Source organism: Thermodesulfobium acidiphilum, from assembly GCF_003057965.1.
Classification (GTDB): Bacteria; Thermodesulfobiota; Thermodesulfobiia; order Thermodesulfobiales; family Thermodesulfobiaceae; genus Thermodesulfobium; species Thermodesulfobium acidiphilum.
Window position 1 is genome coordinate 658,529 of record NZ_CP020921.1, and the last position, 57,671, is coordinate 716,199.

Below are 57,671 nucleotides of genomic sequence, written 5' to 3' on the forward strand. Positions count from 1 at the left end.
AACGTTTTGGCATACTTTTCAGATTTAAGTTCTAGGAAAGTTAGTTTTTATATAGACAAATCAGGAAAGGTAAACTTTTTAGATTCGTATGATATATCTAGCTTTGAAGAGGTTGTTGAAGGAGAAGATTTAGTTATAATGCCTCTTTTGACTGATGTACACACTCATATGAGAGTGCCGGGTCAAGAAGAAAAGGAGGATATTGTTTCAGGTTCTAAAGCTGCTGCAAGAGGCGGTTTTGGGCAAATCTTTACTATGCCAAACACCAATCCAGTAGTTGATAATGCATATCTTGTAGATTATTTAATAAGTAATATTAGCAAAAATTCAGTAATAAAAATTTATCCGGTTGGAGCAGTTTCGAGAAATCAGTTAGGAGAAGAGTTATCTCCTTTGCTTGAGATGAAAAATAGTGGAGCTATAGCTTTTTCTGATGATGGTAAACCAATTTCAACGAATATTCTTAGAAAAGCTTTAATTTATGTTAAAACTTTTGATGGAATAATTATAGATCACCCAGAAGATATTGTATTAAGTGGCAATGGCATAATTCATGAAGGTAAGATTTCAAGGGCTTATGGAATTAATTCAATTCCATATACATCAGAAGAAATTTGCGTTGCAAGAGATATTGCTTTAACAAGAGAAATTAGGTCAAGATTGCATCTTGCGCATCTATCTACAAGGCACTCTTTAAAATATATTGAAGCTGCTAAAGAAGAAGGTCTCAATGTTACATCAGAAGTAACTGTAAATCATCTTATTTTTAATTGTGAGAATATTCCTATTTTTGATACTAGATTTAAAGTAAAACCGCCTTTCAGAGATGAAGAAGATATGAATGAACTTTTTTTTGCTTTGCAAAAGGGATTAATAGATGTAGTTTGTACAGATCATGCTCCTCATACTTTAGAGGAGAAGGAACTAGATTATAGTGAGGCACCCTTTGGAACTCCAGGTCTCGAAACTGCTTTTGCAGCCTTATATACTTATTTTGTTATGAAAAATAAATGTAAGTTAGAAGATATTATTAAGTGGATGGTTGTGAATCCATCCAAAATCTTTTCTCTTCCAATTTTAGAACTTAAAAATAGGTCTAAAGCTAATTTCTTTATTTTTAAAAGAAATAAAGAGTTTTTGGTGGAACCTGAGATGTTTTTTTCAAAATGCAAACTTTCTGTATTTCTTGACAAGACTTTGTTTGGTTTCCCTCTTGCCACCTTTTATAATGGGAATATGGTTTATAAGGATAAAAATTTTATGAAAAACATTAAACATGAAGTATAAGATTTATTTTTTTGTTTTTAAGAAAATATGAAAAAAAAGAAAGGACGTGCTTCTTAGTTGAGTTTTAAAAAAGCTATGCTTTTACTGGAAGATAAAAGTTTTTTTTTAGGAAGGTCTTTTGGTGCTGAAGGAGAAGTTATGGGTGAAGTTGTCTTTAATACGTGTATGAGTGGATATCAGGAGATATTAACTGATCCTTCTTATTTTGGGCAAATCATAACAATGACCTATCCCTTAATAGGAAACTATGGCGTAAATGATGAGGATGTTGAGAGCACTAAACCATTTGCAAAAGGTTTTATTGTTAGAGACTATAAAGATAGAACCTCCAATTGGAGATCCCAGGAAACTCTTGATTCGTATTTGAAAAAAAATAAAATTGTAGGGATAGATAATATTGATACAAGGTTTTTGACTAGAAAATTGAGGACTAGAGGTGCCCTTAATGGCATTATATCTACTATAGACTTTAATCCTGAATCTTTATATGAAAAATTAAAAGTTTTCCCTACTATGGAAGGACTTGATCTGGTAAAGGACGTAACGCCTAAGGAAAGGTATGATTGGAACCAGACTGATAAATGGATCAGTGAAAGGTTTAAATCAGAAGGAGATTTTAAGGTTGCTGTTATAGATTATGGTGTTAAATGGAATATATTAAAAATATTAACTGCATTAGGTTGTAAGTTAACTGTATTTTCGGCTTTTAGTAACGCAGATGAAATTTTATCTATAAAGCCAGATGGCGTTTTTCTCTCAAATGGTCCTGGAGATCCTGCTGCAGTAAGTTATGCAATTAATCCAATTAAAGAACTTTTTGGTAAGGTACCTATTTTTGGAATTTGTTTGGGCCATCAATTAATGGGTCTTGCTTCAGGAGCAAAAACCTTTAAATTGAAATTTGGCCATCATGGTGGAAATCATCCTGTTAAAAGACTTGAAACTGGTGAGGTAGAAATTACATCTCAAAATCATGGATTTGCTGTTGATTATGACTCCATTGATAAATCTAATTGGGAAGTTACTCATATTAATCTTAACGACAAAACTGTTGAAGGTATCAGACACAAAAAACTGCCAATATTCTCTGTTCAATATCATCCCGAAGCAAGTCCTGGGCCACATGATTCTGGTTATTTATTCAAGCAGTTTTGTGAACTGATGAAGAGCAACTAAAAATTCTATTAAATTAATTCTATTAAATTAATTGTTTTATATAAAACATTAAGGATGTGATAAGTTTTGCCTAAGAGGACGGACATAAAAAAGATTTTGATTATTGGTTCAGGACCCATAATAATTGGACAGGCATGTGAGTTTGATTACTCAGGAACTCAAGCAATCAAAGCCTTAAAGCAAGAAGGGTATGAAGTAATTTTGGTAAATTCTAATCCTGCTACGATTATGACTGATCCTGAAATGGCCGATCGCACTTATATTGAACCAATTACTCCTCAGGTTGTAACAAAAGTCATTAAAAAAGAAAGGCCAGATGCAATACTGTCGACATTAGGTGGCCAAACTGCTTTAAATGTTGCTGTAAATCTTTCAGAAACTGGAATTTTAGAAAGGTACAATGTTGAAATGTTGGGTGTAAACACTGACGCAATAAAAAAGGGTGAAGATAGGCTTTTATTTAGAGAAACTATGAAGGAAATAGGTGTAGATCTTCCTAAAAGTGGAATTGCTCATAGCCTGAATGAGGCAGAAAAAATTGCTTTTGAACTAGGATTCCCTTTAATTATAAGACCTTCTTTTACACTTGGAGGAACGGGCGGAGGTATTGCTTATAACTTTGACGATTTAAGATATCATGTGTCTAATGGCCTTGATCTAAGTATGATTCATCAGGTTTTAATTGAAGAGTCGGTTCTTAACTGGAAAGAATTTGAATTAGAAGTAATGAGAGATAAAAAGGATAATGTTGTAATAATTTGTTCAATAGAAAATTTCGATCCAATGGGCATTCATACAGGGGATAGTATTACTGTAGCGCCTATTCAAACATTAACAGATAAAGAATACCAGATATTAAGAGATATGTCTATAAAAGTTATCAGGAAAATTGGCGTTGATACTGGTGGTTCTAATATTCAATTTGCAATGAACCCCAAAGATGGTCGTATTGTCATTATTGAAATGAACCCTCGTGTTTCGAGAAGTTCTGCTCTTGCTTCAAAGGCTACAGGCTTTCCAATTGCGAAAATTGCTGCTCTTCTTGCTGTTGGCTATACTCTTGATGAAATTACCAATGATATTACCAAAAAAACTCCTGCTTCTTTTGAACCAACTCTTGACTACGTTGTTGTAAAGATACCCAGATGGGATTTTGAAAAGTTTCATGGAACATCAAGGGTTTTGGATACTCAGATGAAGTCTGTAGGCGAAGCAATGGCTATAGGTAGAAACTTTAAAGAAGCTTTTCAAAAGGCGATTCGTTCACTTGAAAATGGCAGGAAAGGTTTTGGTTTTGATGGTAAGGACGTTGATCTAATGAATTTGACAGAAAGAGAACTTATTAGAGAACTTGGTACGCCTAAGGATAATAGGATTTTTATAATTCACAGATTGTTAGAAATTGGAGTAGGCGTAGATAAATTAAATAAACTAACTGGCATTGATGAGTGGTTTTTAAAAGAACTTGAAGAGATAGTTCTGACAGGCAAAGAGTTTATGAATAGAAATTTGTATTCTATAAATAAAGATGAAATGTTTGGTTTAAAAAGGGATGGTTTTTCAGATTTTCAGATAGGATTTCTAACCAAAACAAGCGAAGAAGAAGTTACGAAATATAGAAAGGAGCTTGGTATTTTTCCTGTTTATAAAACTGTTGATACCTGTTCGGCTGAGTTTGAATCGTTTACCCCTTATCATTATTCTACTTATGATCAAGAAAATGAATTAATACCTTTTGATAATAAAGAATCGGTAATTATTTTGGGTGCAGGTCCTAATAGAATTGGTCAGGGTATTGAATTCGATTATTGTTGTGTTCATGCAGTAAATTCAACTAAAAAATTAGGGAAAGCTGCAATTATGGTTAACTGTAATCCTGAAACAGTATCAACAGATTATGATACATCTGATCAACTTTTGTTTGAGCCTTTAACCTTTGAAGACGTAATAAATATTGTTGAAAAAATCAAACCCCTTGGTACTTTAATACAGTTTGGTGGTCAGACTCCTTTAAAGCTTGCTAAGTCTTTCGAGAAACTAGGCATTCCAATTCTCGGGACTTCACCAGAAGCAATTGATATGGCAGAAGATAGAGAACGTTTTGATCTATTTTTAGAAGATTTAAAAATATTTAGACCAGCAGCTGGTATAGCAAAATCTCCAGATGAGGCTCTAAGAGTTGCAAGAAGTCTTGGATATCCAGTTTTAGTAAGGCCTTCGTATGTTTTGGGCGGTAGGGCTATGGAAATAGTTTATGATGACAATGATTTAATGGAATATATCAAGAAAGCTGTTGAGGTGTCTGAAGCGAAACCAGTTCTTATTGATAGGTTTTTAGAAGATGCTATAGAAATTGATGTTGATGCCCTTTGTGATGGTGATGAAGTTTTTATAGGTGGCATTATGGAACACATAGAAGAGGCGGGGATTCATTCTGGTGATTCGGCATGTGTATTGCCAACCTTTAGCTTGACAAAGGAAGAGTTATTAGAATTATCTAGGATTACCAGAGAAATAGCTTTGAAACTTGGAGTGAAAGGCTTAATAAACATCCAATATGCTATTAGAGATAAGATATATGTTCTTGAAGTAAATCCAAGAGCTTCTAGAACAGTTCCATTTGTAAGCAAAACCATAGGTATTCCACTGGCAAAGCTTGCAACCCAAATATCTCTTGGCAAAAAGATAAAAGATTTTAATATTAAAGAAAGATTAGATTTGCCTTATGTTGCTGTAAAAGAAGCTGTATTGCCTTTTGGAAGATTTTCAGGCGTAGATACAATTTTGGGTCCTGAGATGAAATCTACAGGTGAAGTAATGGGTATTGATTTTGAATTTGGAAAGGCATATGCCAAAGCACAAATTGCTGCTGGAGAAGAACTTCCTTTAAGAGGGAATGTTTTTGTTAGTGTTTCTAATAAACACAAGAGAAATATAGTTTTTATTGTTAAAAGCCTTGTGAATATGGGCTTTAACATATTTGCTACTCAGGGAACAGCTAAAGTTTTAAAATTTAACGGTATAAAGGTTAATGAAGTAAGAAAGGCTAGTGAAGATGGATTTACGATTCTTGATATGATAAAGGATAATCAGATTCAGCTTATTATTAATACCCCATCCGGTAAGGGTGCAAGAAAGGATGATTATAAGATAAGAAGAATGGCGCTTTTGCATCATGTGCCCACTATTACAACTATAGCAGGTGCTGCTGCAACAGTTAACGCTATTGAAGCTTTAAAGAATTCTGAAATAGAAGTAAAATCTATACAAGATTTTTACAAGATTTTAAAAAATTAGATTAAGAATTGAATTTCTTCTATGTTTAAACCTATTTTAATAATTTTCTTGACTTTATTCAAATATTTTTTTAAAATAATCTTGCTTTTATGTGGCGGCGTAGCTCAGAGGCAGAGCAAGCGGTTCATACCCGCTGTGTCAGTGGTTCAAATCCACTCGCCGCTACCATTTTTTTATGTCTATTAGAACTGAAATAGACAAAATTGTTTATCATACCGATAATATTTTAAATAATTACAACCTTAAGCTTTCAAACCCATGTATAGCTATTTCAGGTGGTGCTGACTCTGTTTTTTTGGCTTTTATACTTTCGAAGTTGAAGTCGAAAGTTAACTTTATACTACTACACTTCGACCATGGGTGGCGAAAAAGGGATCTAATTTATGAAAGAAATTTAATAATCAATTATGCAGAAATATATAATTTTAGAGTTATTTTTGGTTCTTCAGAAAATATAGGAAAATTAAATGAAGAAAATGCAAGAAAAAGAAGATTTGCTTTTTTTTATAGCATTATGGATAAAATAAATTCGAATTCTTTGTTTACTGGACATAATCTGAATGATAGGTTTGAAACATTTTTGTGGAATATTTGTCGCGGAGCAGGTATAAGAGGGATACTATCTTTAAAAGAAGTTAGACAATTTGGGAAAATAAATATTATTAGCCCTTTGATACACGTAAAAAGGGATAAAATAAGGGCTTTTTGCGAGTATTTAAAGCTAGATTATATATCTGATATTTATAATGATGATATAAATTATAAAAGAGTATTTATCAGGAAAGAAATAACTCCGAGAATAGAAAGTATCTGGCAAAATTCTTTAGAACACTTTGATTCTTTTATTAGACTGGTAGAAGACGAAGATAATTACATTGAGAAGATTACAAACGAAATATACAAAGACGTTGTTCTTTCCATGCCTTGGGCTAGCATTATATTTATAAAAGAACTATTAAAATATGATGTTGCTTTGATTCGCAGGGTTATAAAACAATTCTTGCATTCTTTAAATGTATCTTATAGTTATAATGAAGTTAATTTATTATGTAAATTTCTACAAAAAGATGAAAGGATTCCTTTTCCTTCTTTTAAAGGTCTTGGGATTTATAAAAATAAAAATATCTTTTCTTTATATGACCGTTCTTTTGTAAACGGTTATAGTTGGGATAAAGTACCTAAAAACCTGGGTATATTTATTAATAATCCGCTAGAGAAAGAAATTTTTCTGGAAATCAGATTTTTTAAAAATTCTGATTATGTTATTTTAGATGGAAGAAAGGTTTATTTATATAACTTTTTTAACAAAAAAAACAAACTTTTTTACAAATTTGTCCCAATGATATTTTATAAAAACGTTCTCAAATGGGCTCCATTTGAATATTTTGATGAAGATTTCTTTAAAACTTATAATATTAAGATTTCTTTTGATGATTTTTTGGAGAAATTTAAATTATTGTGGAGGCAAAAGTGACTGGAACAATAATTAATGCTTTTTCAGTGATTATTGGTAGTAGTATAGGTCTAGTTATGGGTTCTCATCTGGCTGAAAGATACAAGAGTATAGTAATTAACGCAATAAGTCTGGTAACCCTTCTAATTGGATTAAAGTTATCGTTGGAGGTTAAAAGTATTTTTTTGGTCTTGATTTCTTTAATTTTAGGAGGTTTATTGGGAGAATTTATTTCGCTTGAGGGACTTATCGAAAGGCTGGGTGATTATGTGAGCAAAAAAGTGCAGAAAGGTGATGTTGTAAATGCCTTTATGAGTGCCAGTTTATTATTTTGTGTTGGCCCAATGAGCATACTGGGATCCATTCAGGACGGTCTAAAGGGCGATTATTCAATATTATTATTAAAGTCGGCTCTTGATGGTGTGTCTAGTTTATTTCTTGCTTCATCTTTAGGAATTGGGGTTTTTTTCTCTTTTATAACTATTCTTATTTATCAAGGTTCGTTAACCCTTTTTGCAAGTGCTCTTTCTGGGATATTTAGTGATATAAAAATTGCCAATAACTTTTATGCAACAGGTGGTATTTTGTTGATTGGTATTGGCTTCAATTTGTTAGGTTTAACAAAAATTAAAACAATTAATTATATATTTGCTCTGGTATTAATAGTTATTTTTTCAAAATTTGGAGGAGTATTGTGAAGGAACACGAGCTAAAAATTTTGATAAAAAGAGATGAGATTGCAAAAGCCGTTGAATCATTGGCAAAAAGGATCGATAGTGATTATTTTGGTAAAAAAATTTTATTGGTAGGGGTATTAAAGGGTGCTGCTTTCTTTCTTGTAGATTTAGCAAGATCGATGTCTGTGCCATTAGAAATAGATTTTGTAGAAGTATCAAGCTATGGTAATAAAAGTAAAAGTTCTGGAAAAATTAAATTAATAAAAGATATAAAAAAGGATTTGACTGATTACCATGTTTTAATTGTTGAAGACATTTTAGATTCAGGACTTACTCTACAATATCTTATAGATTTTTTTAAACAAAAAAATCCTTTAAGCGTAAAATCTGTGGTGTTGTTTTATAAGATAAAAGATGATAACTATAAAAGGTCTGATGTAGATTATTTCGGATTAAAAATTCCAGATTATTTCGTTGTTGGGTATGGATTAGATTATGCTGAGAAATATCGGAATTTAAGGGATTTGTACGTGATTTATTTTGTTTGACACTTATACATAAAAAAAGATACAATATTTAACTAACATTTTTTAAAAAGGGGATATGAATTTTTGAAAATAACAAAGAGTGTTACGTTTTATCTTATAATTTTGTTAATAGTAGTGGTTTTAACAGTAGTTTTAAGTAGCGGTAAAAAGGTTACAAATCAGGAACTGTCATATACAGAATTCATGGATAGGGTAAATCAAGAAGATGTGAGAAGAGTAACTATTTCCTCTTCTCAAAACGTAATCAACGGTAAATTAAAGGATGGCACTTCGTTTACTGTTTATTATCCTCAAAACGATCCTACTTTGATTAAAACTCTGAGAGACAAAAAGGTAGATATCAGAGTTGAACCACCTAGTGATAATGGTTGGTGGGTTTCAGTGCTCACTCAATTGTTTCCTATTTTAATACTAATTGGTTTCTGGCTTTTTATGTTAAAACAGGCACAGGGTGGAGCAAGTCAGGCTATGTCCTTTGGAAAATCAAGGGCAAAACTTTTCCATCAAGAAAAGACTAAGACAACTTTTAAAGATGTTGCTGGAGCAGATGAGGCGAAGCAAGAACTTGAGGAAATTATTGACTTTCTAAAAAATCCTGCGCCTTTTAGGGCTATGGGGGCAAAAATCCCTAGAGGGGTTCTTTTGGTTGGACCGCCTGGGTGTGGCAAGACTCTTCTGGCTAGAGCGGTAGCTGGAGAGGCAAAAGTTCCATTTTTTAGTATATCTGGTTCAGATTTTGTTGAAATGTTTGTAGGGGTTGGCGCTTCACGTGTAAGAGACCTTTTTGAACAGGCGAAAAATCAATCGCCATGCATAATTTTTATTGACGAGATCGATGCTGTAGGTAGACAAAGAGGAGCTGGTCTTGGAGGAGGTCATGACGAAAGAGAACAGACTCTTAACCAATTGCTTGTTGAAATGGATGGGTTTGAAGTTGATGAGACTATTATAGTTATGGCAGCTACAAATAGACCTGATGTTCTGGATCCTGCGCTTTTAAGACCAGGGAGATTTGACAGACATGTTACAGTTGATAGGCCGGATTTATTGGGCAGGAAACAAATATTAGAAGTTCATCTGGCCGGCAAACCTATAGAAGAAGAAGTTAAGGTTGATATACTTGCAAAAAGAACGCCTGGATTTGCAGGGGCTGATCTTGCTAATTTAGTTAATGAAGCTGCTCTACTTGCTGCCAGAAAGGGCAAAAAAACTATTTCAATGGCTGAATTTGAGGATGCAATTGATAGAATAGTGGCTGGTATCGAAAAGAGAAGTAGGGTTATTTCTGAAAAGGATAAAAAGATAATTGCTTTCCATGAAGCCGGTCATGCATTGGTGGCGCACAACCTTCCTGGAACAGATCCAATTCATAAAATTTCTATTATACCAAGGGGAATGGCATTGGGTTATACTTTACAGCTTCCCGGAGAAGATAGATATCTGATTAGTAAGACAGAGCTTATTAATAATATTTGCGTACTTTTGGGGGGAAGGGCTGCTGAAGAAATTATCTTTAAAGAAGTTACAACTGGTGCACAAAATGACCTTCAGAGGGCTACAGAACTTGCAAGAAAGATGGTTATGGAATATGGCATGAGCGAGCATTTAGGTCCAAGAACCTGGGGTAAGAGAAGTGAAAATGTTTTTATGGGCAGAGACCTTTTTGAAACGAAGAACTATAGTGAAAATATGGCAAATGAAATAGATCTTGAAGTTCAAAGAATTGTAGAGAATTGCTATGAGAATTCAAAAAATATACTGTTAAGCGTATATGATACTTTGAACAAAATTGCTATGAAACTTATTGAAAATGAGACGCTTCAGGGAGATACTCTTTTAGATTACCTAAATGGAAAGTTTGAAGAGGAGAAAAGTGATAATGGATCTAAAATTGTAGAAAACAAATCAGGCGATAATGCTTTGAATGAAAACAAGAATATATAATGAGGACAAGAATATATAAAGAAAGTTAATATATTTTAATTAAAATTTGAAAGAAGGCGAAAATTTAGTTAGAGGAGGAAGTTTTATGAAATTAAGAGGCTTGTTCTTTTTGTTCTTTATGTTGATATTGTTTAATTTATTGTTTGCAGTTTTTTGTATGGGCTGTAGAGCTTCAGAAACGAAAACTATTGGAATTGTTAAAGAAAACATAATACCTCCAAAAGGAATTCAGATCTTTGTTAACGATCATGAAGTTTTAACTTTAAAATCATTCGATAATGAAAGTTTTGAAAGGATTAAACAAGAGGCAGATACAATTTCCAGCGCTATAAATCATTATTTTGGCTCATCAAATGTTTCATACGATCCATCTGATATAAGGTTTCTAACTGAAAACAAGTATTTTTGTTGTTATATAGGTGATGATTTGGCTTTTAAGATAGATAGGAGTCAAGCCTTTTTACAGAATTTAGCTGATAGTGATATCACAGGTATGTGGCTTACAAACTTGCAAAGGTCACTAGGATACGATATGGGTGATGATCACAGAATTTTATATGGACATAAATATTATTCGAAAGAATTCATTCAAGAGGGTATAGCATCATGGTACGGAAGTAACTTAGCAGGTAGGCGCATGTCGAATGGGGAGATATTTGATCCTTATGATCTTACTGCAGCTCATAGATGGCTCCCACTTGGATCGATTGTTCTTGTGACCAATGAAAACAATGGTAAGAGTGTCATAGTAACGATAACAGATAGAATGGGAAGTACAAGCAGGGCGATAGATTTGTCTGAAGGAGCAGCTGAAAAGATCGGTATGATCAGTTCAGGCCTTGCTCCAGTAAAAATTGAGCTACTTAAATAAGTTGATAGTGTATATTATTTATACTAATAGTTGAAAAAATTGTTTAAAACTTTAAAAGAAGACATAAATACAGTATTTGAGCGAGACCCTGCTGCCAAAAACATTTTTGAAGTGTTATTTTGTTATCCCGGTTTACACGCTATATGGCTTCATAGGTTTTCACACTTCTTATGGGTTAAACGAATACCGTTTTTTCCACGTTTAATTTCTCAAATTTCGCGAGCACTTACTGGTATTGAAATACACCCTGGTGCAATCATAGGAAAGAGATTTTTCATTGATCATGGTATGGGCGTTGTAATAGGTGAAACTACTGAAATAGGCGATGACGTAACAATGTATCAATATGTAACTTTGGGTGGGACAGGTAAGGAGAAAGGAAAAAGACACCCTACCATAGGGAATAATGTAGTAATCGGAGCGGGGGCAATAGTTCTTGGACCCATTACAATTGGCGATAATGTAAGAATAGGTGCTGGAGCAGTGGTGATAAAAGCTGTTCCTGAAAATTCAACAGTAGTAGGGAATCCTGGAAGGGTAGTAGTAAGAAATGGAATAAAGGCAAAAATATCACAATTAGATCACAACATGTTACCAGATCCTTTAAAAGAATATCTAATTAAGCAGGATCAAAAGATAATGGAATTAGAAAATGAAATCATGAAACTTAAAAAAACTTTAGATTTGGAGGTAAAATCTTAACTTTGTTAAACAATCAAATATATCTCTATAATACATTAACAAAAAGAAAAGAAAAGTTTTTACCAATAGAGAATAGAAAGATTAGAATGTATGTTTGTGGTGTTACAGTCTATGATTATTGTCATCTAGGACATGGAAGATCTTATGTAGTCTGGGATGTCTGGAAAAGATTTTTTTTGAGCCAGGGATTTGATGTATTTCATATTCAAAATTTTACTGATATTGATGACAAAATAATAAAAAGATCGAAAGAGGAAAAAATTGATTGGAAAGAACTTACAAATAAATTTATAGATGCATATTTTGAAGATATGGATAAATTAAATGTTTTAAGAGCGACCCTTTATCCAAAAGCTACTGATTATATTGATGATATGATTAAAATAATTATTGGTTTAATAGAAAAGGGTTATGCCTATAAAGCTGGTGAAGATATAGTCTTTTCTATAAAGAAATTCAAAGACTATGGAAAATTATCTGGAAAATCTATAGACGATTTAATTAAAAACTATAGAGTTGATTCATCATCTTACAAAGAAAATCCTTTGGATTTTGTGTTATGGAAAGCATCAAAGCCAGGTGAGCCTTTTTGGGAAAGCCCATTTGGGCAAGGGAGGCCAGGATGGCACATAGAATGTTCTGCAATGTCTCTGAAACACTTCGGTTCTCCATTTGATATTCATGCTGGTGGGCAAGATTTAATTTTTCCTCATCACGAAAATGAAATTGCACAATCAGAGGGTTTTACTGGGAAAAAATTTGTAAATTATTGGTTGCATAATGGCTTTGTTACTATATCTGGAGAAAAAATGTCAAAATCTCTTGGAAATTTTAAAACCTTAAGAGATATTTATCAGGAATATGATCCGATGGTTTTAAGGCTTTTTATACTGAGTAGCCATTATAGAAGCCCAGTTGTATTTAATTTAGAAAATTTAATGGCTGCGAAAGAGGCTTGGGATAAAATTAAAAATGCTGTTGACGTATGTTCTTCTCTCGGGCTTATAGGAGAGCTTAAAGTAGCTTTGCCAAATAATTTTATTGCCGCTTTGTGTGACGATCTAAATACTCCGTTAGCTATTTCTTATATTTTTGAAAAAGTTAGACTTATTAATTCGCTTGTAGATAGTTATTTGAAATCACAAGCAACGGATGTGAAAAGCACTGTTTCTTCTAATATAAGTGAGGTTTTGTCTATGATTGAAATATTGGGTCTAAAGTATAAGCCTGATGTTTTATTTTATTCTAAAGAACAGTTGTCTAAAGAATTTGGCTCTTATAATTCTACTGAAGTAAATTTTGAATCATTTGATGAACTTACTACTGAAAACATTTTTAAACTTCTGAGTTTTAGAGAGTTTTTAAAAAAGAGAGAATTATATGAAAGTGCTGATAAAATAAGGGACTTTTTAAATAAAAAAGGAATTGTAATAGAAGATTTGCCAGGAGGCATAAGAGTAAAAAAAAGATGAAAAGTGATCTTGTGATTGGTGTACATCCTGTTATTAACGCTATTAAAGAAGGAATAGAATTTAGAGAATTGCTTATTGCTAGAAATAAGAGACTGCCATTTATAGAAGAGTTTTTAGAAAAAAATAAAGACAAAAGATCTCTTGTTATTTATAAGAATCTTTCAGAAATTGAAAGACTTTTCCCTAATTCCCAAGGAATAGTAATGTTTATAAAGAGATTTGAATATGCAGATGAGGAAGAAACTGTTCTTAATGCTATAAAGTCTAAAAAGGTTCTTTTAGCTTTTTCTGGTATTATGGACGTGCGTAATATTGGTGCTGTAGCTAGAACTGCTCAAGCATCTGGTCTGGTGGGAGGAATAATTTTACCAAAACATAGATCGCTTGATATTACTCCTGCTGCTATCAAGGCATCTACGGGCTCACTCTTAAACATACCGGTAGTGCGACTCAGCAATTTAAGATACTTTGTAAAGGATCTAAAAAAAAGAGGCGTGAACGTTATTGGTGTGGAAAAGAAAGGATCAATTAGGTATGATATGTTGAAATACGATCTTCCTATTTGTTGCGTTTTTGGTTCGGAATCTAAATCGCTTTCTGATGTTTTTCTACGAGATCTCGATCAGAGCGTATATATTCCTATGGCTAGTGATTTCAACTCTTTAAATTTATCTGTAGCCTCTAGTATTTTGTTATACGAAATATTTAGGCAAAAGAATTTTGAGTTATAATATTATCCTTGATAATTTATTTTAAGGAGGAATTTTTTAATGCTACCAATACCAACAAAGTACTTTATCTCTTTTGGAAGTTGTAATGCTGATCACCCTCTTAACGCATTTGATGGCGCACTCCTTTCTGCTGGAGTAGGGAATACTAACCTTGTAAGAGTTAGTAGTATTTTGCCACCGTCTGCTGTGGAAGTAAAGAATTTAGCTTTACCTTATGGCGCGCTAGTTCCTATTGCTTATGCGAGCAAGGTAAGTACAAATAAGGGGGAAAGAATTGCAGCAGCAGCTGGCATTGGAATACCTAAAGATCCAAGCCTTCCTGGTTTAATAATGGAGTATAGTTGTTCTGGAAGCAAAGAGGAAGCTGAAAAAACAGTATTAGAAATGGTTGAAGAGGGTTTTGCAATGAGAGGTTTTAAGCTTTTAGAAAAGAAGGCTGTGACTACGGATATTGTAGTAGAGAAAGCTGCATGTGCCTTCGCTTGTGTGGTCCTATGGTATTAGGAGATAATAATACACCAATTTTTCAATTCAAAGAAGAACATCTTCCAGGTTCTGGCATATATTTTGATGTGATTGATATACTCTTTAGTGCGCATTCGAAATATCAAAGAATTGAAGTATTTCAAACTGCTAGTTATGGTAGAGTTCTTCTTGTAGACGGAAAAGTAATGCTTACTGAAAGAGATGAGTTTATCTATCATGAGATGTTAACTCACGTTCCATTGAGTTTATCAGATAAAATTAAAAATGTTCTAATTATTGGAGGAGGAGATGGTGGTTCTGCAAGGGAGTGTTTAAAATATAAAAATATTAAACGCATAAAACAAGTTGAAATTGATGAAATGGTTGTAGAAGTGAGCAAAAAATTTTTTCCTACTCTGTCAAGTGCTTTTAGTGATCCTAGATTTGAACTTTGTATTTGTGATGGAATAAATTTTGTTAGACAGACTTCAGAAAAGTTTGACTTTGTTATAGTTGATTCAACTGATCCGATAGGGCCTGCTATTGGTTTATTTGAGGGCGAGTTTTTTGAAAACATAAAAAAAATTCTAACTCCTGAGGGTATTTTGGTTTTTCAGCTTGAATCTCCATGGTGTCATTTGGAATTTATTAGCGAAGTTAGCAAAAAAGTCAAAAATATCTTTCCGATTTTTAAAAATTATATTGCATTTATACCAACTTATCCTTCTGGGTTGTGGAGTTTTGGTTTTGCATCCTTTAAAATAGATCCGATAAAGGAATTGCAAAGTGATATATCTATTAGCGGTTTAAAATACTATACATCAGAGATTCACAAGGCATCCTTTGCACTTCCTAAATTTTTTAAAAATTCTGTAAGAGATATTTAAATTTTTTGAAAGATTATTTTATGTTGTAACAGGTTTATTTCAAGTAGTTTTGCATGTATTTCTTTTTGTTCGCCAAAAATATTAACTAGAAACCACAAGTTATCTTCTTCTGGTTTTAAGAGTGCAACGTCTTTAAGGATTAAAGTTTCTTCGCATTCCTGATTTTTATAAAAAGCACTGGCTTCACACATTTTTAGCTCGTCCTTTCGATATAATTTTTTAGACGCAAAACTGCGTCTTCAACTTGGTGGGGGAGGGGTTCTTGCTGGGTAAGAGCAATATCTATATTTGATTGATTAATAGGTAAAAGAATTTTTACTGCTTTTGATTTTGCAACAGCTTCCGACATTTTTTGGGTGAATTCTCCCATCATAGAATCGGCTACTAAAATACTAATTGAACCAAGTATATAATCAGCTTCTGGAACATTCTTTATTATTGCGTTTTCACCTGATGCACCTTTATTTGCTTTTGCTTTAAGCATATTTACTGTGGCAAATGCATTTGTTCCTAGCGCAATTATTTCTATATTTTCAATAATTTCTGATAAAATTTCTCTAATTTTTAGCACTATTTGTTGACCTATTCCGCCACCTTGTCCATCAACTATAGCTATTTTTATGATATTTTTTTCCATTTACCCTCCTTTTTAGCTTCTTTTATTATAACAAATTTTGTTTTATAATGTACAAGAATTATAAAAAATAATTGGGAGGATTATTGATTTTTTGTGTTGGAACCATAGTATTTGATACTATACTTGTAGTTAAAAAGTTAGCATTGGTTAACGATGCAGTTGTAGCTGATGAATACAAAAGGACTTTTGGTGGAGCTGCTGCAAATTGTGCTGTTACAATAAAAAAATTATCTATAGAATCAGGCCTTATTTCTGTTGTAGGAAATAATGATTTTCACCACGGATATGAGGGTTATCTTAAAGATTTAATGATAGATACGAAATTTGTATTCAAAGTTCCAGATGGATATTCTCCAAGAAGCATATTGATTACAAGAGTGCCCGATGGTGCTCAACAAATTTACTTTTATGAGGATAAAATAAACTATGAAAAAATTTTAGAATCGAATATTTCAAATATATTAAATAATTTAGATAAATGTAAAATACTACACTTTACTACTGGGTATTATGATTTTTATAAGAAATTCTTAATAAAGTTAAAGGATAGTAAAAAGGATATAGTAATAAGTTTTGACCCAGGGCAACAAACCTTGACTCAACCTGAAAAAGTGATTGAAATACTGCCGTATGTTGATTTTCTGTTTATGAATGAATTTGAAAACAAAAAATTATGCGATGTTTTAAACGTTGATAATATTATGAAATATAAAAAGTTCAAGCTTTCTTGTGTAAGTTTAGGTAAGAATGGATGTGAGATTTTTTATAACGGAGTAAATTATAAAATTCCAGCTATTCCTCCAGAAAAATTCGTAGACTCTACAGGAGCAGGAGATAGCCACAGAGGCGCTTTTTTGGCTTCATATCTTATGGGATTTGAGTTTATTGATTGTGCTTATATAGCGGCCTCTGTATCATCTTTTGTTTTAGAAAGAGACGGGGCTCAAACCAATTTGCCAAACCTTGATATGGCAATTGAAAGAGCTAAAAGATTCACTAATTCAAGTTTTAAAGTTTTACATCAATCATAGCTGAGACACCGACTCCCAATACCCTGTGAAACTGTAGTGGATTAAGAGAGTCAGATGGTATTAGAGCTTTAATTCTAAACTTATCATTGCTAAAATTAAATTCTAACTGCATAACAGCTTGTACTGTTTGTACTCTTTCGGCAGGGCCGGAAACCTGTGCTGCACCAACATATGTACCGTTCCCTATTGATATAATTGGTACAACTTTTGTCATTTCCTGAGTAGATATGTTTCTGTTCATAAGGACTGTGTTAATAAAATCATTTATCTGTCTGCCGAAAATTTTGACTGCTATTGCAATTCCCCCACCTTCTAAGATGCTACCTAGATTGAATGCATAAAGTTTTGCAGGCGATAGAAGGAATAGGCTGCAAATTAAAGCTGCAATGGTAACCCTTTGGAAAATGAATTTTCTCATTTTATCCCTCCTTTTGTTTATATTATATTCTAACTTAGATTACAAATAAATTAAATCTTTGACAAAAGCATAAATTTTTTATAGTATTTTTAAATCAGTTTTATATGGAGGTAATTTTTATGATTATTGTAATGAAACCGTCAGCAAGTGAAGAAGAGATTAATAGAGTAGTTGAAAAGTTAAAGAGTTTAGGTTTTGGAGTTCATCTTTCGAGGGGAGAGGTTCATACTATAATCGGTGCAATTGGAGACAAAAAGTTGCTAGTCGAGCCTATTGAAGTGTTACCTGGAGTTTCTGAGGTTATACCTGTGAGGAAGCCGTATAAAAGGGCTAGTAGAGAATTTCATCCTCTGGATACTATCATAGATATGAAAGACTTTAAAATAGGTGGAAAACAGCTAGTGATTATGGCTGGCCCGTGTGCTGTTGAAAGTAGAGAGCTATCCTTCGAAGTGGCAAAAGCGATTAAAAGTTTTGGAGCCAATATTTTAAGAGGAGGCGCATTTAAACCAAGATCTAGCCCATATTCTTTCCAGGGGTTGGGAGAAGAAGGACTGAAATATCTTAGAGAAGCTGCTGATGAGTATGGCTTAAAGGTCGTTACAGAGGTAATGGACACCAGAGATGTCGAGTTGGTTGCTTCTTATGCTGACATACTTCAAGTAGGGACAAGGAATATGCAAAATTTTCCATTGTTAAGAGAAATAGGTGGGTGTTCAAAACCTGTTTTATTAAAAAGAGGGCTATCCTCATCAATTGAAGAATGGTTATTAGCTGCGGAATACATTTTAGCTGAAGGAAACCAGGACGTAATTATGTGTGAAAGAGGTATTAGAACTTTTGAGAAATATACAAGGAATACTCTTGACTTAAGCGCTGTTCCTCTGATAAAACAGCTTAGTCATCTCCCAATAATTGTCGATCCAAGCCATGCTACAGGAAAGAGATCTCTTGTAGCTCCGATGGCTAGAGCTGCAATTGCTTCTGGAGCAGATGGGTTAATGATAGAGGTTCATCCAAGGCCAGAAGAAGCCCTGTCAGATGGTCCTCAATCTCTCAATTTGAGTGAGTTTGAAACGCTTATGAATGAAATTCGACCAATAGCAAAAGTATTGAATAGAACGTTGTAAAGTATAATGGATTTTAAAAATATTTGTATCATAGGGCTTGGTCTTATTGGGGGTTCTCTAGCTAAGGCTTTTGCTTCCAATGGGTATAAAGTTTATGGCTACGATTCAAATATAGATACTATAAATCTTGCTAAATCTGATAGATTTTTTAGCCATTTGAACGATAAATTGGACTCTAATATTTCTAATTGTGATCTTGTTTTTGTATGTGTAAATATTGAAGAAACTCTAAATGCATTTAAGACTCTTATGCCATATCTTAAAAACAATTGTATTGTGTGCGACGTAGCTAGCGTAAAATCTCATTTTTTTAATGAAGTTGTTAAAATTATTCCTAAAGAAATTAACTTTATAAGTACTCATCCAATGGCTGGCACACAATATAGTGGATATAAGAATTCGTTTAAAGAAATTTTTTTTGATAGACCATTTTTAATAATAAGAAACGAGAATGCTAAACATTTGGTTGATGAGCTTGGTAATTTTTTGAAAATTAATCTAAGAGTTAATATTCAATTAATTAGTATTGATGAGCATGATAGTCTTGTTTCTTTAATTAGTCATTTACCTATGTTTGTAGCCCTATCTTTATCGAGCACCCTAAGGAAATATAATGAAGTTTTCCCATATTTAAATTTGGTTGCTGGTCCTGGTTTTAAGGATACTTCTAGATTAGCGCTTCAGGATCCAAATTTTACTTATTCAATATTTAAATTCAACAGGAAAGAGGTTTTGAGAGCTATTAATTCATATATTGATACCTTATCCTCTCTTAAAGAATCATTTGAGAAAGATATAGAAAGATTTAGATCAGAAATTGTGGCAGCTAAAGAATTTAGAGGGAGGTTTTAGAGTTGAAAATTTCAGGGAAATTAAAAAAATTTTCTTCAGAAATTTCAGTTCCTTCTGATAAATCTATTACTCATAGACTTTTTATCTTTGCTCTATCAAGCAAAAAAGAATCCGTTATTAGAAATCCATTACTTGGTGCTGATACTTTGTCAACATTAACAATTGTTGAACAACTTGGAGGAAAGGTTGAAAGACAAGAAAAAATAATTATTATTAAGGGGAAGGGTTTAAGAGATTTTGATGAACCAACAGATATTTTAAACTGTGGAAACTCTGGAACTACAATAAGGCTTTTTTCGGGCTTATTGGCTTCAGAAAGAAAAGGTTTATTTATTTTAACTGGGGATAATTCTTTAAGAAACAGACCAATGGGCAGAATAATAAGGCCATTATCTATTATGGGGGCCAATATATTCTCAAGAAAAAACTTTTTGGCACCTTTAGCAATTGTTGGAAATAAAAGTGGCCTTAATGGAATTAATTATGAAATGCCTATTTCAAGCGCACAGTTAAAGTCGTGTCTGATCTTAGCTGGACTAAAAGCCAATTCTGATAGTATTATTGTTGAGCCATTTCCTTCTAGAGATCATACCGAGCTTATTTTGTCTTATTTGGGTATTAATATAAAAAAAATAAATAATTCAATATACGTTTATCCCTCGGAAGATCTCAACCCTTTTGATCTGACTGTTCCGGGAGATCCTTCATCTGCAGCATTTTTTGTGGTTCTTGCAATATTAATACCCGGATCTAAATTACTAGTAAGAGAAGTTTGTCTTAATCCCTTAAGGATAGGTTATATTGAGGTACTTAAAAGAATGGGAGCAAAAATAACTCTTGAATATAGTTCTTTTAGCCCTGAACCAATTGGAAACATTTTTGTGGAAGGAACGGAAAAGTTAACTGCTACGAATATCTTTCCAGAAGAGGTGCCTAAAATTATTGATGAAATACCCATCATTTCAATTGCTATGGCGTTAGCTGAAGGTAAGAGTGAAATTTCAGGTGCATTTGACTTGAGAAAGAAAGAAAGCGATAGAATAAATGCAATATGTTTTAACTTGAAAAATATGGGGATTAAGGTTACAGAAAAAGAAGATGGTTTCATTGTAGAAGGCCCAAATGAAATTAGGTCTTCAAATATCAAAACTTTTGACGATCACAGAATAGCAATGGCTTTTACCATTGCAGCACTTTTGGCGGATGGAGAAAGTCAAATAGATAATCCCTCATGTTGCTCGATTTCTTTCCCAGATTTCTATGATAAATTAAAAGAGTTGTAAAATAAAAATTACTTTTTAATTTTCAAATTGTTGAATTTTTCTAAAAGAAATGCTTTTGCATCTTCTTCATCTTTAACTTCCCCTCTGATCATAGCACCTTTTAGCATTTTTAATGCTATGCCAACTGTAGGTCCTGGTTCTAAATTTAATAGTTTCATTATCTCTTTTCCATTTAATGGCAACTTCTTGGGGGGTTCGTAGTAAAGAGAAGTTTTAATTATTTTTTTGTATAACTTATATCTTTCTAATATATAGGAAAGAGTAATCTTCTGCCCCCTGCTAGATAGCCTGTCTGCCAGGCTAAGAAGAGTAATATTAACGGTATAAGGATATGTTTTGCTTAAAAATTTTAATATGTGAGCTTCAGGATTTTCTGATGGTATAAATATTGGTTGCATATGATTCTTAACTAAATGTTTTAGTTCTTTTATCTCTGACTTTGACAGTCTCATTCTTCTAGCAATTTTTTCAACTATTATAGAGCCTTCCTGATCATGATTAAGAAAGCTTGTTTTGTTGGAATCTAGTTTCATAGTTATCGGTTTTCCAACGTCGTGTAAGAGAGTGGCTAGTTTTAATAATTGTATATTTTTTCTGCCACCACCTATTATGTGATTTAGGTAATAAGTAAGTTTTTCTAATATATCTTGCCAGATAGGAGATTTGAAGAGCAAAATTCTCTCTAGGCATCTAAGTGCTTCAAAAGAATGTTCAAGACCATTTAAATGATGAAATCTTTGAGGTTCTGCACTTACTTTTTCAAGTAGTGTCAACTCTGGAAATATTATTTTCAATATTCCCGCCTTCCAAAGATTATAAAGAACGTCAGCAGAATTTTTTAGTGCTAAAATTTTGAAAATTTCATCTCGAACCCTTTCTGAGGGAACTTGAGATATTAAAGGAGCTTGTTCCATAATCAAAATGCTTGTTCTTTCATCTAATTGGAAGTTCATTTCAGCAACAAATCTATAAGCTCTAATAAGCCTTACAGGGTCTTTGATAAAAGCAAGGTCGCTAGTTAATCTAATTCTTTTGTTAATTAAGTCTCTAATTCCTTCGGCAGAGTCGAAAAGAGCTCCATCGCTCATTCTTATAGCCATTGAGTTTATTGTAAAATCTCTTTCTAATAAATCTTCTTGTAGATTGCTACCCTTTGGTTCTGATATATCTATCTGCAGACCTTCTTTTATTATACGTATTGTTTTTGAGGAATAGTTAGCACCCTTAAGAAAGAAAAACTTTCCTCCTAAATTATTAACTAGTAATTTGGCTATGTCTGATACAGATCCCTCAGAAACGAGGAAATCGTAATCGTTTATTTCCTTGCCAATTAATAAATCTCTAACTGCTCCTCCAACTAAAAAAACATTCTCATAAGCATTGTTGTCTAACAGGAAATGAATTTTATTAAGCAAATTATTTTTTTCTATTAATTCTTTTAAAGAAGTTATTTTGTCTCCCCCTCTTTTGTTTATATTTACAATATTCAAAAAACATCTAAATTATAAAACATAATTTTGAAAAAATCAATTTTTTGATTTGTCTGCTTTTTCCCAATTTTCGAGTTTGAATTTTACAAAATCCAAGATACTTTTTTGCTCTTCTTTTGATAGAACCTTTAAAGCGTAGAACATCATGCTAAATTCGGGCTCTTCGGAAAACTTTTTTGTTAAATCATCTGTGATATAGCCTGCTCTTAAATATAAGTCTAATTCGTCTATTCCAAGAACTGATGCTATATTTTTCAAAACTTTTGGAGATGGAGGAGGCATTTTTCCTGATTCAAGCTTGTTTACATAACCAGGATCTATCCCTGATAACAAAGCAAGCCTTCTCTGATTAATGCCTTTTTGAATTCTTGCTTCCTTTAAAAATTTACCGAATTCATTTGTCAAATTCGTTCACCTCTTTGTTTTAGTAAAAACCGCTAACGCCTGCTTCCAGGTTATAGATTTCTTTAAATCCTTTATTTTTCAGCATTACTGATGCCTGGTATGATCTTGAACCTGTTCCACAGAATATAATAATTTTTTTATTTTTGATATATTCTAAATCAGAATTATATAAATAATCAATAGGTATATTAATGGCGTTCTTAAATGGTGAAGGAACCCTTTTAAATTCATCTTCTGACCTTACATCTAATAATACTACGTTTTCCATATTATTATCTTTTTCAAACATTTCTTTTACTTCTTCGAACGAAATTCCTTTATACATATTGTTCTTTTTGTTTTCATATATTTGAAAGCCTTGGACCAGAATGTCTACAGAATTTGAAAATGGAGGCGAATAGGATAAATCTAAGTTTAAAACTTTATTATGAGGAATTTTATTTTGAATGATTGTCGCAGCAACATCAATTGTTTTATCTACACTGGCTTTTTTACCAATACATTGAGCTCCGATTAAATTGTCAGTATTTTTATCAAAAATTAGTTTGATATTTATTTTATTACTTTCAGTCATATAATGTGGTTTATCGAAGCCGGAATAATAAACTGTTTCAAAATTAATATTCAAATCCTTTGCCTCTTTTTCGCTCAAGCCGGTTCTAGCAATATTGAAGTCTAATATTTTAACAATTGCAGTACCAATCGCCCCATCAAAGGCTTGAGAGTTGTTTTTTATAATGTTATTTGCAACAAGTCTTCCCAGTCTATTAGCATAAGTTGCCATTGGTGCGTAAAAGGTTTTGTTTGTTAATAAATTTTTTATTTCTATACAGTCACCAACTGCATAAATATCTGGATTTGAGGTTTGTAAAAACTCATTTGTAACTATTGAGCCTCTTGCTGAGATTTCTAGTCCAGCTTTTTTTGCTATTTCTGTGTTTGGTCTTACTCCCGAGCAAATGAGAAACATATCTGCATTCACTTCTCTTTTTTCAGAAATGGCTTTAATTGTTTTTTTATTTTCTGAGACAAATTTTACTATTTTTTCACCTGTATATATTTCTATTCCACTATTGAACATTTGTTTTTTTAAATATAATCCTATTTCTTTGTCTATAAGTGTAGCAAGTGGCCAATCAAAGATTTCAAAGAGTGAAACATCTATGTTTGAATTGAAAAGTGATGAGGCAACTTCACATCCAATTAAGCCAGAGCCCAAAATACAAACGCTATTAACTTCATTCTCTTCTAAATATGACTTAATTTTTATGACATCTGATGGAGACTTAAGTGTAAATAGGTTTTTATCTTCAATTGAAAGTCCTTCTATAGGAGGTACAATGGCTTGTGAACCGGTGGATATTACAAGTTTATTGTATTGAAATTTAAATTTTTCATTACTAGCATTATTTAAAGCGAGAACAGTTTTTGATTTTGGATCAATTTCGGTAACTAAGTAATTTAGCAGTAAATCTATGTTAGCATAATTCTTGAAATAATTTTTATCTCTTAAAGATCCAAATGATGTCTTTTGTAGGTCATTAAAGTCTTTAACTAATCCTTCCAAATAAAACGGCATTCCGCAGGCAGCAAATGAAGGATAAGTTCCCTTATCAATTACTAAAATCCTCTGGTTAAAATCTAGCCTTTTTAGTCTCATTGCAGTTTTGAGTCCTGCTGGCCCAGCTCCGATAACGATTACATTAAATTTATCCAAGTTCATGCCTCCTAAAAAATTACTTGATATAAATATTTTATTACAATTTTTTAGTTTTATTACAAATTTTTAATTTTACAACTTTTTTACTTTGTTTAAGCAAATTAAATTATAATATATTTTATGTCATTTAAATTTGATGCTGAAGATTTAGATTATAAAGATGTTCTAAAAAACATTTGCAAAAAAGCACTTTTGCCTTTTGTTATAGAAAGTATTTTAAATATTAAACCTCTAGAATTTTTTGAACTAAAAACAAGGCAAAAATGCATAGATGATGCAATTAATGTTATTTGGAAATACTCTGATCCTAGAGAAAGGCTACAGGACATTGCGATTGATTCACTTATTAATTATAAAAATCACCTTCCTTTTTCCTTTAAAAACTATTTTGGACTGTTACTCTTTTTAAGAGCAGTTAGTTCAATTAGAGAATTTTTTTTGAAAACAGAACTTACTTCTAATTTTTTTTATGATTGTTCGTTAAAGCTAAATTTTCCACAAAAATTTTTTAATCTTCTTGTAAATATTTTTGATGATGAAGGTAATATAAAGGATAGTGCAAGTGAAAAATTAGGCGAAATAAGAAAAAGCATAAAAAAACTTGAAAAGGAACTTAATGGTTTACTTAATGACTATGTTAGAGGTGAAAACAAAAAGTATTTCCAAGAAAGTATTGTTTTAGAAAGAAATGGTTTTTATTTACTACCTGTAAAAATTGAATACTTGGATAAGATTCCGGGAACAATTAGGGATACTTCAGCTTCAGGACTTACAGCATATGTTGAGCCGTATATTTGTGCACAGATAGTTAGTAAGATTAGATTGAAAAAGGAAGAAGAAATAAACGAATTAAAGTCAATACTAATAAGTCTTGATAAAAATTTTTCTGAATATAGAGTATTAATTCAGGAATGTATTAATTTTTACGAAACTGTAGACTTTTTTTTCTCTTTAGGAAAATATGCTAAAGAAAATAATTGTGTAAAGCCAGAGTTTGTTGATGAAATGGTAATTGATTTTAAAAATACAAAACATCCTCTCCTAAGTAACCCAGTGGGTCAGGATTTTTTTCTAAACGAAAATTTAAGAGGTTTTATATTAACTGGAGCAAATGGAGGAGGCAAATCTGTTGCTTTAAAGAACCTTGGTTTGAACGTGTTTTTAGCTCTAAGTGGACTTTTTGTACACGCAAGTAGTGCAAAAATTGGTCCTTTTAAGGGGTTATATTCAGATTTATGTGATATCCAGGATTTAAGTTTGGGTTTTAGTTCCTTCACCTATCATATAAACAGATTAAAACATTTTTTAGAGAATGACCTAACAGATTCGATAATTTTAATGGACGAACTTGGTAGTGACACAGATCCTAAAGAGGGTTATGCTCTGGCAAAGTCAATTATTAAATATCTTTTAAAAAAGGGCGCATTTGTTTGTATAACTACTCATATTGCCGAATTAAAAATAACAAATATTGAAGGTTTTCATATAGCCATAGGTGCAATGGAGTATGATAAGAATTCAAATCTCCCCACTTATAGACTTTTGTGGAATTCTGTAGGCAATAGTCATGCTTTAGATGTAGCAAAGAAAATGGGTTTACCTTCGGAAATTATTTCTGATGCAAAAAAATATCTTCTTAGCGATCAGGTTTATAATGAAATGATAAAGTTGAGCGAACTTACAGAATTTTATTACAAAAAAATTGAAGATTTGAACGATAAAGAAAGATCTTTAGAGAAAGAAAAAAATTTTTTAGAGAAGAAATTTAATCAACTTGAAAGTGCTATGAAAGAGCAGTATGAAGAAAAGATATCTCAATTGAATAAAATTTTGTCTTCTGTAGATTTGGTTGCTAAAGAATTGAAAAGAAATTTGAATCAACCAAAAAAAGATTTAGTGCTAGAAAGTTTAAAGAAATGGGAAGAATTGAGTAGCCTAATTAATGATGAAATTTTAAAAAAGGGAGAGAATCCTAAAGATAATATAGAGATAAATATTGGCGATTATGTTAATATATCAACAATGAATATATCAGGAAGGGTAGTAAAAAAACAAGGAAGAAGGAGTTTAGTACAAACAGAAAAATCTAAAATCTGGATTAATAATTCTTTGTTAACTTTTGAGAGGGATGAGTCTGATAAAAAGCTTGAAAGAGAACGTATTAATACTTTTAATGTCTTGAATAACTTGAAGAGTGTTGGTTCTAATTTTGAGATTAGTGTTAGAGGCTTGAGGGCTGAAGAAGCAATACAAAAGGTTGAAAAATTTATAGATAAATCATTGATTTCCAATATTCCTTATGTGAGAATTGTACATGGCAAAGGAGAAGGCATATTAAGAAAAATTATTCATGAAATATTGGAAAAACATCCACAAGTTAAAAGTTTTAACTTAGCCGATCCTCATGAAGGAGGTGCAGGAGTTACAATTGTGCATTTTAAATAAATTATTTTTTAGAAAAATCTATATTTTGTTGTTTTTATTTCTTATAATAATACCAACAAGTGCTTTTGCTGATGATTTAATATTCACGCCTTCTCCTTGGCAGCTGGCAAAGCTTCCTTTGAATAGCAGTCTTAACCTGGACTTTTCTTCTGGTGAATTTATTCCAGGCCAGCAAAACTCAATACAAAGAGTTTCAATTATTGTATTGAGCAATGATAATCCATTCTGGGATTCGGATAAGGCAGCTGTTTATCTTACAGAGGGTGAAAAAGAAAGATATTATTCTCCAATTCCTGGTAACTTTTTTGGTCCCCCAGAATCAAGATGGTTTTTTATTACCTTTTCAAGGTTGGCTTCATTTAGTAGTTGTACCGTGAAAGTAATTTTGAAGGGCGCAATTGTGCCAACGGCTAATCTATATTTTTATACTAGCAATGGAATTTATAAAAATACAAAAATAGGTTTTGGATATTATGACACTGTTAGCTATACTTTTAAATTAGGGCAGCCAGGGGATAGTATTACTTTAGTAATTTTGAATTCACCATCAGATTCAGGTCCTAATATGGTATCTAACTGGAGATCTTTGGATTATAAAATAGAAGTTTCAGGAAATCCCTAGTGTTTACAATATTCATTCTAGTAACTATAATACATAGGAATTTTAGTACAGGAGGGTCATATGAAAGAAATAATTAATTTGACTCAAGAAGGTTACGATAGATTAAAAAACGAACTCGAATATCTTAGGGATGTTAAATTAAAAGAAATATCTGAAAGGATTCAAGAAGCAAAAGACTTTGCAGAAGATTTTGGTAACCTTGAATATGAAGAGGCAAAGAGCGAACAAGCTATGGTTCTTGCAAGAATTAATGAATTAGAAGCTCAGCTTTCCAATGCAAGAATAATTGATAAAGATAAAATAGAAATATCAAGAGTTGGCATAGGTTGTAAAGTCATAGTAAAGGATCTTAACAAAAAAATTATAAAGGAATATACTATTTTAGAACCTATTGAAGCAGATCCTGTAAATGGAAAGATATCCTTTCAATCTCCAGTAGGAAAAGCTTTATTTGGGAAACAGGTAGGAGATGAAGTCACTGTTCACACTCCAGGTGGTCAAACAATAAAATTAAAGGTGGTAAGCATTGAAAGGGCATGATGAAGAATCTTTTTTAATTGGCAACGACTTAGAAGACGAATGCTATAGGCAAAGACTTGCAAAAATAAATGCACTAAGGGATATGAAAATTGACCCATATCCAGTTGAGTCTAATTTTGTTGACTATATTTCAAATATAAAGAATAGATTTGAAGAAAATAAGTTATCTAAAACAGAAGAAGTAATAGTAGTTGGACGACTCTTTTCTAAAAGGCTTCACGGGAAGATGAGTTTTGCTGATATAATAGATTTTAGTGGGAAAATCCAAATACAATTAAAAAAGGATGTTTTAGGTGATCAGTATGATCTTTTTAAAAATTATATTGATATAGGAGATTTTGTTCAGGTTTCCGGTAATCTTTTTAGAACTAAAACAGGTGAAATTACTGTTTTAGTTAAAAAGTTGAAAATATTGTCGAAGTCCTTAAGGACTTTGCCAGAAAAATGGCATGGCTTAAAAAACGTTGAGTTAAGATATAGATTCAGGTATTTGGATCTCATATCTAACCCAAAAACAAGAGATGTTTTTGTAAAAAGAAGTAAGATAATAAGTTATATTAGAAAGTTTTTTGAAGAGAGAGGTTTTCTGGAAGTTGAAACTCCAATGCTACACATAATACCGGGAGGCGCATCTGCAAAACCTTTTGTAACTTATCATAACGTTTTAGAGAAAAATTTGTTTTTGAGAATTGCTCCAGAATTATACTTGAAAAGACTCTTGATTGGTAATTTTCATAAAATTTTTGAAATAAATAGATCTTTCAGAAACGAAGGAGTTTCTGTTAAGCACAATCCAGAGTTTACAATGTTAGAAGCCTATCAGGCTTATTCTGATTTGAAGGATATGATGTCCCTTGCAGAGGAGCTTTTATCTTATCTTTGTCAAAACATTTTGGGTACTACAGATATTGTTTATCAGGGGAAAACTTACAGTTTTAAGCCCCCTTTGAGAAGACTTGATTTTGACGAATCAATCAAAGAATATGTTGGATTAACTGAGGATCAGCTAAAAGATAAAGCTTTTTTGCAATCCTTTGTAAAGGATTTAGGATGCCAATTTAGCAAGGAATGGGGGCTTGGAAAATTAAAACTTGAAATATTTGAACATCTTGTAGAGAAGAAAATTGAAGAACCTACCTTTGTAATTGGTTATCCGGCAGAAGTTTCTCCACTGGCAAAAAAAGATCCATTGAACCCAGAAAAGGCTCACAGATTTGAGCTGATTGTAGCTGGCAGGGAAATAGGAAATGCTCATAGCGAATTAAACGATCCGATTTATCAAAAAAATATGTTTTTAGAACAGGCAAGATTGAAAGAAATTGGGGATGAAGAAGCTCAAAGTATGGATGATGATTTTATTTTTGCACTTGAGCATGGCATGCCACCTGCAGGCGGTCTGGGTTTGGGGATTGATAGAATAGTTATGCTCTTGACCGATTCTCCTTCGATAAGGGATGTTATATTTTTTCCCCATTTAAAACCAAATTAATTATGGAAGGTGAATTTATTTGGGATTTGATGAAACTATTGACGATTTAAGATGTCTTATTGACATCTTACCAGATGATTTTAAGTATCCAATATTAGAGCTCAAGAATCTAAACGATATTGTAGAAATTGTCCTGGATCTAGGTAGGTATCCTGAAGTAAGATTTTCAGAAGATGCATTTGAAATAACTACTAAACAGGTAACAAGAGAAGATTTGCAAAACGTGGTAAATAAAGTTGGCGTTTTTTCAGGGGATAATAGGGCAGGTATAGAAAGAACATTGCACAGAATTTCGTGTATTAGAAACAGATCTGGAGAGATTGTCGGTCTAACGCTCAGAGTAGGTAGGGCTGTTTTTGGTACTATAGATATAATAAAGGATATAGTAGAAAGCAAAGAAAATATACTTTTGATGGGTCCACCTGGTATTGGTAAAACTACAAAATTGAGAGAAATTGCCAGGGTTTTGTCTGTAGATATGAAAAGAAGGGTAATTGTAATAGATACCTCTAACGAAATAGGTGGAGACGGAGATATACCTCATCCTGCAATAGGAAAATCAAGAAGAATGCAGGTACCAACCCCTGAGAAACAGCATGCTGTTATGATTGAAGCTGTGGAAAATCACATGCCACAAGTCATTATAGTAGATGAAATAGGCACAGAATTAGAAGCTCAGGCGGCAAGAACTATAGCGGAAAGAGGAGTTCAACTTATTGCAACTGCTCATGGCAACAGTTTGGTAAATCTAATTATGAATCCAACTTTAAGTGACCTTGTAGGAGGGGTTCAAGTAGTAACTTTATCAGATGAAGAAGCTAAGAGAAGAAGAACACAAAAGACAATACAAGAAAGGAAAACCCAACCAACTTTTAATGTAGTTATAGAACTTATAGATAGGGAAAAGATGGTGATCCACAAAAACGTGGATAAAGTTGTAGATCAGCTATTAAAGGGTGAACAAATAACACCAGAAGTACGTTCAAAATCTAGCAATGGGGAAATAATAGTTGAAGAACACCGTATGGAGTTAAAAGAGGATAGATTTGAAAACAAAAATTCTTATTATAATAATAATTTTGAAGCAAGAAAGAGTTCTGAGGTAAACGTTTGTAAAGAATTTTTGAATATATTTTCATTTGGGGTTAGTAAAGATATTTTAGAAAGAGTATCAAAGGAGTTAAGAGTTTCAACAAATATAGTAAAGGATTTAAACGTTGCTGATGTTGTTATAACCTTAAAAGGTTTTTTGAAGTCAAGAGGTAAATTCTTTGATGAAGTTGAAGGAAAAAATCTTCCTGTATACGTTATGAGGAGCAATACCATAACACAAGCGAGAAAGGTTTTGTCGGAGATTGTACAGCTTAAACCAGTTAGTTTTGAAGATATGGATTTTGAAAAATTTGAAGCTTTAAGGGAAGCGGAAGAAGCTATTAAAAAAGTTTTAAGAGATAAAGTTTCAGTCGAATTAAGTCCCAGAAATGCTTATTTCAGAAGACTTCAACATCAACTGGTAGAAAAATACAATCTTTTTTCAGAAAGTCTGGATGAAGAACCCAGGAGAAGAGTGAAGATCTTTGCAAAATAATAAAAAGGGTTTATTTATTACTTTTGAAGGAATTGAAAAGTGTGGTAAAACTACACAGTCAAGATTGCTCTATGAAAAACTGCTATCCTTGGGAGAAGAAGTAGCATATTTTAAGGATCCAGGTGTTACAAAAGTGGGAGAGAATTTTAGGGATATTTTGCTATATGGCAAAAATATTTCTGTTGAAACAGAGGTTTTATTATTTGCTGCTTGTAGGGCTCAGCTGGTAAATGAGTGCATTATTCCAGCGCTAAAGGAAGACAAAATTATTATTTGCGATAGGTTTTCCGACTCTACCTTTGCATATCAAGGTTATGGAAGAAACGTTAATTTATCATTTTTGGAAAATCTTGATAAATATGCGACAAAAGGGTTAAAGCCTGATGTCACATTTCTCTTTGACTTCTCTTTCTTTGAAGCAAAGGAGAGGGTTCTGGATAGTAAAGATAGAATGGAAACTGAAAGTGTAGATTTTCATAACAGGGTAAGGATAGGATATCTTATGCTTGCTTCTATGGAACCTGATAGGTTTTGTATTTTGCATCCAAAATTGAGTAAGGAAAAACTTCATGAAATTATTCTAAAAAAGGTTTTAGAGAGAAAGACTGAAAGAAGATGTTTGAAAAAAGATTAGAACAATTAGATAGACTTTTCGACAAAGTTAAAGAATTAGAGCTAAAGTCATTTGTAGTATGGGGCCCAAAGGGTTGTTTTAAAAAACAAATAGTGCTTAGGCTTTTAGAGAAGATTTATGGTTATAAATTTGATTCATTATACGAGAACAAACCAAACTTTTTTTCATTTGTTTTTGGCAAGCAGGTTGGAAATGAATTATTGTCTGATAGGGAATTTTTAAGAGAAATATTGAACGATGTATTGTGGCAGAAGCGAATTAATAATGAAATTATTACAGTTTATGTAGAATTTGGAAACGATCCTCAAAGAATGAGAGATATTGTTGAAGTACCAGATTTTTTTTTAAAAATAGTAGAAGAGCCGCCCGAGAATACTTATTTTATTTTTTTGTCTGATTTTCAAATCATATCCACTTTACGGTCTCGATGTATTGAGATCTATGCACCTTTGTTTTCTGATGAAGAAAGTGCAGAATTACTTGTAAGTTTGGATAAAAACCTTGAAAATGACGAAGAATTTGCGAATTTAGTTTATGGATGTCCTGGATTACTTTCTGATAAAGATGAAGCAACGTTAAAAGACATAAAAGAAAAAGTTAAATTAATGAAAGGCTTTATTAAATCAGAAAAATTTGGTAATCAAAGCTATCTGTTTGATAATATTTATAAAGATGTAGAGCCTTATCTTTCTATATTCTTTTTTAAATCACAGTTACTTAACTTATTTAAAAAAAGAGAAATAGATTTTGACAAATATCTAAGTATTTTAAATAGAATAAAAATAGCAAATGAATTTTATTTGAACAGAGTTAGTCCTTCATCGATATTTTTGATCACTAATTTTTTGTTGGATTCGAAGGAGATTTGAATGAACTATTATTATGTTAAGGTATTACCATTAAGGAGATTTGGTTATTTTTCGTCAGAAGAAATATTTTCAAAGGGTGATTGTGTTGTAGTTGAAGGAAATTTTGGAATTGAGATGGGAATTGTCGACTCCATTGTTGAAGGAGCTTTTGAAAATATTGAGAAAGTTAAAAGGATTATAAAATTAGCTAGCAAGGAAGATATTAGCGGAATACAAGAAAGAGAAGAAAAAGCCAAAGAGATTCTTTCTCTTTCAAAGGAGCTTGCGAGAGAACTAAAACTAGAAATGAAATTTCTTAAGGCTGCATATAATACTGACGGTTCTAAGGTTACGATTTACTTTACTGCAGATGGAAGAATTGATTTTAGAGAATTAATTAAAGAAATTACAAAAAGGGTAAAAAAAACAAGGGTTGAACTATTTCAGGTTGGTTCTAGAGATGCAGTAAAGCTACTTGGAGCTATCGGAAGTTGTGGCAGAGAGGTTTGTTGTACTACTTTTTTGGATGAGATTGATACCATTTCAGTGAAAATGGTTAAGGATCAAGGGCTTCAATTAAACCCTACTAAAATATCTGGCGTATGTGGAAGACTCTTATGTTGTATGGCATATGAATATCCCTTTTATGCTTCTTGCAAATCTCGTTTTCCGAACATAGATGATTTAATTAAGACTTCAAGAGGTATTGGAAGAGTTATTGAAAATAGATATCTAAAAGATTCGTTTGTTGTGATGTATGAAGATGGTTTAAAGGAAGAAATTTCTATAGATCAATGGCGCAATAAAAAGGACAATGAAAAGGCGTAGTTTCTTAATTATTTTTTTTGGCATAGCTTCTTCTCTGGTTTTTCCTGAGGAAGCAAATGCTTCTTTGATTTCCACACAGGAAGAAATAAAAATTGGGAGGGACGCTTCTAAAAGTTTTGAAAAGAAATATGGATTGTACAACGATCAATATTGGAATCAAAAGGTATCTGAAATAGGTTCACGACTTGTAGCTGTTTGCGATAGAAAGGATTTGCCATATAGTTTTAAAATTGTTAATATAAACCAAGTAAACGCTGTTTCTTTTCCGGGTGGATTTATTTATGTATATAAGGGATTGTTAAACTTTGTTAAATCAGATGATGAGCTTGCATGTGTATTAGGTCACGAAATTGGCCACGTTTGTAGAAGACATGTTGTTAAAAATATTGAAAAAGAATTTTATGCGGATTTATTGTTGCAAATTTTTTTTGCGAGAAGTTCTTCTTTAACTAAATATATAGCAAGGCTGACAGAAAACTTAGTGATGCTAGGATATAGTCGCGAAGAGGAGTATGAGGCAGATCATTATGGGGCGATTTATGCGTATAGGGCTGGGTATAACCCCTGTGCGATGATTACCTTTATGGAAAGGTTGAAAACTTTGGAAAAAAATAGCTTTGGCAAAGCTTATGAAATTTTTTCTGACCATCCTGCTACAGAAGAGAGGATAAAACGTCTACAGGAATTAGATAAAGAATTAGGGGTGCAATGCAATGTGGTGTAAATGAGTTTATTTTCAGGAGGGAAAGAATTATGGATAAGAGTGTAATGGACAAATACGTTTCTAACATTGCATATCATATGAAAGATTTTTATAAAGATTTAACCTTTTATAAAGATGGCAAAATAGATTTACCTGAAATAGAGAACTTGATTTTTTTGGGAATTGGTGGATCCGCAATTTCTCCAAAAATCTTTACTGAGATTATGAACACTAATAAAAAAGCTTACTTTTTTTCTGCTTTAAGTGGACATGAGATTTTACCAGATCCATCGAAGAGCTTTGTTATGGCTTTTAGTTACTCCGGAAATACTGTTGAAACGTTAAAAAGTATTGAATTAATTGCAAAAGATGGATTTAAGGGAATTGGGGTTTCATCTGGTGGCAAGATTGTTGATCTGTGTAAGGATTTGAACTGGCAACATATTTCAGTACCTAAAGATAGAGCTCCAAGAGCTGCTATGCCTTTTACTCTCTCAATTTTATTTAAATTAGCCCTTTCCAAGAAATGGACTGAATATAATGAAGGTGATTTCTGGAATGACATAATCGAGTTATCGAATAGTAAAAATAATTTTTTGCCTGAAGTTGATTTTGAGGATAATATTTCAAAAAGGATTGCGTATAAGCTTTATTCTAAAAAGAATATTATAATTTGGGGAGTGGAATCGATTAGTAAAAATATAGCCTATAGGTTTAAATCTCAACTAGAGGAGAATGCAAAACAGCTATCTTATTATTCTTATCTACCAGAAGCTTCACATAATCAAATTGTTCCAATCTCACTGGTTAACAATAAAGAAGAGTATATCGTTTTAATATTCAGAATTCCTCAATCTGAATCTATTCTGGTTTCTAATATTATAAGTACTGTTAAAACCTTTTTAAATTCTGAAGGGGTAGAAGTTTTAGAAATATTTGGTTCTGGAAAAAATCACGTTTTGGCAGGACTTGATCTCATATATTCTACTGATTTTGCGAGTTATTATCTTGCACTACTTAAAGGGATAGAGCCTGAGCCAATTGAGCCAATTAGCAGAATGAAGGTTATTTTAAATGATAATCTTCGCAAAGTTCTTTTATAGGACATATTTGACAACTTTGTTTTTTAGCCCTGCAAATATTTCTTCCTAATTCGATTAAATATAGGTGCAGGGCTTTTAATTTTTTCCAATTCTGAACAGATCTTTCTACTTCAATTTGTATATCCTTTTTGGAAATCCTTTTATTTTTAATCTTCTGGATAATTCTTAAGATATGCGTATCAACAGGAAAGGCGCATTTGTGTAAACCAAACAATATTGCGCAGGAAACGGTCTTTAAGCCTATTCCGTCAATGTCAAGAAAAACTTCTATAATTTCAGAAACTTCCTTTTTTCTAAAATTATTTTCAATATCTAAATAATTTTTGCTAAGTAGGAATTTTTTACTCAATAAATATAAGGTTTTCGTCTTTTGATTGTTTAAACCAGCTATCTTTATAGAATTCTTAATTTTGTCATAAAATTCAACCTTTGAAAGATTTTGCAATTCATTATTTATGACTTTTATTAGGTTTTTGTAGGCTTGTATGGAATTTGTATCTGTAGTATTCTGGGAAAGTATTGCTTTAATCAGCTCATGAAAAAAATCTTCGTCTTTTCTTTCTATTTTTCCAAAATAGTCTTCTAATTTACTTAGTAAATTCTCATAAAAATTTTCTTTCATTAAGTTATCACCTTCTTTCTAAAAAGTATGATACAATATTCTAAACTGGAGGGGTGTCCGAGCGGTTTAAGGAGCCGGTCTTGAAAATCGGTGTCCCCTTTATTGGGGCCGTGGGTTCGAATCCCACCCCCTCCGCCATTTTTATTTTTAAATAAATGATCTAGGTATTTTTTGTTAATGTTAAATATTATAAGTGAAATAGCAATTTTCTTAACATTAAATAGTACTCTCTTTAAAGTTTATGGGTGTCAGTTTATAGTGACAAAGTTGCTGCCTTCTTAAAGGACAATATCACTGTCCGTTAAAAAAATCACATTAAATAGTTGACTTTATAAGATTTTATATTTATACTAATAAAAAGTGCCGAGGTGGCGGAATGGCAGACGCGCTAGTTTGAGGGGCTAGTGAACGCTTCGTTCGTCAGGGTTCAAGTCCCTGTCTCGGCACCAAGGGCTTGCCTGCAATTTACTATTGGGTGGGTTCTTAAAGGGAGGTGAACTTTGCTCTAGGTTTCTTGATCTAAAGAGAAGAAGAGTTAGGTAGAAGAGAATAGAAAAAAAATTAAACTTTTGAAAGGGTTTTAGGAGGTTATTTATCATGTTTTTAGGAAAAGTAAAGTGGTTTAACAATGAAAAGGGTTATGGATTTATTTCAAAGGATGACGGGAGCGGCGATGTCTTTGTCCATTATAGTGCAATCCAGGGCAAAGGGTTCAGAACCTTAGAGCAAGGTCAAGCTGTTCAGTTTGAAATTGTAGATGGTCCAAAAGGACCACAGGCATCTAACGTTACCAAGGTATCATAAATAAGATATTATTGTCCTTAAAATAATAATTTTTTAATAGTTAAACTTTTCAAAAGCCCCGGGGAGGGGCTTTTGTTTTCTTAATTTAATATTCTGTATAAAACATAAAAACAATTATAAAAAGCTTTATAAGTACTAAATATTATTAAAATTAAGTTTATAGGAGGATAAATATGCAAATAGTCGTAAAAGATAAGGGTGTAAATTTATCAGAAGATCTTAAGAATTATACTACAAACAAGATATCAAAATTAGAAAAATTTTTCAAAAAAATAATTGAAGTCCAGGTTGTTCTTTCTAAAACAAGCGCTAAAAAAAATAAGCAAATTTTTTCGGCGGAAGTTACAATTTTTGCGGCTGGTTCAACAATTAGGGCTCAAGAGAGATCGGAAGATTTAAGGACAGCAATAGATTTGGTTTATGATAAACTGGAAAGACAAATTTCTAAGTATAAGGAAAAGCTTGTGCAAAGGCACAGGAATTTGATGAATGAAAACTTCTTAGTACAAAAAGGTGAAGAAGTAGTGCATGAAAATAAAATAGTTAAAACAAAAAGGTTTCCTTTAAAGCCAATTACACCAGAAGAGGCTATAATAGATATGGAACTATTGGGTCATAATTTTTATGTTTTTATTAATTCTCAAACTATGGATACAAACGTAGTTTATAGAAGAAATGAAGGTGGATACGGTTTAATTGAGCCAGAAAAATAAATTTTTTGAGGAATATAAATGTTTAATAAGCTTTTAAGTAAAATTCTTGGTTCTAGTAAAGAAAATGAATTAAAGAAATATTATGAAATTGTTGCAACTATTAATAATAAAGAAGAAGAAATAAAGAAATTAACTAGGGAAGATTTTCTACAGATAACTAATAATTATAGAGAAGCGCTAAAAGAGTACAAAGAGAAAGATTTCCCAAATGAAATTCTTATTAATTCATTTGCAATGGTAAGAGAAGCATCTCTAAGAACTTTAGGGCTCAGGCACTTTGACGTTCAACTTATTGGTGGTTTGGTACTAAATGACGGCAAGATTGCTGAAATGGCTACGGGTGAAGGCAAAACCCTTGCTGCTACAACTGCTGCTTATCTTAATGCGTTGAGTGGGAAAGGCGTTCATATTGTTACAGTCAATGACTATCTTGCAAAAAGAGATGCTGAGTGGATGAAACCTGTTTACGAATATTTAGGAGTTTCTGTAGGGTATTTACAAAATAATTTCGATAATGAAAAGAGAAAAGCTGCATATAATTGCGATATAACATATGGCGTGAACCATGAATTTGGTTTTGACTATCTAAGAGATAATATGGCTTTATCTGTGGCTGATCAGGTTCAGAGAGGTTTGAATTATGCAATTGTTGACGAAGTAGACAGCATTCTAATCGATGAGGCCAGGACCCCTCTTATCATATCTGGAAGAGCTGCTCAAAAAACAGAGCTGTATAATAGGCTCAATCCTATAGCTCTCAGACTGAAGCCTGAAGAGGATTTTACACCTGATGAGAAGACTAAAACTCTTTCTTTGACTGAAGTTGGAGTTGCTAAAGCTGAGAAATTATTGGGAATAGATAATCTTTTTGACGTTAAGTACATTGATGTGCTTCACGTTCTTACTCAATTATTAAGAGCTCATCACCTGTTTAAAAGAGAAAAAGATTATGTGGTCAAAGATGGAGAGGTAATTATTGTAGATGAGTTTACCGGAAGGCTTATGCATGGGAGGAGATATTCTGATGGATTGCATCAGGCTATTGAGGCAAAGGAACACGTAAGGGTTAGAGAAGAAACACAGACTATAGCTACCATTACTATTCAAAACTATTTTAGATCTTATGCAAAATTGGCAGGTATGACAGGTACTGCAAAAACGGATGAGGCTGAGTTTATAAAGATCTACAACTTGATGGTAGTAGAGATTCCAACGAACAAACCTGTAATTAGAGTCGATTTTCCTGATGTAATATATAAAAATGAAGAAGCAAAATTGAGAGCCTTGATAAGGGAAATTCAAGAATGTTTTGAAAGAGGTCAGCCAGTTTTGGTTGGCACAACATCTATTGAGAAATCAGAAAAACTTAGCCTGCTTTTAAAGAAAAAGGGAATACCTCATCATGTGTTGAATGCAAAGTATCATGAAAAAGAAGCAGAAATAATTTCACATGCTGGTGAAAAGAAATCAGTAACTATTGCTACAAATATGGCTGGTAGAGGTGTGGATATTGTAATTGATGATGAGGTAAGACAACTTGGAGGACTTCATGTAATAGGCACATCAAGACATGAAAGCAGGAGAATTGATAATCAGTTAAGAGGTCGAGCAGGTAGACAGGGAGATCCTGGTTCATCTAGATTTTATCTATCCTTAGATGACGATCTCTTGAGATTGTTTGGTTCTGATAGGCTTGTTGCTTTGATGGACAAGCTGAACATAGATGAAAACGAGCCAATTGAACATAAATGGGTTACAAAAGCCGTAGAAAATGCACAGAAAAAAGTAGAAGAAAACAACTTTGCAATAAGAAAACAACTAATTGAGTATGACGATGTTTTAAATAGACAAAGAGAATATATATATTCTGAAAGGCAAAAACTTTTAACCCGTGATGATTGTAAGGACATAATTGTTGGTTGGATAGAGCAAATTGTTGAAAAGTATGTAGATGAATCGTTTCCGAAAAAAACAATTAATGAAGAAGGCTTGTCAGTTCTTAAAGAATCTCTTCAAGAAATAATAAAACTAGATGATGACGCTTTTGATAGCTGTAAGGACATAACTGAATTAAAAAGTAAGCTTAAATTAGTTTTGAAAGAAAAATATAGTCTTAGAGAGTCGGAGCTCGGTTCAGAATTATTGAGGTCTTTAGAGAAATATATAGCTTTAAGAATTATAGATGAAAAGTGGATGGAATATTTACAAGATAATGATTCTTTGAGAGAAGGTATAGGACTTAGGGCTTACGGTCAAAAAGATCCTCTTGTGGAATATAAGATAGAAGCATCGAAATTGTTTCAGGAAACTGCTACTCTTATAAAAAAAGATACTCTAAAATTTTTGTTCAACGTAATTGTTGAAAAAAAGGAAGATTTGAGTGATAAAAAAGAGGCTCCCCAAGGGAAAACCAATATAAACAATGCTAACAATAACCAAAAAAATAATAAAAAGAAAAAGATTGGCAGAAATGATCCTTGTCCTTGTGGTAGCGGAAAAAAATATAAACATTGTTGTGGAAGGAATGAAACATGATAGAGTACGACATTAATTCTTTGAATGAGAGAATCTTAAAAATTCGTGACTGCCTTTGACCTGGACAACAAGATAAAAAAGTTAGAAAACATAAGAAATGAACTTTCAAATCCTGAAATTTGGCAGGATGTTCAAAAGTCTTCGAATCTAACTCAGTTAGCTGATAGTCTCCAGAAAAGTATTGATGAATGGAATAATTTAAATTCTAGTTTTGAAGATTTTTTGTTTTGGACTGAATTTCAGGGCGAAGATGTAGAAAATGAAATTACTGAAAGCTATAAGAATTTAATTAAAATTCTTGAAGAAATGGAAATTAGAGCCCTTTTGTCCGGAAAATACGATAGTTATAATGCAATGCTTTCTATAAGTGCTGGAGCAGGTGGAGTGGATGCGCAAGATTTTGCAGAAATGCTTCTTAGAATGTATATTCGTTGGGGAGAAAAGAATAAATATTCTGTAGAATTAGTGGATCAAAGTCCTGGCGATGAAGCGGGTATCAGATCTGCTACGATTTTTTTTAAAGGGAAATATTCTTATGGTTTTCTGAAATCTGAGCAAGGCGTTCATAGACTAATAAGGCTTTCTCCTTTTGATTTCAATAACAGAAGACATACATCATTTGTTTTGGTAGAGGTTACTCCACTAATTGAAAACGTTAAAGAAGTTAACGTAAAAAATGAAGATATAAAAATAGAAACCTTTAGGGCTTCTGGGGCTGGTGGTCAACACGTGAACAAAACTGATTCAGCAGTAAGAATTACGCATTTGCCAACAGGAATTGTTGTAACTTGTAGAAATGAAAGGAGTCAATTTCAGAATAAAGAGGCAGCGATGAAAATTCTTATTTCAAGGCTTAATAGCCTTTATGAAGAAAAACAAAAGGATAAGATGAATGAATTCAAGGGCGAAACTGATGCTTCATGGGGAAAACAAATAAGAACCTATGTTATGCATCCATATACAATGGTAAAAGATCATAGAACTAATGTAGAGTTTGGAGATGTTTATGGGGTTTTGGACGGAAATATTGATGAATTTCAAAAAGCTTTTTTGCTTAAAGAATCAAAAGAAAAAAATCAGGGTGATTAGATGACTAATAGAAAACTTCTCTTTCTTACAGGACTCTTTATGCTTGCTGTTTCTGGTTTATTTTCCTTTATCGTTTCTTCGATCAGGTCAGATGTAGAGGTGAAAGCGGACAAACATATATCTATTGTAATTGATTATGAAGGATTTAGGGATTTAGCTGAACTAACTGATTATCCTTTTGATAAGTTTTTGACTGAGCTTAGAAAAGAGGGGGTTACTGCTGTGGCCCTTAAAGAATCCAACCTCAAATCTCTGGTTGAGAGGGGGGAGGTTTTTCTGGTTCATCCAGATGAAAAATCAATTAAGGATGGAATAATATGGGTAGCTGAGTTTAGAGATCCTGAACTTGCTAAGGAAGTATTTGATAAATTAACAAATAAATACAACAGCCTGCTCAAAAAAACTTATTTGAAAGGATCTTCTATATATTCTTCTGATGAAGATTTGCCATCTTTGTATTTTGGTTTCCTTAATAAAGAAATAAATTTTTGTAAGAAGTTAGGCTTTTATATTGTATTAAGACCAATAAACGATTATCGCTTTTACTCTAATAAAGAAGATTTTGAAAGATGGGTAAACCAGTATCCTAAAAATGTGTGGATGATAATTTTTGGTGAAAGAGAGGTTTTAGGATACCCAAACTTTATCAATATTTATGCTAAGATCCTGGAAAAGAATAACATACGCTTTGGTTATGTGGAATTTGCCAAACAAAGAGGCATTGATGAATTAGCTAGGATGATTCCATATCAAGTGTTAAGAGTTCATGCAATTACCAACAATGAAATACCAGGCGCTAACGTCATTTATTCAGATTCCAAATTTGAGTCTGGCAAAAAGATAAAATACTCGGATGCTATCCCTCGTTGGGGAAGGGCTATTAAAGAGAGAAACATAAAGGTACTATATGTAAATCCGTGGGGTGAACCGTTGAAGGGCAATCTTATCAATACGAACTTGGAGTATATAAAAAATATTGTTCAGGAAATAAGGCTTCAAGGATTTGTGCCTGGAAAAGCTCTCTGGAATGCACACGATGAGTTTTATTTTAAACCAATAAGACTTATATGGATTTTTGGCATATTTTTCTGTTTGGGATGTCTTTTGCTTTTAATGTTTTCTGTTAATTTGGATACCCGAAAGATATTAATTTTTTCGTCTGTTCTTTTAATAATAAATGTTTTGTTGTTTATTTTTGGCAAATTTAACTTTATAGCGTGGGAAACTGCTTTGATGAGTTCTACTTTCCCGCCAATATATCTATATAATAGAATCAAAACCTCCAGCTGGATATCCTTTTTGTTGAATTTTATAATGGTATTTTTAATTTCAATTTTGGGAGCTTTGCTGACAAATAATATCTATTTGTCTGCAACTTCCGTTATTGGAATTAATATCTTTCCTTTGATTAAGTTACTTTTAGTTTTACCGATATTACTTTTAGGTTTAAGAATATTTTTTAGGACTATCAATATTAAGGAATATATTAACGAGCTTATGAAGCCGATGAGAAGGGTAGAATTTGCGGCATTAATAGTTTTTTTGATAATTTTGATAATATATGTCTTAAGATCTGGAAATCAAAACCCAATTGGTTTATTGCCTGATGAAGAACATATAAGAATATTTTTAGAAAAAACTCTTTTTGTAAGACCCAGATTTAAAGAATTGATAGGGTATTCGATGCTTATTTTCTCTTTCTATTTGTATAGATTAAAAAATATTAATTTCTTCAAATTTTTCTTTTTGATTTCTTCTGTAGCATTTATATCTCTAACAGATACATTTTTGCACATTCATATTCCAATATATATTAGTATAATTAGATGTTTGGAAGGGCTCTTTTTGGGTTCAGTTTTGGGATTTATTTTTTGTTTTGGACTTAATATCTTATTAAAACTATATAAAACGAGGTTTGATAAATGATAATAGCAATTGATGGTCCTGCTGGAGCTGGTAAAAGCACTGTAGCGCGTGAACTATCAAAGAGATTGAATTACAAGTATTTAGATACTGGAGCAATGTATAGAGCTATTACATTTGAGCTAATAAACAGAAAGTTAGAAGACTCAAAAGATCTGGAAAATATTTTTAAAAAAATAATAGATTCTATTGAGCTAGATTTTGTTGATGGAAATATTGTATTGAACGGAAGAATTTTAACAAAAGAAATAAGAGATCCAATTATAGATAAACATGTTTCGAAAGCGGCTTCGAGTAAAGTAGTGAGATTATTTCTTTTGTCTGAACAGAGGAAATTAGCAACTAATTCACCAAATATTATTTTAGAAGGTCGCGATACAACTACTGTTGTGTGTCCTGATGCTCAAGTAAAAATATTTCTAACGGCTTCACTTGAAGAGAGGGCAAGAAGAAGGTATAAGGAGTTACTTAAAAAAGATATTAAAATTGACTTCGAAGAGGTAAAAAAACAGATTGAGAAAAGAGATGAGTCTGATATGAACAGAGAAATAGGCCCTCTTAAGGTTGCAGAAGATGCAGTAATAATTGATTCAACCGAAAGGGATGTAGAATGGGTTGTTGATAAAATTTTTTCAATTGTTGGAGATAAAAAAAATACCTAAGGTATAATTGATTACAAAATGAAAGGAGAATGGATTTTGGATGACTTGCTATTAAGAGAACGTGCAGTAAATATAAGAGAGTCAATAATTGAAATGATTACTGCTGCAAAATCAGGACATCCAGGTGGTTCGCTTTCTAGTGTAGAAATAATGGTTTCGTTATTTTTTGGTGGGGTTATGAGTTATGATCCTAAAAATCCCCAATTAGAATCGAGAGATAGATTTTTCCTTTCTAAAGGTCATGCTGCTCCAGTTTTGTATTCTACTCTTGCAGAAGCTGGTTATTTTGATAAATCTGGATTAAACACTTTAAGACAACTAAATAGTCCGTTTCAGGGGCATCCAGATATGAGAAAATTGCCAGGAATAGAGGCATCAACAGGTTCTTTAGGGCAGGGTTTATCTATTTCTGTGGGTTGTGCTTTGGGATTAAGGTTAAAGGGTTTAAATTCTCATGTCTTTACTCTGTTAGGAGACGGAGAGTTAGAAGAAGGTCAAATTTGGGAAGCTGCAATGGCAGCAAGCCATTTTAAGTTAGATAATCTGACTGCAATTGTTGATAGAAATAGACTTCAAATAGATGGTTTTACAGAAGAGATAATGTCTTTGGAGCCGTTGACTGATAAATGGCGTGCCTTTGGTTGGAATGTCTTAGAATTAAACGGACACAGCTTTGACGAACTAATACCTGCTCTTAAAAAAGCAAAAAAGAGAGGTGATAAAAAACCTCAAGTAATTATTGCTCATACCATAAAGGGCAAGGGGGTTTCCTTTATGGAAAATGTATGCGATTTTCATGGGAAAGCTCCAAGTGAAGAACAGGCAAAGATAGCATATTCTGAAATAAAAGAGTGTGATGTACAATGAAGGCGACCAGAGAAGCTTATGGAGAAGCGTTATTGGAGTTAGGCAGGTCAAATGATAAGGTAGTAGCTTTAGATGCCGACCTTTCTAAATCTACTAAAACTTCGCTTTTTGCAAAGGAATTTCCTGAGAGATTTTTTAATGTTGGAATAGCTGAGCAAAATTTAATAGGCGTAGCTGCAGGATTATCCCTTGCAGGATTTGTTCCATATGCAAGCACCTTTGCAATATTTGCTACAGGTAGAGCGTGGGAGCAAATTAGAAACACTGTTGCCTATCCATCTTTAAACGTTAAAATATGTGCATCTCATGCAGGAATTACTGTAGGAGAGGATGGGGCATCACACCAATCTATAGAAGACATAGCTTTGATGTCAGTGATTCCTAATATGACAGTATTAGTTCCTGCTGATTCTATAGAAACAAAATCAATGGTTAATTGGGCATATCAGTATAATGGCCCTGTATATATAAGATTGGGGAGAATGGGAGTTCCAGATATTTTGTCTGAGAATTATAATTTCGATACAAAACCGTTTGTTCTAAAAAAGGGGAAAAGAATAGTGATATTTGCTACAGGAATAATGTTGTGGAAGTGTCTTGAAGCAATTGAGCTATTGAAGCCTTATAATGTAGAGCCAACTTTGGTAAATGTTTCTTGTATAAAGCCATTTCCTGAAGAATCTATAATAGAAATAGCAAAAGAGCACGAAATAGTATTTACTGCTGAAGAACACAATGTTATAAACGGACTCGGATCTATGATATCATCAACTCTTTCAAGGAACTATCCAATGAAAGTATACTTTATTGGCATTGATGATAGATTTGGCACATCAGGAAAGCCAAACGATTTATTAAGTTATTATGGTTTGGATGCAAACAGTATAAAAGAGAAATTGTTATTATTAGGATTAAAATGAATCCAGCTATAGTTTTTAAAAACGTTTCAAAGATTTATCACGGTCAAATATATGGTCTGAAAGACATAAATCTTGAAGTAGAAAAGGGGGACTTTGTTTTTGTCACCGGTCATAGTGGGGCCGGAAAATCAACTTTGTTAAAGCTGTTATATAGAGCATTGCTTCCTTCTACTGGTGAGGTTTATGTCAATAACATGAATTTATTAAAATTAAAGCAAAAGGATATTCCGCTGTTTAGGAGAACGCTGGGAGTTGTTTTTCAGGATGTAAAGCTATTGCCAAGGAAAACAGCAATTGAAAACATATCTTTGTGTCTTGAAATGTTAGGCTTATCTGATAGAGAGGTTAAAAAGAGGGCATATAAATCTTTAGAACTTGTTAAATTGAGCTCAAAGTCTAGAGCTTTTCCAAACGAACTTTCAGGAGGGGAGCAACAAAGGCTTGCAATTGCAAGAGCTATATCGTATTATCCAACACTTCTAATTGCAGATGAGCCAACGGGGAATATAGATCTTAAGACTTCATGGGAGATAATGTCTATTTTTGAAAACTTGAATAGAATGGGTATGACGATTTTGATAACAACTCACAATCCAATTATTGTTAGTAAGATGAACAAAAGGGTAGTTCAATTGAAAAATGGTCAGATTGAATCTGATAGTCTCTGGGATAAACCCTTAATTTATGAGTAAATTCAGAATATATTTAAGAGAAGCAATTATTTCTTTGAGTAGGGGTGGGGGGATGGCTATAGCTTCTATTATTTCTATCTCTTTTACAATGATAATATTTGGATTGATTTTAATGCTTTTTTTGTCTTTATTCCAGGCCTCAACCAAGATAGGAGATCAGTTAGAACTACTTGTATTCTTGAAAGATAACGTATCAAGTCAGGATATAAATAGTCTGATTGGAACAATTTCAAATATGGAAGGTGTCTCTTCTGTTGAGTTCGTTTCAAAACACGATGCGTGGGAAAAATTCAAGAAGTATTTTCAAAACAAAATTAATGTTTCTGACATAAAAAACCCTTTACCGGATACTATAAAAGTGAGAGTAAAAAGTCCGGATTACATTGCAGGACTTGCAAAAGTTATATCACAGTTTCCGCAGGTAGATGAGACAAGGTATCCACAACAACTTTTGAATGCTCTGAATGCTCTGGTTCAAAAAATTACTCTTATAGGTTTACTTTTGCTCATTGGTTTTGCTCTTGCATCTCTTGTAGTTATTTCAAGCACTATAAAGGTATCTGTTCTTGCAAGAAGGGAAGAACTTGAAATACTGGAGCTGGTAGGCGCTGAACCGAATTTTATTAGAATGCCGTATATCCTTGAAGGCAGCTTTATAGGCCTTCTTTCTTCGCTTTTAGCAATTTTTTTCTTTATTATTTTATCGATCTTTTTAAGTTTTGCTATAGTAAATACTGCTCCTCCCTGGTCATTTTTCTGGCCATTAGATACGTCTTTGTGGATTCTAATGTGTATGGTTGTTGTAATTGTAGGAACGTTTATAGGTTTTTTGGGAAGCTTAATTTCACTTAAAGACGTTGGAAAATTTTCTGTTACTAAAGACTTTTAACTTTTATTTTCTTCTATAAAATGTTTTACCTTCTGGATATCTTTCCATGTTAGCCATCGTGGAGACCCAACGCTTCTACTGGCATTCCTGAGCAAATAAGAGGGGTGAAACATTGGTATGTAATATCTATTGTCCTGTAATATTATTTCGCCTCTAATTTTTGTAATGGAAGAAAAATTTTTTAAAATTGTTTTACATGCAACTGCACCCAATAAAATTATTATTTTTGGATCTAAGATTTTTATTTGAGCATCTAAGAAAGGTCGGCACTGTTCAATTTCTTCTGGGAATGGATTCCTATTGCCTGGAGGTCTACATTTCACAACATTTGTAATATATATTTCGTCTCTGTTTAGGCCCACAGATTCAAAAATTTTAGTTAATAGTTGACCTGCTTTTCCTACGAAGGGCCGTCCTTGTATGTCTTCTGTTTCTCCCGGTCCCTCACCAATAACCATAATTTCAGGATTCATAGGCCCCTCTCCAAAGACAACATTTTTGCGAGTTTCACTTAATTTACATCTCTTGCACGTTTTTGTTTCAATTAATATATCACTAAGTTCTAGTTTGCTTAAGTTTTCTTTTTGGTTATTTTCTTGCTCTTCAAGATTATCAAACAAACTGGGTATATACAAGATATTTCCTCCAGATTTAAAATTTTAAGTCAAACTATATAAATTATATGTTAAAATAACAAACCATGAAACAAAGAAAGGATTGATTTAGATTATAAAATTTCTTGTTAAAAAAAGAACAAAACTTTTGTATTTGCTTTTTGTTTTAATAATTTTTTTGTCACGTCCAACAATGGTATCTTTGATCGCAGGAGCTATTTTTTCAATTTTAGGTTTGTTACTAAGAGCATGGGCTGCTGCAACTATAAATAAAGTAAAAGTTCTTTCTACTGATGGTCCATATTCTTTAGTAAGAAATCCACTTTATCTGGGGAGTTTTCTGGCTGGTTCTGGGGTAATGATATCAAGTGGAAGTTTTTTCTTGCTTGTTATATTTGTTATTGGTTTTTTGTTTATACATTTTCACAAAATGAAAGAAGAGGAAGAAGAACTTTATAGAGAACATAAAGAAAAATTTCTTGAATATAAAGAAAGAGTTCCTGCTTTTTTACCAAACTTTTTAAATTTTAAAATGGCTCCTATTTCTTTCAAAAGATATATGGCAAATAACGAATACAGAGCACCTTTAACAGTGATAGCTATATATATATTTTTAATTTTGAAATATATATTTTTTAATTAGGGAGAGAGATAAATGAATATATTAATTACTGGTGGTGCAGGCTTTATAGGCAGCGAGTTTGTGAGACAATCAGTTGAAAGGGGTTATAAAGTTAGCGTAATCGATAAGCTAACTTATGCAGGTTCTATGGACCGAATTAACTCAGTTGTTAAAGAAATTAGATTTTATAAAGATGATATTAAGAACGAAGATTCTATAAAGAAAATTATAAAAACAGATAAGATCGAAGCTATTATAAACTTTGCAGCTGAGACTCACGTGGATAGATCTATTCTTAAACCAGATGAATTTATTAGCACAAATATCTGTGGCACTACCAGCATATTAAATTCTCTGGCAAATTCTGATGTTTTGTTGTTACACGTGTCTACTGATGAAGTTTATGGTGAGCTTGGAAAGGAAGGAAAATTTTCTGAAGATTCACCACTTAGACCGAACTCTCCCTATTCCGCCAGTAAGGCAAGTGCAGATTTACTGATAAAAGCTTATGCAAGGACCTTTTCCCTTAGAACTCGAATAGTTAGACCTTCAAACAACTACGGAATGTGGCAGTTTCCTGAAAAATTAATTCCGGTAGTAATATATAAAGCTTTAAACAATCAAAAAGTTCCTATATATGCTGATGGAAGCAATATTAGAGAATGGACATACGTAAAAGATTGCTGCAGCGCAATTTTTAAAGTCTTAAATGATGGTAAAGATTCTAATATTTATAACATTGGCAGTGGAGAAGAGATGACCAATCTTAATCTTGTTAAAAAAATATTAAGTATTTTAGGCAAGTCAGATGAGCTTATTGAGTTTGTAAAGGATAGACCAGGACATGATTTTCGATATTCGCTGAATACTGAAAAAATTTCAAAAGAATTGGGATGGAAACCGTCTTTTTCAGTAGATGATGGCTTAAAGGAAACCGTCCAATGGTATGTAGAAAATTATGCATGGTTGGAAAAGGAAGTTTCAAATTTAAAGGAGTATTGGAATAAAGTTTACAGATCTAAATCGTAGTTAATATTGCATTTTTTTATAAAATTCTGCAAATCCTCAGGTAATGGAGCCTGGAAGCTTACTACTTCTTTTGTGACCGGGTGTAAAAATTCTATTTTTAGTGCGTGTAGAGCAATTTCAGGGCAATTTTTAAAGCTTTTTGTTGAATACTTTTTATCACCTACTATGGGATGGCCTATATAGGACATATGAACTCTTATTTGATGTGTTCTTCCTGTATAGATATTTACTTTCAAGAGAGAAACTGTTTGATTTTCAAAGGTTCCCTTACCAATAATAGAGTACTCAGTAAAAGCTACCTTTCCTGATAAATCTACTTCCATTTTTTGCCTATGAATTTTTGAGCGTTTAATAGGCATTGAAATAAAGCCTTCTTTATAATTTAGGTCTCCATGAACTAAAGCTAAATAAGTTTTTTTTACCTGACGGTTTTTAAATTGTTCTGAAAGTTGTCTCATTATTTTTTCTGATTTTGCTATTATCAGTACGCCAGTAGTTTCTTTGTCGAGTCTATGAACAATTCCAGGTCTTTCTTGATCTGTAAACTCATCTTTGTGAATTGAATTAATAAGTGCATTGAGTATAGTATTTCTGAAATTCCCAGCTCCAGGATGCACCACCATGTTCCTTTCTTTGTTTATGATTATGATGTAGTAGTCTTCATATAGGATCTTTATATTTAATTTATCGTGCTCTATTGACATGGTTTTTTTAGGTTTTAGAAGGAGAGTTACTTTGTCATATGGTCTAACAGTGAAAGACGGTTTTTTGACGGACTTATTGTTTACTTTTACAAAGCCCTCTTTAATTAGTTTCGAATAATAATTTCTTGATTCTTCTTTTATGGTTTTGTAAAGAAACTGATCAAGTCTTTCTTTATCAAAAGTTGGGAGGGCAAAGAGTTCTATTTGATTAGAATTTATTTTCTTTTCATCGTACATAGTTTAAAATTTTATTAAAATCCTAAAAATTTTCTTCCTGTTCTGGTGATACAAAGATTGTCTTTTCATTTCTGTAAAATATGGTTCCGTTTTTCTTTCCCTTTGGTTTTGTAAGATATTTTACTTGCGTAAAAACTACTTCAACTTCTTTTTCTCTCTTGGCTTTTGAAAAATGAGCACATATTTGTGCAGCTTTTTTAATGTCAACTTGGCTTAATTCCTTTTTTGTAGTTTTTAAAATCACGTAACTTCCAGGATAATTTCTTGTATGAAACCACCAATCGTTTGGATTTGAAATTTTTAAAAGATTAATGTTAGAATTAGCATTTTTTCCAACTAATGCAATAGTATAATCGTCAAAATCAATTTTTATGTAATCTTTTGGCCTATCTTTTTCTTTATGACTTTTTTCTTTAGTACTCTTTTCTACTCTTGAATTATCAGTATTTTCAGCTTTAACTCTTTGTATTTGTGATTCTAAAGAATTTATCATTTTTTCAATTTTTAATAGGGCGCTCTTCATCTTTTTTGATTTTTCGAATAAATCGTTTGCAAGTTTGCCTGGAGTTTTGCTTAGATTTCCAATTATTTTGTCGTTAAAAACGTACTGGTTATTTATGATTTCGATTTTATCTAAATTATTTAAAATATTTTGAGCTTTTGAGTGTATATCTTTCCAGCGTAAATTTTTTTCATAATCTTTTCTAACGTTTTCAAGTTTTTTTTCCAGATATGCTATTTTTTTCTTTCTTTGTAATTCTAATTCTCTTTTTTTCTTCTCTTCATTTATTTCAATAATTTTATTTATGCCAACTGAGTAGATATTTTCTAAAATAGAGCTTTTATCAAAATTTAAAGACAAAATTAGTTCGTTGTTTAATACCTTTGAATTTAGGTTTTCAAAATCAGCATTTATCCATTGGATCACCTTTTGAGGAGTCCAATCCTTTACCTCTTCAATAACGTTTTTTGGAATGCCGAACGTCTTTTCTGATAAGGCTTTTTCAATACCCAGCTCTGATAGGATTTCGAAAGTAATTTCTTTTGGCTCAAGCTTTTTGGTGGACTTTTCAGGATATTGATACTCTAATGCGGGAAGAATCTTTCTTTTCAATGGGTCGTCGGGAATTATTTCTTTATAAGAGGTTTTAATAATATTGTCTACCAGTGCGATTGCGTTTGATTTGTTTGTGATCAACTCAAGAACAACGTCTACTTTGGGAAGCTTCCCTACAGGAAAGTCATTTGAAAAAGATATTTTTAAAACTTTATCAAATCTGTTTATTGTAATTTCAGATATCTCAGACCCTATTAGATGTTTGTTCAAGAAATCGTAAAAAGGATGTTTATATGGTTCTAGTTTTGTAATCTTTTCCTTTGAAATACCTATAAAAGGAATGCTATTTACAAGAGATATAAAGAAGAAGATAGCACCTTCTTCCTTGTTCCAGAGATTTAGAACAAAACAGTCCTTGTAAAATAGCAACTTGCTAACCTGTCTTTTAACTAATCTATCTCTTGCTTCTAAAAAGCCTAAATAAAGCGCTAAGGTACTAAACAGTTTTTATGTACTCCATTATTAGTTTGGCAGCTTTCAACCCAGATTTTATCATTCCGCCAAATATTGGCCCCATTCTACTTCCGCCGTCCACGTTGTTGGCTGCCATCCCAGAGACAAATAGACCGTTTGCTAACATTTTTGTATTGTTTACCGTATCTTCTTCTCCTTGAACTGCGTTCATAAAGTGCTCTTTCCTAAGAGGTAACTGAACTCTTTTTGAATAGATGTTTGCAGCTATGGCATCGTGGCCTGTGGCGTCAAGAACTGCTTTTGTTTGAAAAACCATCGGATCCACATGAAGACCTGCTATTTCTATACCTGTATTATTCACAACTACGCCTGTGATTGCATTATTTGTATACTCTAAATCTACAACGGTCATCAGATTGAAAAGCTTAACGTTCTGAGTTTTGAGCGCTTTAGCGATTAGTTGACTTGCAAAAAGACAGGAGTCTACCACAAGCGCATCTAGGTCTTCTACAAAAGGAATTTCTAGTTCATTTAGATAGTCTTTTAGATCTTTTTGTATAACGACTTTGTTAAAGGACATAGAGCCACCCCACGTACCCCCGCCAGGTGATAGCTTTCTTTCCATAATTACTACTTTATATCCTGAATTTCCCAGCTCTCTTGCAGCGGTTAGGCCAGATGGTCCTCCTCCTACGATTATAACGTCAGAGGTAAGCGCGTCAGTAATGCTTTCGAAATAATGTTTTAAAATTAATTTGCTGACATTTACGTCTGTAACAGGATTAAGAAAGTGTTTTGTCATTATTTCCTCCTCAAAAAATTTTGTACTAAATTATAAATGATACAATATATTTGGGATTTTTTCATGCTGATGTCATAGAGATTAAGTGATAAATTATGCTGCCTATATATCTATGCTAACAAAGAACTGAGGAAAAACTCTTAATATTAATATATTAGAGATATTATATGTCATAAAAGATATATAGATTTAGAAGAGCTTTTGATATACTTTACGCTATAAATGTAAATCATTTGGAGAATGGAAAATAAAAACTATATTAATTCAAGTGTAAAAAATTCTATAAAAAGATACTTGAGTAGTAAGCATAAAATAAAGATTTCTTAAAAATTTAGAAAGGAGAGGTCAGTATGGATTTAAGAATTACTATTTTAGCTGAAAATAGTGTAGCGCTTCCATTTGGTGTTATTGGTGAACACGGTTTTAGCGCTTTAGTAGAAACCCCTAACTTTAACTTTTTATTTGATACTGGTCAAGGTAAGGCTTTGTTAAATAATTCAATTGCTTTAAAAAAAGATTTAGCCAGTATAAAGTTTTTGTATATATCCCATGGGCATTATGATCATGTAGGCGGTATTGCTGATCTTTTAAAAATTAAGTCTCCACTTGAAACATATGCGCATCCAGATATATTTTCTAATAGGTATTGGTCAATTGGCAATACAAGAAGATATATAGGGATACCATTTAGCCGATTTTATCTTGAAAGTCTTGGCGTTAAATTTAATTTTCATAGAGAATTTACAGAGATAGAGAAGGGTATTTTTTCGTCTGGAGAAGTTGAACGTAAAACAAAATTTGAGAAGATTGATAAAGAAATGAAAGTTGTAAACGCCAATGGTGAACTGGTTCAAGATGAGATTTGGGATGATTTTTCTTTAGCTATAGAAACGCCAAAAGGTCTTGTGGTTCTATTAGGTTGTGCTCACGCTGGCATAATAAACATTTTAAATCACTTTATAAATAAAACAGGTAAAAAAGAAATATATGCTGTAATAGGGGGAACCCACTTAGGCTTTGCTTCGCAAGAGCAGATTAACAGTGTCCTCGAGGTGATTGAAAAATACAATATACAGAAATTGGGTGCCTCTCATTGCACGGGCATGGAAGTTGGAGCAAAATTGTATAACAAGCTCAAGGATAGATTTTTCTTTGCAAGTGCTGGTAGCGTATTTGAACTATAAAAACTTTTGAAAAAATTTGGTAAAAATGAGACTGTTTGTATATTTTTGTCTAGCTTAGAGTTATAACGTTAAATTTTTAAGTTTTTTATGCTCTCAATCTTAAAGATAGCTTTTGTTATATTTTTTTTGATCAATTTCTATCTGTAATACCTTAATCCACCTTTAAAGTTGCAAAAAAATTCTAAGTCCTTTATAATAATTGCAGTGGGCCTGTGGCGCAGTTGGGAGCGTGCCTCAATGGCATTGAGGAGGTCAGGGGTTCGAATCCCCTCAGGTCCACCAAGTGGAGACTATATTATGAGTAAAGCTGAGTGTGAATTATATTTTAAAAAAATAGATTCAAAAGGCTTCAGGGTAAAGTATTGGGACGAAGAAGTTGTAGATTACGGCAAAGGTGAACCCAATTTTACCATAACCTTTAAGAAAGATCTGGCAGATTTTTCTATAAAAGAAGGAGACTTAACAGAGCTAATAGAAGATAACGCTGAAGAAATTATAGATATTGATGGAAAGATAGATGATATATGCGCTGCGTTTGGTTTTAATCAGGAGACTGATACCTTTAAAACTATAAAAAGACAAATTTTATTATCCATTGCTGAACTATTAATAAACGTCAGGAAAGAAAGACAAAAAAAAGAAGTCCAATCTCACTATGATCTTGGTAACGACTTTTTCTCTTTATGGCTGGATGACACTATGACTTATTCATGCGCATACTTTAAGGATCCAAATATGAGCTTACGCGATGCCCAGATAGAAAAGATAAATCACACTCTTAAAAAATTAGACTTGAAAAAGGATGAAAGGCTTCTCGACATAGGAAGTGGCTGGGGTCATTTAATACTAAAAGCTGCACAGGAATATGGAGTAAAGTGTATGGGAATAACCTTAAGTGAGGAGCAATTTAGGGCGACTAAGGATCTTATAAAAAGATCAGGACTTGAAGATAGAGTTGAAGTAAGACTTATGAACTATCTTGACCTTGATGAAAATAAATTGCAATTTGATAAGATAGTTAGCGTTGGGATGTTTGAACATGTTGGGAAAGAGAATTTAGAGAAATACTTTGAGAAGATCAATAAACTTCTTGTTGATAAAGGTTTATCTCTACTGCATACGATAACCTTGCCTGAAGTTTCCGAAGAAGATTCTTTTAGCATCTGGTTAAAGAAATATATTTTTCCTGGTGGTTATATTCCAGAGTTGAGAGAATTGGTTAGTATTTTGCCCAAATATGACTTTCATCTTATGCATCTTGAAAGCTTAAGAATGAATTACGCCTTGACGCTTGATAAATGGTATGAAAATTATTCTCTTCACGCCAAAGAGATAGAAGAAAAATTTGGGAGACAATTTATGCGTCGTTGGGGGTTTTATCTAAAAGGTTGTGCAAACGCTTTCAGAACATCTGGCCTTGATGTTCATCAACTTCTCTTTTCAAAGGGCCTCAATAACGATATGCCTTTGACGTTCGAGTATATATACAAATAATTTCGGTATATATTTTTCTCAAGAAATCTGCAAAATTTTTCCAACTGTCATTGATTGTTACCAAATTATTAAATAAGTGAATTTAGGGTAGTTTTTTGATACTGCTAATGGTCTTTAGTAAAATTTTAATTTAAATATGATTGTTATTTTTAAGGAGATTTAAAATGGGTAACGAGCGCGAATGGAAATGTAAAAGGTGTGCTAGTTTGCCTGTTATAAGTAATGAAGAAGAAACAGTTATGTTTCGCTGTGATGTGGATTTGTTACAAAATAAACTTTATAATACTCTTAATGAAATTGGGATTTGAACTGATAAATGATGGCGAAACGCTAAAAATTGAAACAAAAAATTTCAACAGTTTTTAGAGTTTTTTCGACGCAACCGTATTCAGAGATTGAGCAAGAAGGTATTCATGTTTTATTTCTGAAAAAAGATGAGACTTTAAAATTTTCCGCTTTGTCAAACACTAAAACTCTTAAAAAATGGCTTTTTCTATTAAACAACGTAGATTTTATAAATATATTTGAAAACAAGTCATTAACCACATACTTTCAGCCTATTCTGGAACTAAATAATATGCAAATAAAGGCTTATGAGTGCTTAACAAGAGGTGTCAAGGCTGATGGAAACCTTATGGCGCCCAATCTACTTTTAAACTTGCAATAGAGAATGATCTTTTGTTCTTTCTTGATAGACTATGTAGAGAAAATGCGATAAAGACTGCTACGGTTAAAAACATTAATTGCGATTTATTTATTAACAAGGATAGATCTAACTGATACTTCTTGTATCCCTTTGTCAGCTTTTCATTGTCTATTAGCTTTACAGAATCTAAATCAATGTGTTCTCTGATATCCTTTGGAAAGAACCTGCTTATAAAAGTTCTCGTATCCAATTCATTTGAAGAGATAGAAGGAAAGATAAAGCAAATTAAGCACAAGTTCTTTCAGGCAAAAACAAGAAACAATAAGATGAATCTTCAAAAAAGAGACAAAGAACTAAGGAAAAGGTTATCTGAAATGCTAAATAAAGTTATTCCATTTGAAGACTCTGAGAAAATAGCTAACTTTGATATCTTTGACCAGAATTCAAGCGCTGATTGGTTTGACCCTGAGTGGATGTTTGGCTTAAGAGATGGCTTTGATATTGTAATCGGAAATCCACCGTATGGAATTAAAGTCTCTCAAGTTGATCTTTCAAAATATAAATTTAGTGATTCAAAGAATAATTCAGCATCTCTTTTCATTGAGTTTGGTTTTAAGATAACCAAGAATAATGGGGTTGTAATCTATATAGTTCCAAAGTCTTTAGCTTATTCTGATGGTTGGTCGAAAACAAGGAAATTTTTGATACTTGAAAATAAATTAAATTCAATAATTGATGTTAGTAAAGCATTTGAACACGTTAAGCTAGAACAGGTGATAATTTGTTTTTCAAAATTTCAGCAAAAACAATATAGTATTTCAACAGGTGAGGGTTGGTTTGATTGTATAAAAAAAATAGGAGAAATTGGAAATTTTTTTGCTCTAAATTTAGATATTTTACCTATTTATATCAATAATACTAAGAAAAACATTTTAGAAAAGATCAAAGATAAAACTTTATTGCTTGGACAAATTTCTGAAACATGTAGGGAGATGCCTTTTCAGAAAAAAATTAGTAAAAATGGAATTCCGATCTTAAGAAGAAGAAATATTGGAAAATATTATATTCATGGAAACCTTGATTTTGTTACGATTTCAAAAGATGAATTGAACATGCCAAAACTAAAAAAACTTTTAGAAAAAACACCTAAAATTTTGTCTCAAAATATTGTGGCTCATATAATGAATCCTGTAGATAAAGTGCTTATTATGTCTACTATTGACTTTGATGGAAGTTTAACCTTAGAATACGGTAATGAATACATATATAAAAAATGAATTTAAAGATATTTTTTCATATAGTTATATTTTGGGAATTTTGAACTCTAAATTATCAGAATGGTTTTATTACTGGTTTGTTTATAATAGGGCCATAAGAACTATGCATTTTGATAAATATTATATTGGCAAACTTCCAATAAAAAAAATTGATACATCCAATCAAAATATTGTTTCTGAAATAGAATCAAAGGTTGAAGATATTCTTACTATTAAACAAAAAGATAGTAGTTCAGATACCTCTCAACTTCAAAGAGAAATAGATGGATTGGTTTATCAGCTTTATGACTTAATTAAGGGTGAAATAAAAATCATCGAGAAGGGGGTTTATAATAGGGATAGATGAAATTTCTGAAGAAAAGAACTTAAATAAAATATACGATGCATTTTTATTTGGTTTTTTTACTGATTTTCTAAAATCAAGCGAGGATTTGCCAGATTCAAGCTTAAAGGATTTTTGTCGTTTAGAATCTTTGTTCTGGTTAAATAATTTCGATGAATATTACGAATATATAAAAGAATTAAGTTCTAAAGATAAA

At 32.3% G+C, this 57,671-nt stretch carries 57 protein-coding genes and 4 tRNA genes (2 of these 61 running past the window's edge); 50 read left to right on the forward strand and 11 right to left on the reverse strand.

Features of this window, described 5'->3' with window-relative positions; all coding sequences use genetic code 11:
• The 14 genes from TDSAC_RS03455 to speE form a co-directional block, all read left to right on the forward strand.
• On the forward strand, positions 1 to 1,287 hold the 3' portion of the coding sequence (locus tag TDSAC_RS03455) for a dihydroorotase (RefSeq protein ID WP_108308894.1). It extends 21 nt beyond the left edge of the window; the window shows 1,287 of its 1,308 coding nt (coding positions 22-1,308); the start codon falls outside the window, past its left edge; its stop codon occupies positions 1,285 to 1,287.
• 57 nt (positions 1,288 to 1,344) lie between these two features.
• A complete protein-coding gene (gene carA, locus TDSAC_RS03460) occupies positions 1,345 to 2,463 on the forward strand; it encodes a glutamine-hydrolyzing carbamoyl-phosphate synthase small subunit (protein WP_108308895.1) in 1,119 nt (372 codons plus the stop codon).
• A gap of 66 nt (positions 2,464 to 2,529) precedes the next feature.
• Complete coding sequence (carB, locus tag TDSAC_RS03465) at positions 2,530 to 5,760, forward strand: carbamoyl-phosphate synthase large subunit (protein ID WP_108308896.1); 3,231 nt, start codon at positions 2,530 to 2,532, stop codon at positions 5,758 to 5,760.
• Positions 5,761 to 5,853: 93 nt separating this feature from the next.
• Positions 5,854 to 5,928 (forward strand) — tRNA-Met (locus tag TDSAC_RS03470).
• A gap of 7 nt (positions 5,929 to 5,935) precedes the next feature.
• Positions 5,936 to 7,234: a tRNA lysidine(34) synthetase TilS gene (tilS, locus tag TDSAC_RS03475; RefSeq protein WP_108308897.1), complete on the forward strand. Its 1,299-nt coding sequence runs from the start codon at positions 5,936 to 5,938 to the stop codon at positions 7,232 to 7,234.
• A complete protein-coding gene (locus TDSAC_RS03480; protein ID WP_199919896.1) occupies positions 7,231 to 7,911 on the forward strand; it encodes a DUF554 domain-containing protein in 681 nt (226 codons plus the stop codon). Before tilS ends, TDSAC_RS03480 begins: the two co-directional genes overlap by 4 nt.
• Positions 7,908 to 8,438: a hypoxanthine phosphoribosyltransferase gene (gene hpt, locus TDSAC_RS03485; RefSeq protein ID WP_108308899.1), complete on the forward strand. Its 531-nt coding sequence runs from the start codon at positions 7,908 to 7,910 to the stop codon at positions 8,436 to 8,438. Before TDSAC_RS03480 ends, hpt begins: the two co-directional genes overlap by 4 nt.
• Positions 8,439 to 8,501: 63 nt before the next feature.
• Positions 8,502 to 10,382: an ATP-dependent zinc metalloprotease FtsH gene (gene ftsH / locus TDSAC_RS03490; protein ID WP_108308900.1), complete on the forward strand. Its 1,881-nt coding sequence runs from the start codon at positions 8,502 to 8,504 to the stop codon at positions 10,380 to 10,382.
• An 85-nt stretch (positions 10,383 to 10,467) separates the two neighbouring features.
• Positions 10,468 to 11,253: a septal ring lytic transglycosylase RlpA family protein gene (locus TDSAC_RS03495; protein WP_108308901.1), complete on the forward strand. Its 786-nt coding sequence runs from the start codon at positions 10,468 to 10,470 to the stop codon at positions 11,251 to 11,253.
• 39 nt (positions 11,254 to 11,292) lie between these two features.
• Entirely contained in the window at positions 11,293 to 11,955 is a 663-nt protein-coding gene (cysE, locus tag TDSAC_RS03500) for a serine O-acetyltransferase (protein ID WP_108308902.1), read from the forward strand.
• Between the two features lie 2 nt (positions 11,956 to 11,957).
• Complete coding sequence (gene cysS, locus TDSAC_RS03505; RefSeq protein WP_108308903.1) at positions 11,958 to 13,427, forward strand: cysteine--tRNA ligase; 1,470 nt, start codon at positions 11,958 to 11,960, stop codon at positions 13,425 to 13,427.
• The gene (locus TDSAC_RS03510; protein ID WP_108308904.1) at positions 13,424 to 14,158 is read left to right on the forward strand and encodes a TrmH family RNA methyltransferase; all 735 of its coding nucleotides are present in this window, start codon (positions 13,424 to 13,426) and stop codon (positions 14,156 to 14,158) included. Before cysS ends, TDSAC_RS03510 begins: the two co-directional genes overlap by 4 nt.
• A 39-nt stretch (positions 14,159 to 14,197) precedes the next feature.
• On the forward strand, positions 14,198 to 14,662 hold the full coding sequence (locus TDSAC_RS03515) for a pyruvoyl-dependent arginine decarboxylase (protein WP_108308905.1): 465 nt from the start codon (positions 14,198 to 14,200) through the stop codon (positions 14,660 to 14,662).
• Positions 14,653 to 15,510 carry a polyamine aminopropyltransferase gene (gene speE, locus TDSAC_RS03520; RefSeq protein WP_108308906.1) on the forward strand — a complete coding sequence of 286 codons (858 nt, stop codon included), beginning with the start codon at positions 14,653 to 14,655 and terminating at the stop codon, positions 15,508 to 15,510. The genes TDSAC_RS03515 and speE overlap by 10 nt, the downstream gene beginning before the upstream one ends.
• Here speE and TDSAC_RS03525 read toward each other — a convergent pair.
• Positions 15,507 to 15,701: a CooT family nickel-binding protein gene (locus TDSAC_RS03525; protein ID WP_108308907.1), complete on the reverse strand. Its 195-nt coding sequence runs from the start codon at positions 15,699 to 15,701 to the stop codon at positions 15,507 to 15,509. The genes speE and TDSAC_RS03525 overlap by 4 nt on opposite strands.
• A gap of 2 nt (positions 15,702 to 15,703) precedes the next feature.
• A complete protein-coding gene (locus TDSAC_RS03530) occupies positions 15,704 to 16,147 on the reverse strand; it encodes a DUF3842 family protein (RefSeq protein WP_108308908.1) in 444 nt (147 codons plus the stop codon).
• Positions 16,148 to 16,230: 83 nt separating this feature from the next.
• On the opposite strand from TDSAC_RS03530, the gene TDSAC_RS03535 reads away from it, so the two are divergent.
• Positions 16,231 to 17,178 carry a carbohydrate kinase family protein gene (locus TDSAC_RS03535; protein ID WP_199919897.1) on the forward strand — a complete coding sequence of 316 codons (948 nt, stop codon included), beginning with the start codon at positions 16,231 to 16,233 and terminating at the stop codon, positions 17,176 to 17,178.
• On the opposite strand, the gene TDSAC_RS03540 is transcribed toward TDSAC_RS03535, so the two are convergent.
• Complete coding sequence (locus tag TDSAC_RS03540; RefSeq protein ID WP_108308910.1) at positions 17,156 to 17,596, reverse strand: hypothetical protein; 441 nt, start codon at positions 17,594 to 17,596, stop codon at positions 17,156 to 17,158. The genes TDSAC_RS03535 and TDSAC_RS03540 overlap by 23 nt on opposite strands.
• Before the next feature lie 119 nt (positions 17,597 to 17,715).
• Between TDSAC_RS03540 and aroF the strand changes: the two genes are divergently transcribed.
• The 3 genes from aroF to aroA are packed head-to-tail and all read left to right on the forward strand — an operon-like array spanning position 17,716 to position 20,861.
• Positions 17,716 to 18,726, forward strand: a complete 1,011-nt coding sequence (gene aroF / locus TDSAC_RS03545) for a 3-deoxy-7-phosphoheptulonate synthase (RefSeq protein WP_108308911.1) — start codon at positions 17,716 to 17,718, stop codon at positions 18,724 to 18,726.
• Positions 18,727 to 18,732: 6 nt separating this feature from the next.
• Positions 18,733 to 19,578 (forward strand): prephenate dehydrogenase, encoded by an 846-nt coding sequence (locus TDSAC_RS03550; protein WP_108308912.1) that lies wholly within the window; start codon positions 18,733 to 18,735, stop codon positions 19,576 to 19,578.
• Between the two features lie 2 nt (positions 19,579 to 19,580).
• On the forward strand, positions 19,581 to 20,861 hold the full coding sequence (aroA, locus tag TDSAC_RS03555) for a 3-phosphoshikimate 1-carboxyvinyltransferase (protein WP_108308913.1): 1,281 nt from the start codon (positions 19,581 to 19,583) through the stop codon (positions 20,859 to 20,861).
• Positions 20,862 to 20,869: 8 nt separating this feature from the next.
• On the opposite strand, the gene TDSAC_RS03560 is transcribed toward aroA, so the two are convergent.
• The 3 genes from TDSAC_RS03560 to TDSAC_RS03570 are packed head-to-tail and all read right to left on the reverse strand — an operon-like array spanning position 20,870 to position 24,473.
• Complete coding sequence (locus TDSAC_RS03560) at positions 20,870 to 22,351, reverse strand: CCA tRNA nucleotidyltransferase (RefSeq protein ID WP_108308914.1); 1,482 nt, start codon at positions 22,349 to 22,351, stop codon at positions 20,870 to 20,872.
• 36 nt (positions 22,352 to 22,387) lie between these two features.
• Entirely contained in the window at positions 22,388 to 22,756 is a 369-nt protein-coding gene (locus tag TDSAC_RS03565) for a helix-turn-helix domain-containing protein (protein ID WP_108308915.1), read from the reverse strand.
• A 19-nt stretch (positions 22,757 to 22,775) separates the two neighbouring features.
• Positions 22,776 to 24,473 (reverse strand): FAD-dependent oxidoreductase, encoded by a 1,698-nt coding sequence (locus TDSAC_RS03570; RefSeq protein WP_199919898.1) that lies wholly within the window; start codon positions 24,471 to 24,473, stop codon positions 22,776 to 22,778.
• Positions 24,474 to 24,596: 123 nt separating this feature from the next.
• Between TDSAC_RS03570 and TDSAC_RS03575 the strand changes: the two genes are divergently transcribed.
• The 10 genes from TDSAC_RS03575 to TDSAC_RS03620 are packed head-to-tail and all read left to right on the forward strand — an operon-like array spanning position 24,597 to position 35,276.
• Complete coding sequence (locus TDSAC_RS03575; RefSeq protein ID WP_108308917.1) at positions 24,597 to 26,921, forward strand: endonuclease MutS2; 2,325 nt, start codon at positions 24,597 to 24,599, stop codon at positions 26,919 to 26,921.
• Positions 26,905 to 27,543, forward strand: a complete 639-nt coding sequence (locus tag TDSAC_RS03580; RefSeq protein ID WP_108308918.1) for a hypothetical protein — start codon at positions 26,905 to 26,907, stop codon at positions 27,541 to 27,543. Before TDSAC_RS03575 ends, TDSAC_RS03580 begins: the two co-directional genes overlap by 17 nt.
• 60 nt (positions 27,544 to 27,603) lie before the next feature.
• Positions 27,604 to 28,083 carry a transcription elongation factor GreA gene (greA, locus tag TDSAC_RS03585; protein WP_108308919.1) on the forward strand — a complete coding sequence of 160 codons (480 nt, stop codon included), beginning with the start codon at positions 27,604 to 27,606 and terminating at the stop codon, positions 28,081 to 28,083.
• Positions 28,070 to 29,572 carry a lysine--tRNA ligase gene (gene lysS / locus TDSAC_RS03590; protein ID WP_108308920.1) on the forward strand — a complete coding sequence of 501 codons (1,503 nt, stop codon included), beginning with the start codon at positions 28,070 to 28,072 and terminating at the stop codon, positions 29,570 to 29,572. The genes greA and lysS overlap by 14 nt, the downstream gene beginning before the upstream one ends.
• A gap of 19 nt (positions 29,573 to 29,591) precedes the next feature.
• Entirely contained in the window at positions 29,592 to 31,160 is a 1,569-nt protein-coding gene (locus tag TDSAC_RS03595; protein WP_108308921.1) for a R3H domain-containing nucleic acid-binding protein, read from the forward strand.
• Positions 31,150 to 31,794 (forward strand): dTMP kinase, encoded by a 645-nt coding sequence (gene tmk, locus TDSAC_RS03600; RefSeq protein WP_108308922.1) that lies wholly within the window; start codon positions 31,150 to 31,152, stop codon positions 31,792 to 31,794. Before TDSAC_RS03595 ends, tmk begins: the two co-directional genes overlap by 11 nt.
• Positions 31,776 to 32,663, forward strand: a complete 888-nt coding sequence (locus tag TDSAC_RS03605; RefSeq protein WP_108308923.1) for a hypothetical protein — start codon at positions 31,776 to 31,778, stop codon at positions 32,661 to 32,663. The genes tmk and TDSAC_RS03605 overlap by 19 nt, the downstream gene beginning before the upstream one ends.
• A complete protein-coding gene (locus TDSAC_RS03610; protein WP_108308924.1) occupies positions 32,664 to 33,470 on the forward strand; it encodes a PSP1 domain-containing protein in 807 nt (268 codons plus the stop codon).
• Positions 33,457 to 34,194 carry a M48 family metallopeptidase gene (locus tag TDSAC_RS03615; protein ID WP_108308925.1) on the forward strand — a complete coding sequence of 246 codons (738 nt, stop codon included), beginning with the start codon at positions 33,457 to 33,459 and terminating at the stop codon, positions 34,192 to 34,194. The genes TDSAC_RS03610 and TDSAC_RS03615 overlap by 14 nt, the downstream gene beginning before the upstream one ends.
• A gap of 29 nt (positions 34,195 to 34,223) precedes the next feature.
• Positions 34,224 to 35,276, forward strand: a complete 1,053-nt coding sequence (locus tag TDSAC_RS03620; protein WP_199919899.1) for an SIS domain-containing protein — start codon at positions 34,224 to 34,226, stop codon at positions 35,274 to 35,276.
• Here TDSAC_RS03620 and TDSAC_RS03625 read toward each other — a convergent pair.
• A complete protein-coding gene (locus TDSAC_RS03625) occupies positions 35,239 to 35,898 on the reverse strand; it encodes an endonuclease III domain-containing protein (RefSeq protein ID WP_108308927.1) in 660 nt (219 codons plus the stop codon). The two genes, TDSAC_RS03620 and TDSAC_RS03625, sit on opposite strands and share 38 nt — an antisense overlap.
• 47 nt (positions 35,899 to 35,945) lie before the next feature.
• Between TDSAC_RS03625 and TDSAC_RS03630 the strand changes: the two genes are divergently transcribed.
• The 12 genes from TDSAC_RS03630 (at position 35,946) to TDSAC_RS03685 (ending at position 46,992) form a co-directional block, all read left to right on the forward strand.
• Positions 35,946 to 36,036 (forward strand) — tRNA-Ser (locus TDSAC_RS03630).
• A 224-nt stretch (positions 36,037 to 36,260) separates the two neighbouring features.
• Positions 36,261 to 36,347, forward strand: a tRNA-Leu gene (locus TDSAC_RS03635).
• Positions 36,348 to 36,495: 148 nt separating this feature from the next.
• Complete coding sequence (locus tag TDSAC_RS03640; RefSeq protein WP_013756123.1) at positions 36,496 to 36,702, forward strand: cold-shock protein; 207 nt, start codon at positions 36,496 to 36,498, stop codon at positions 36,700 to 36,702.
• Between the two features lie 173 nt (positions 36,703 to 36,875).
• Positions 36,876 to 37,415, forward strand: a complete 540-nt coding sequence (hpf, locus tag TDSAC_RS03645) for a ribosome hibernation-promoting factor, HPF/YfiA family (RefSeq protein WP_108308928.1) — start codon at positions 36,876 to 36,878, stop codon at positions 37,413 to 37,415.
• 18 nt (positions 37,416 to 37,433) lie between these two features.
• A complete protein-coding gene (gene secA, locus TDSAC_RS03650) occupies positions 37,434 to 39,950 on the forward strand; it encodes a preprotein translocase subunit SecA (RefSeq protein WP_108308929.1) in 2,517 nt (838 codons plus the stop codon).
• Positions 39,947 to 41,039 (forward strand): peptide chain release factor 2 gene (prfB, locus tag TDSAC_RS03655; RefSeq protein WP_234405757.1). Its coding sequence is split into 2 segments (ribosomal slippage): positions 39,947 to 40,006 and positions 40,008 to 41,039, totalling 1,092 coding nucleotides; the frame shifts between segments, so codons are not numbered across the junction. The genes secA and prfB overlap by 4 nt, the downstream gene beginning before the upstream one ends.
• Positions 41,040 to 42,965, forward strand: coding sequence for a DUF5693 family protein (locus tag TDSAC_RS03660; RefSeq protein WP_108308930.1), 1,926 nt, complete (start codon positions 41,040 to 41,042; stop codon positions 42,963 to 42,965).
• Positions 42,962 to 43,624 carry a (d)CMP kinase gene (gene cmk, locus TDSAC_RS03665; RefSeq protein ID WP_108308931.1) on the forward strand — a complete coding sequence of 221 codons (663 nt, stop codon included), beginning with the start codon at positions 42,962 to 42,964 and terminating at the stop codon, positions 43,622 to 43,624. Before TDSAC_RS03660 ends, cmk begins: the two co-directional genes overlap by 4 nt.
• Positions 43,625 to 43,642: 18 nt before the next feature.
• The gene (locus tag TDSAC_RS03670; protein WP_108308932.1) at positions 43,643 to 44,491 is read left to right on the forward strand and encodes a transketolase; all 849 of its coding nucleotides are present in this window, start codon (positions 43,643 to 43,645) and stop codon (positions 44,489 to 44,491) included.
• Positions 44,488 to 45,411, forward strand: a complete 924-nt coding sequence (locus TDSAC_RS03675) for a transketolase family protein (protein WP_108308933.1) — start codon at positions 44,488 to 44,490, stop codon at positions 45,409 to 45,411. The genes TDSAC_RS03670 and TDSAC_RS03675 overlap by 4 nt, the downstream gene beginning before the upstream one ends.
• Positions 45,408 to 46,103 carry a cell division ATP-binding protein FtsE gene (ftsE, locus tag TDSAC_RS03680; RefSeq protein ID WP_108308934.1) on the forward strand — a complete coding sequence of 232 codons (696 nt, stop codon included), beginning with the start codon at positions 45,408 to 45,410 and terminating at the stop codon, positions 46,101 to 46,103. Before TDSAC_RS03675 ends, ftsE begins: the two co-directional genes overlap by 4 nt.
• Complete coding sequence (locus TDSAC_RS03685) at positions 46,096 to 46,992, forward strand: cell division protein FtsX (protein WP_108308935.1); 897 nt, start codon at positions 46,096 to 46,098, stop codon at positions 46,990 to 46,992. The genes ftsE and TDSAC_RS03685 overlap by 8 nt, the downstream gene beginning before the upstream one ends.
• Here the strand turns inward: TDSAC_RS03685 and TDSAC_RS03690 are convergent.
• The gene (locus TDSAC_RS03690; RefSeq protein WP_108308936.1) at positions 46,989 to 47,627 is read right to left on the reverse strand and encodes a uracil-DNA glycosylase; all 639 of its coding nucleotides are present in this window, start codon (positions 47,625 to 47,627) and stop codon (positions 46,989 to 46,991) included. The two genes, TDSAC_RS03685 and TDSAC_RS03690, sit on opposite strands and share 4 nt — an antisense overlap.
• Positions 47,628 to 47,799: 172 nt before the next feature.
• Here TDSAC_RS03690 and TDSAC_RS03695 point away from each other — a divergent pair, with 172 nt between their 5' ends.
• The gene (locus tag TDSAC_RS03695) at positions 47,800 to 48,249 is read left to right on the forward strand and encodes a methyltransferase family protein (RefSeq protein ID WP_150130287.1); all 450 of its coding nucleotides are present in this window, start codon (positions 47,800 to 47,802) and stop codon (positions 48,247 to 48,249) included.
• Positions 48,250 to 48,261: 12 nt separating this feature from the next.
• Positions 48,262 to 49,257: a dTDP-glucose 4,6-dehydratase gene (gene rfbB, locus TDSAC_RS03700; RefSeq protein WP_108308938.1), complete on the forward strand. Its 996-nt coding sequence runs from the start codon at positions 48,262 to 48,264 to the stop codon at positions 49,255 to 49,257.
• On the opposite strand, the gene TDSAC_RS03705 is transcribed toward rfbB, so the two are convergent.
• The 3 genes from TDSAC_RS03705 to TDSAC_RS03715 all read right to left on the reverse strand — a co-directional run bounded on the left by TDSAC_RS03705 (position 49,239) and on the right by TDSAC_RS03715 (position 52,531).
• Positions 49,239 to 50,198, reverse strand: coding sequence for an RluA family pseudouridine synthase (locus tag TDSAC_RS03705; RefSeq protein ID WP_108308939.1), 960 nt, complete (start codon positions 50,196 to 50,198; stop codon positions 49,239 to 49,241). The two genes, rfbB and TDSAC_RS03705, sit on opposite strands and share 19 nt — an antisense overlap.
• A 22-nt stretch (positions 50,199 to 50,220) precedes the next feature.
• Entirely contained in the window at positions 50,221 to 51,684 is a 1,464-nt protein-coding gene (locus TDSAC_RS03710; protein ID WP_108308940.1) for an NFACT RNA binding domain-containing protein, read from the reverse strand.
• Between the two features lie 67 nt (positions 51,685 to 51,751).
• On the reverse strand, positions 51,752 to 52,531 hold the full coding sequence (locus tag TDSAC_RS03715; protein WP_108308941.1) for a sulfide-dependent adenosine diphosphate thiazole synthase: 780 nt from the start codon (positions 52,529 to 52,531) through the stop codon (positions 51,752 to 51,754).
• Positions 52,532 to 52,881: 350 nt separating this feature from the next.
• Here TDSAC_RS03715 and TDSAC_RS03720 point away from each other — a divergent pair, with 350 nt between their 5' ends.
• From TDSAC_RS03720 to TDSAC_RS03750, 8 genes are all read left to right on the forward strand, one after another.
• Positions 52,882 to 53,715: an MBL fold metallo-hydrolase gene (locus tag TDSAC_RS03720; RefSeq protein WP_108308942.1), complete on the forward strand. Its 834-nt coding sequence runs from the start codon at positions 52,882 to 52,884 to the stop codon at positions 53,713 to 53,715.
• Between the two features lie 206 nt (positions 53,716 to 53,921).
• Positions 53,922 to 53,997, forward strand: a tRNA-Ala gene (locus TDSAC_RS03725).
• 15 nt (positions 53,998 to 54,012) lie between these two features.
• Positions 54,013 to 55,209 carry an SAM-dependent methyltransferase gene (locus TDSAC_RS03730; RefSeq protein WP_108308943.1) on the forward strand — a complete coding sequence of 399 codons (1,197 nt, stop codon included), beginning with the start codon at positions 54,013 to 54,015 and terminating at the stop codon, positions 55,207 to 55,209.
• Between the two features lie 164 nt (positions 55,210 to 55,373).
• Positions 55,374 to 55,517 (forward strand): hypothetical protein, encoded by a 144-nt coding sequence (locus TDSAC_RS09025; RefSeq protein ID WP_199919900.1) that lies wholly within the window; start codon positions 55,374 to 55,376, stop codon positions 55,515 to 55,517.
• A 29-nt stretch (positions 55,518 to 55,546) separates the two neighbouring features.
• On the forward strand, positions 55,547 to 55,876 hold the full coding sequence (locus TDSAC_RS03735) for an EAL domain-containing protein (protein WP_108308944.1): 330 nt from the start codon (positions 55,547 to 55,549) through the stop codon (positions 55,874 to 55,876).
• 143 nt (positions 55,877 to 56,019) lie between these two features.
• Complete coding sequence (locus tag TDSAC_RS03740; RefSeq protein WP_150130288.1) at positions 56,020 to 57,132, forward strand: Eco57I restriction-modification methylase domain-containing protein; 1,113 nt, start codon at positions 56,020 to 56,022, stop codon at positions 57,130 to 57,132.
• A complete protein-coding gene (locus tag TDSAC_RS03745) occupies positions 57,110 to 57,478 on the forward strand; it encodes a TaqI-like C-terminal specificity domain-containing protein (protein ID WP_108308946.1) in 369 nt (122 codons plus the stop codon). Before TDSAC_RS03740 ends, TDSAC_RS03745 begins: the two co-directional genes overlap by 23 nt.
• A gap of 85 nt (positions 57,479 to 57,563) precedes the next feature.
• A protein-coding gene (locus tag TDSAC_RS03750; RefSeq protein WP_108308947.1) for a hypothetical protein crosses the window boundary here: on the forward strand, positions 57,564 to 57,671 show its 5' portion. Its footprint extends 1,575 nt past the window's final position; the window shows 108 of its 1,683 coding nt (coding positions 1-108); its start codon is at positions 57,564 to 57,566; its stop codon lies beyond the right edge, outside the window.

What these genes read in the sequence shown, in the direction of transcription:
- tilS (WP_108308897.1), top strand. Translation starts at nt 5,936, where the DNA reads ATGTCTATTAGAACTGAAATAGACAAAATTGTTTATCATACCGATAAT.
- TDSAC_RS03495 (WP_108308901.1), top strand. Translation starts at nt 10,468, where the DNA reads ATGAAATTAAGAGGCTTGTTCTTTTTGTTCTTTATGTTGATATTGTTT.
- TDSAC_RS03510 (WP_108308904.1), top strand. Translation starts at nt 13,424, where the DNA reads ATGAAAAGTGATCTTGTGATTGGTGTACATCCTGTTATTAACGCTATT.
- TDSAC_RS03515 (WP_108308905.1), top strand. Translation starts at nt 14,198, where the DNA reads ATGCTACCAATACCAACAAAGTACTTTATCTCTTTTGGAAGTTGTAAT.
- speE (WP_108308906.1), top strand. Translation starts at nt 14,653, where the DNA reads ATGGTATTAGGAGATAATAATACACCAATTTTTCAATTCAAAGAAGAA.
- TDSAC_RS03525 (WP_108308907.1), bottom strand. Translation starts at nt 15,701, where the DNA reads ATGTGTGAAGCCAGTGCTTTTTATAAAAATCAGGAATGCGAAGAAACT.
- TDSAC_RS03530 (WP_108308908.1), bottom strand. Translation starts at nt 16,147, where the DNA reads ATGGAAAAAAATATCATAAAAATAGCTATAGTTGATGGACAAGGTGGC.
- TDSAC_RS03540 (WP_108308910.1), bottom strand. Translation starts at nt 17,596, where the DNA reads ATGAGAAAATTCATTTTCCAAAGGGTTACCATTGCAGCTTTAATTTGC.
- aroF (WP_108308911.1), top strand. Translation starts at nt 17,716, where the DNA reads ATGATTATTGTAATGAAACCGTCAGCAAGTGAAGAAGAGATTAATAGA.
- TDSAC_RS03550 (WP_108308912.1), top strand. Translation starts at nt 18,733, where the DNA reads ATGGATTTTAAAAATATTTGTATCATAGGGCTTGGTCTTATTGGGGGT.
- TDSAC_RS03575 (WP_108308917.1), top strand. Translation starts at nt 24,597, where the DNA reads ATGTCATTTAAATTTGATGCTGAAGATTTAGATTATAAAGATGTTCTA.
- greA (WP_108308919.1), top strand. Translation starts at nt 27,604, where the DNA reads ATGAAAGAAATAATTAATTTGACTCAAGAAGGTTACGATAGATTAAAA.
- TDSAC_RS03605 (WP_108308923.1), top strand. Translation starts at nt 31,776, where the DNA reads ATGTTTGAAAAAAGATTAGAACAATTAGATAGACTTTTCGACAAAGTT.
- TDSAC_RS03610 (WP_108308924.1), top strand. Translation starts at nt 32,664, where the DNA reads ATGAACTATTATTATGTTAAGGTATTACCATTAAGGAGATTTGGTTAT.
- TDSAC_RS03615 (WP_108308925.1), top strand. Translation starts at nt 33,457, where the DNA reads ATGAAAAGGCGTAGTTTCTTAATTATTTTTTTTGGCATAGCTTCTTCT.
- TDSAC_RS03620 (WP_199919899.1), top strand. Translation starts at nt 34,224, where the DNA reads ATGGATAAGAGTGTAATGGACAAATACGTTTCTAACATTGCATATCAT.
- TDSAC_RS03625 (WP_108308927.1), bottom strand. Translation starts at nt 35,898, where the DNA reads ATGAAAGAAAATTTTTATGAGAATTTACTAAGTAAATTAGAAGACTAT.
- TDSAC_RS03640 (WP_013756123.1), top strand. Translation starts at nt 36,496, where the DNA reads ATGTTTTTAGGAAAAGTAAAGTGGTTTAACAATGAAAAGGGTTATGGA.
- hpf (WP_108308928.1), top strand. Translation starts at nt 36,876, where the DNA reads ATGCAAATAGTCGTAAAAGATAAGGGTGTAAATTTATCAGAAGATCTT.
- secA (WP_108308929.1), top strand. Translation starts at nt 37,434, where the DNA reads ATGTTTAATAAGCTTTTAAGTAAAATTCTTGGTTCTAGTAAAGAAAAT.
- TDSAC_RS03660 (WP_108308930.1), top strand. Translation starts at nt 41,040, where the DNA reads ATGACTAATAGAAAACTTCTCTTTCTTACAGGACTCTTTATGCTTGCT.
- cmk (WP_108308931.1), top strand. Translation starts at nt 42,962, where the DNA reads ATGATAATAGCAATTGATGGTCCTGCTGGAGCTGGTAAAAGCACTGTA.
- TDSAC_RS03670 (WP_108308932.1), top strand. Translation starts at nt 43,643, where the DNA reads ATGAAAGGAGAATGGATTTTGGATGACTTGCTATTAAGAGAACGTGCA.
- TDSAC_RS03675 (WP_108308933.1), top strand. Translation starts at nt 44,488, where the DNA reads ATGAAGGCGACCAGAGAAGCTTATGGAGAAGCGTTATTGGAGTTAGGC.
- ftsE (WP_108308934.1), top strand. Translation starts at nt 45,408, where the DNA reads ATGAATCCAGCTATAGTTTTTAAAAACGTTTCAAAGATTTATCACGGT.
- TDSAC_RS03685 (WP_108308935.1), top strand. Translation starts at nt 46,096, where the DNA reads ATGAGTAAATTCAGAATATATTTAAGAGAAGCAATTATTTCTTTGAGT.
- TDSAC_RS03695 (WP_150130287.1), top strand. Translation starts at nt 47,800, where the DNA reads ATGGTATCTTTGATCGCAGGAGCTATTTTTTCAATTTTAGGTTTGTTA.
- rfbB (WP_108308938.1), top strand. Translation starts at nt 48,262, where the DNA reads ATGAATATATTAATTACTGGTGGTGCAGGCTTTATAGGCAGCGAGTTT.
- TDSAC_RS03705 (WP_108308939.1), bottom strand. Translation starts at nt 50,198, where the DNA reads ATGTACGATGAAAAGAAAATAAATTCTAATCAAATAGAACTCTTTGCC.
- TDSAC_RS03715 (WP_108308941.1), bottom strand. Translation starts at nt 52,531, where the DNA reads ATGACAAAACACTTTCTTAATCCTGTTACAGACGTAAATGTCAGCAAA.
- TDSAC_RS03720 (WP_108308942.1), top strand. Translation starts at nt 52,882, where the DNA reads ATGGATTTAAGAATTACTATTTTAGCTGAAAATAGTGTAGCGCTTCCA.
- TDSAC_RS03730 (WP_108308943.1), top strand. Translation starts at nt 54,013, where the DNA reads ATGAGTAAAGCTGAGTGTGAATTATATTTTAAAAAAATAGATTCAAAA.
- TDSAC_RS09025 (WP_199919900.1), top strand. Translation starts at nt 55,374, where the DNA reads ATGGGTAACGAGCGCGAATGGAAATGTAAAAGGTGTGCTAGTTTGCCT.
- TDSAC_RS03745 (WP_108308946.1), top strand. Translation starts at nt 57,110, where the DNA reads ATGAATACATATATAAAAAATGAATTTAAAGATATTTTTTCATATAGT.